This is a genomic window from Pseudomonas sp. GW821-FHT01E10, assembly GCF_059422365.1.
Map to the genome: position 1 here is coordinate 1 of NZ_JBWKWT010000023.1, position 57671 is coordinate 57671.

Consider the following 57671-nt stretch of genomic DNA (forward strand, 5'->3'; position numbering starts at 1 on the left):
GCTGCGCCTTTTTCCCGTATCCATTGGTTCCTCCTGAAGATAAGTCAGAAGGTGTAAACCTTATTCAGGACGAGACATAGCCAATAAAAAAGGCCCATCCGAAGATGGGCCTTTTTTTGATTACCGCGAACTAACTTTCTGCAATTACAGAATGTTGAGCGGGTAGTCGGTGATCAGGCGGAACTCAGAGATATCGCCTTCGCCTTCGTCTGCGTTGGCGGTGTGCCATGCTTGACGGATGCGGAACGACAGATCTTTAGCTGGGCCGGACTGAATTACGTATTTAACTTCCACGTTGGTTTCGTGGTGTTTACCGTCTGCACCGTACAGGCCAGCGTAAGGGCTGCCTGCTGGAGTGTTGGTGCCGTCGATGTCCCAACCTTTCACGTAACGGGTCATGAAGCTCAGACCAGGGATGCCGTATTCGGCCATTTTCAGGTCGTAACGGGCCTGTACCGATTTCTCGCCAGGGGCGTTGAAGTCAGAGTACTGGATGGAGTTGGCGAGGAAGATCGAGTCGCCACCACGGTTGTTTTTACCCACGCCGATATAGTCGAACGGAGTATCGCCATTCACTTTCTGGAAGCCCAGGGTGATGGTGTGTGCCTTCAGGAACGAGAAAGCAGCAGCGAGGGAGTAGGCGGTGTTATTGATTTCGCCTGCTTTAGCGCTACCAGTGTCCCTGGTGTTGTAGATGTTACCGTCGAAGTTGATCGACTGATCGCCACCCAATGCGAGGGTGTAGTTCGCGTTGGCGTAGTACTGGTTCCAGATGTCTTCGAGCTTGGCACCGTAGAGCGACACGCTCAGGTCTGGGGTAATACCGTACTTGCCACCGAAGTAGTCGATGGAGTTGGCTTTCACGCCAGCGTAGGTTGCCCACAGGTCGCCATCACGGGCATTTCGGTCCTGACTGGTCGCCGAGTAGAAGTGACCGGCTTCGAGGTCGAGGTCTTTGACTTCGCTGCTCTGCAGTTGGATACCGCTGGCAGTTTGGTGAAGGATGCGGGAGCCGCCTACAGCGAACACCGGAGAAGTGCTTGGCTGCATGTCGCCGATTTTCAGCTCGGTCTTGGAGATGCGGAACTTGGCGGCAGCGCCGGCTTTGCCCTGGTTGTTTTCGACTTCGCCATCATTGCCCACGGGCATGTTGCCGGTACCCGAATACTTGTCGGAACCGTCCAGCTTAATGGCCAGTTGGCCCCAAGCTTCAACGCCAACACCGATCAGACCTTGGGTGTAGCCCGAGCTGTACATGCCCTGGATGCCCTGGGTCCAGTCTTTGTCATCGACGGCGCCGTCTTTCTTGTTACGGTTGTAGTAGTAGTTGCGAACCAGCAAGTCGAGCTTGCTATCTTCAACAAAACCTTTGGCGTCAGCCTGGTCACTTACGAAAGGTGCGGCCGTAGCCAATTGAGTACTGGCTGCTGCTGCAACTGCCAGTGCGATCATGCTCCACTTCATCACGCGCATCGTGATTTGCTCCTTTGGTTTTTAGAAGAGTACTGCCGTCCCACCTGTTTTATTATCTGGGCGGCTCTTTCTTTTTGTGTCGGCGCAAACTTATATCACGCCGACCCTATTGGCGATACTTGCACATCTAACCTTTCAGCTTCTTTACGACCCTGTCGCAAATGGCTGGGTAGATGTCGCAAATTCACAGTCCCGACGCAATCGGACTGACAACTTCAGCGCTGTTTTCCAGGGCTTGAGCATCGGTAAAAAAGAGTCCTTGGTCCTGCACTTGAATCTCCATCGGGCAACCCTGCCACTGTTTTTATTGGCCTTAAGGCTTCCACTTCCAGCGGAGCACTTATAGACGATACGGGGGTGAATGCAACAAGCGTGCACAAACCAGAATTCTGTTGCTGTTTTTTTCTGAAAGCCTGCCTGTTGCTGTAAAAACCTCATAAAACCGGGGGGTTCAAGCTCGTTTTTCTTAGGCTTGACGCCATGCTTTGCATCGTGGTTACCGCATTGGAGCTGCGAGGTGACAACCAAAAACGTTACCGGTTCACCCCGTCAGTGAGTAATTGGCGGATGCTGACGCACTGAGCGTAGACGCGTTGTGCGGTTTTGGTGCAAAAAATTTTATTTCCTGTACTGAATTCACACATGGTGGCGTTGCCGTGGGTTCGAACAGTGCGTTGTTTATGGGCTGTTTCGGCGTTTTTTCCGTGATGGCCGGTTCCGTCATGGTGCGTCCCGAATCAAAATGGCGCATCTCGGCGCGCCCGCAGGGCGGTGCTGGCGGCAGTTCGTCGTGAAGCGCATGGCATTCGCAGGTATGCTGCCGTCCTGTCGCTTGGTGCGCCGTCTTTCGGTGGGGGCGCTAAGCTGAAAAAGGATGACCAGAGGGGAGTGTGCGCTGTGTTCGCTTTAGATCCACGACTTCAACAAGACACGTTGCCAATCGGCGATTTCCCGCTCTGCCGGTTACTGCTGTCCAATGATTCGAATTACCCCTGGTTCATCCTCGTGCCACGCCGCGAGGATATCAGTGAAATATTTCAGCTGGATGGCGCAGATCAACAGCAGCTGTGGCGGGAAACGACTGAGCTGGCGGAAATCCTCAAGGACTCTTTCGACGCGGACAAGTTGAACGTCGCGGCCCTGGGTAACGTCGTCAATCAGTTGCATATGCATGTGATTGTGCGCAAACGTGAGGACGCCGCCTGGCCAGCTCCGATCTGGGGCAAACAGGAGGCCAAGCCATACAGTCCAGAGCAGATCGCGACGATTCGCGAGCGACTGCGTCTGGTATTGACCGACGATTTCAAGTTTCTGGAGGGCTGAATCATGAGCCTGGGCGAACGCGTTACCGATCTGGAAAGCCGACTGGCATTTCAGGATGACACCATCCAGGCATTGAATGATGTGCTGGTGGCGCAGCAGCGGATGGTCGAGCGTCTGCAATTGCAAATGTCGGCGTTGCTCAAGCGGCAGGAGGAAATGGCCGGCCAGTTTGCGACGCTTGAAGAAGAAGAGGCGCCACCGCCTCATTACTAAGAAACAGGCAATAAAAAACCGCGATCAGCCAAGCTGTTCGCGGTTTTTTTTAGCCTTGAATCAGCGGCGCGGCAGTGCGGCGATCACATCTTCGGCTTGCAGGCCTTTGTCACGATTCATGACGGAGAACTCCACGCGCTGGCCTTCCACCAGAACGCGGTGGCCTTCACCGCGAATTGCCCGGAAATGCACGAAAATATCATCGCCGGAGTCGCGGGAAATAAAGCCGAAGCCTTTGGAGGTGTTGAACCATTTGACGGTGCCAGTATCGCGGTTGCTCATGTCATAGCTTGGCGCGGCGGCGGCCGGTGAAGATTTGTAGAAGCTGATGGCCAGGTGCAGGAATACGGCGATCAGGGCAGCGACCAGGCTGAACAGAACGGCAGGTTGACCGGCGATGACAGGCATCGGAGCGATCAGCGTCAGGGTTTGCAGTACGACAGCCAGAACCAGCAAAGCGCTGACCAGGTTTTGCAATTGATGACGCGGGCCTTTGTTCCAGTAAGGGATAACAGGCGCGAGGGTGAGGTTGAGCAGGCCGAAAAAGGCCAGGTAAAGCGCATCGGGTTGTTGCAGGTAAGGTACCGCTTCGGATCGCAGGCTAGGGATGAAGGACAGCAGCAGGGCTGCTGCGCCCATTAGCAGGTGGACGATTTTCAACATTTTGATTAACTCACGTTAAGACGGATCACAAGGAAGAGCTGATAGAGCACGGTTCGCTTCAGAACAATAAGAGGCGTTGGGCACGTACCTGATATCAGCCTATGCGCAGCCCCCGGAAAATAGGTGGTAGCGACACACTGCCTATTTAACAGCAAAGCCTGCGGCTACTCAAATCAGGCGGTCCGGCGGTGTTTCCATTGGCATGGCGCGCGGATGACGATGCCGAGTGTTATTCGTGCGCTGTGTTTCTCGGATCTTTCGCCTTTTCGTTGAGTGATGTTGCGTCAGTTTTCGTAGGAAATCGTCCGGCCTAGGACGAGCTCCATGATCGCCCCTCCATTGTTGGCTTATCCTACGTTGATGGTCATAAAGTCATCTGGATATACCGTTGCGCCTGCGCTTTTATAAGGAAACGGAATATGGCCCTTACAAGCAGCAAGGATGACAAAGGAGTGTCAACGGTATGGTTCATGAAGAACGACAAGACGAGAGGAGGATCGGTCCACTCAAGGATATAAGGATTGATTCACTTGTCAGCGAATTCGATATGGGGCTGGCCCAGCCCTTATCCCGGTCGGTGCGTTTGAATGGCTTTGCGACCTGTTTGCGGCTTGAGCAGGTCTATTGGGATATTTTGGGCAACATGGCCAAGGTCAATTGCTGCTCGGTCAGTGCGCTGTTGTCTCAGGTGGATCGCGAGGTGCACTTGCGCCATGGCGGGGTGAAAAATTTCACCGGGCTGGTGCGGGTTGTCTGCGTCGTGCACAGCCTGAAGGAGGGCAGTTGCCCCGTCATGGCTTAGCGAGAGCGGCTGAATGAGTCGAGTGTCGGTCTGTGCAGTCTTACGGCTGCACAGGCTGCATTTAATGGATATAATCCCGCTCTTTGCCGCGAAGCCCTGCATGCGCGGTAGCAATCTGATCGCCGAGACAACCCCCATGCCGATGTACGATTACCAATGTGCTTCCTGTGGTCATCAGTTGGAAGCCATTCAAAAGATCAGCGCAGCACCGCTGGTCGACTGCCCTGCCTGCCAGGCGCCAGAGCTTAAAAAGATGCTGTCCATGCCCGGTTTCCGCCTCAGTGGCACCGGCTGGTACGAAACCGACTTCAAGACCGGTTCCAAGAAAAATCTGGCCGGTGGCGACAAAGCTGACTAGGGTCTAGCGCCCGGGTTGAACGACACGCGCGAGCTCTTGCATCATCTGGCACCTTATTCAAGTGCGGTGGTGTGGCAAGACCTCCACCCGAATTTCGAATTACGAGAAGTGAAACCACTACCATGATGCGCAGCCATTATTGCGGCCAACTGAACGAAAGCCTGGAAGGCCAGGAAATTACCCTTTGCGGATGGGTTCACCGTCGCCGTGACCATGGCGGGGTGATTTTCCTCGATATCCGTGATCGTGACGGTCTGGCCCAGGTGGTGTTCGATCCGGACCGTGCCGAGAGCTTCGCCGCCGCCGATCGCGTGCGCAGCGAGTACGTCGTGAAGATCACCGGCAAGGTTCGCCTGCGTCCGGCCGGTGCAACCAACGCCAACATGGCGTCGGGCATGATCGAGGTCCTGGGCTACGAGCTGGAAGTGCTGAACGAATCGGAAACACCGCCGTTCCCGCTGAACGAGTTCTCTGACGTTGGCGAAGAAACCCGCCTGCGTTATCGCTTCCTTGATCTGCGTCGCCCTGAAATGGCCGAGAAGCTGCGTCTGCGTTCGCGCATGACCACCAGCATCCGCCGCTACCTGGACGAGAACGGTTTCCTCGACGTCGAGACGCCGATCCTGACCCGTGCGACGCCGGAAGGCGCGCGTGACTATCTGGTGCCGAGCCGTACTCACGCCGGTTCGTTCTTCGCCTTGCCGCAATCGCCGCAGCTGTTCAAGCAGCTGCTGATGGTGGCCGGCTTCGACCGTTACTACCAGATCGCCAAGTGCTTCCGCGACGAAGACCTGCGGGCTGATCGCCAGCCGGAATTCACTCAGATCGACATCGAGACCAGCTTCCTCGATGAAAAAGACATCATGGGCCTGACCGAAGGCATGATCCGCAACCTGTTCAAGGAAGTGCTGGGTCTGGAATTCGGCGAATTCCCGCACATGACCTTCGAAGAGGCCATGCGCCGCTACGGTTCCGACAAGCCAGACCTGCGTAACCCGCTGGAACTGGTGGATGTTGCCGATCAGCTCAAGGAAGTCGATTTCAAGGTGTTCAGTGGCCCGGCCAATGACCCGAAATGCCGTATCGCCGCCTTGCGCGTTCCAGGCGGTGCGAGCATGCCGCGCAAGCAGATCGACGATTACACCAAGTTCGTCGGCATCTACGGTGCCAAGGGCCTGGCGTACATCAAGGTCAACGAGCGTGCTGCCGGTGTTGAAGGTCTGCAGTCGCCGATCGTGAAAAACATCCCGGAAGCCAACCTGAACGTGATCCTCGATCGCGTGGGTGCGGTCGATGGCGACATCGTGTTCTTCGGTGCCGACAAAGCCAAGATCGTCAGCGAAGCCCTGGGCGCGCTGCGGATCAAGCTGGGTCATGACCTCGAGCTGCTGACCTGCAAGTGGGCGCCAATGTGGGTCGTCGACTTCCCGATGTTCGAAGAGAACGACGACGGCAGCTTCAGCGCCTTGCACCACCCGTTCACCGCGCCGAAGTGCACTCCTGAAGAGCTGGAAGCCAACCCGGCTGGCGCTTTGTCCCGTGCCTACGACATGGTTCTGAACGGCACCGAGCTGGGTGGCGGTTCGATCCGTATCCACCGTAAGGAAATGCAACAGTCGGTGTTCCGTCTGTTGGGTATCAACGAAGCGGAACAGGAAGAGAAATTCGGCTTCCTGCTCGACGCCCTGAAATATGGCGCGCCGCCGCACGGTGGTCTGGCTTTCGGTCTGGACCGTCTGGTGATGCTGATGACCGGCGCCCAGTCGATCCGTGAAGTGATCGCCTTCCCGAAAACCCAGAGTGCTGCGGACGTGATGACGCAGGCTCCGGGCGTGGTAGATGCCAAGGCGTTGCGTGAGCTGCACATTCGTCTGCGCGAAACGCCAAAGGCAGAGTAAGGCTGACCGCAAAGGCGCATCCTGTGGGATGCGCCTTTTCTTTAGGTCGAGATTTTTTTGTTGCTGGCCGACACTCCCTGTGTGGCGGGCGATGTTTCAAAGAGAAATTCGGAGCGAGTTATGGCGGGTCATTCCAAGTGGGCGAACATCAAGCACCGCAAAGAACGTCAGGATGCCAAGAAGGGCAAGATTTTCACCAAGTGGATTCGTGAGCTGACGGTCGCTGCCCGTCAGGGCGGCGCTGATCCGGGCTCCAACCCGCGTCTGCGTCTGGCGCTGGATAAAGCGCTGGGTGCGAACATGAGCCGCGACATCATCGACCGCGCGGTGGCTCGTGGTGCCGGCGCTGCCGATACCGATGACATGGTCGAGCTGACCTACGAAGGCTATGGCCCGGGCGGTGTGGCGGTGATGGTCGAATGCATGACCGACAACCGCAACCGCACCGCGGCCGCAGTTCGCCATGCGTTCAGCAAGTGCGGCGGCAACCTCGGTACCGACGGTTCGGTGGCTTATCTGTTCGAACGCAAAGGGCAGATTTCCTTCGCGCCAGGGGTTGATGAAGACGCGCTGATGGAAGCAGCCATGGAAGCCGACGCCGATGACGTGGTGACCAACGAAGACGGCTCCATCGACGTGTTCACCTCGTTCGCCGGCTTCTATTCCGTGCGTAACGCCTTGGAGGCCGCAGGCTTCAAGGGCAGCGATGCGGAAATCGTCATGTTGCCGACCACCAGTGCCGAACTGGATCTGGAAGGCGCCGAGAAGGTTCTCAAGCTGATCGACATGCTCGAAGACCTGGATGACGTGCAGAACGTGTACTCCAACGCGGACATTCCAGAGGCGGTGGCCGCGCAGCTCGGTTGATGCCTTTATAAAGATCGCAGCCTTCATCAGCCCTGCAGGCGCTGGCGAAGCCTGCGATCTTTTGATTTACAGTTATTTATTTTAAAGATCGTCCGAACGCGGCCCGAGCCTTCGGCAGCTCCTACGGTTACTCTCAGATATTCGCACTAGCTTCGCAGGCGTTATGACTTTAATTCTTGGTATCGACCCCGGCTCGCGTATCACCGGTTACGGCATTGTTCGCGATACTGGCCGTGGTTGTGTTTACGTGGCATCGGGCTGTATCCGCACCGGTGCTGGCGAGTTGCATGAGCGTCTGCAGATCGTCTATCGCGGCGTGCGTGAAATCATTCAGACTTATGGCCCGGTCACCATGGGCATCGAGAAGGTGTTCATGGCGCGCAATGCCGACTCCGCGCTGAAACTGGGGCAGGCCCGTGGCGCGGCGATTGTCGCCGGCGCCGAAGAGAGCCTGGAAATTGCCGAGTACACCGCAACCCAGGTCAAGCAGGCCGTGGTCGGCACCGGCGCCGCCAATAAAGAACAAGTGCAAATGATGGTCATGCACATGCTGAAACTGACCAGCAAGCCGCAAATCGATGCCTCGGATGCCCTGGCCATCGCGATTTGCCACGCTCACACCCGTTCCAGCCTGTTGCCCCATGGTCTGGGCGCGGCACGCAGTCGTGGCGGGCGCCTGCGTCTCTGATAGCATCAGCAATCATTTTTTGTGGGATGAGGGTTTTGCGCCTGTGTTGTCGGCGCAAAACCCTTGTTCTGTCAGTCGCCAGCACTGATCTGGCCAACGCTCAAGGATCTGAAACGTGATTGGACGCTTGCGCGGCACTTTGGCTGAGAAACAGCCGCCGCACCTGATTCTGGATGTAAACGGTCTGGGGTATGAACTGGAAGTGCCCATGACCACGCTTTATCGCTTGCCGTCGGTCGGTGAACCGCTGACCTTGCACACCCATTTGGTCGTACGTGAAGACGCGCAGTTACTCTATGGCTTCTTCGGCAAGCGTGAGCGAGACTTTTTTCGCGAACTGATCCGTCTCAATGGGGTAGGGCCGAAACTGGCGCTGGCCCTGATGTCGAGCCTGGAAGTCGACGAGTTGATCCGTTGCGTGCAGTCCCAGGACACCTCGGCGCTGACCAAGGTGCCGGGGGTGGGCAAGAAGACTGCCGAGCGTTTGCTGGTGGAGCTCAAGGATCGCTTCAAGGCCTGGGAAACCGTACCGAGCATGTTTGCGTTGGTGCCGAACCAGCCGGATGCGCCAGCGCAACAAGTCGCTGCCGCCGAAAATGACGCGGTCAGCGCGCTGATTTCCCTGGGCTACAAGCCGCAGGAAGCCAGCAAGGCGATTTCTGCGATCAAGGAGAAAGGTTTGAGCAGTGAAGACATGATTCGTCGTGCCCTGAAGGGAATGATCTAAGTGATTGAAGCTGATCGTCTGATCGCCGCTACGGGTGGCCCCCGTGAGCGTGAAGAAGTCCAGGACCGGGCGATTCGTCCCGTCAGCCTGGCCGAATACATTGGCCAGCCGACTGTTCGCGAGCAAATGGAGTTGTTCATCCAGGCCGCGCGCGGGCGCAATGAATCACTGGATCACACCCTGATTTTCGGCCCGCCGGGCCTGGGTAAAACCACCCTGGCCAACATCATTGCCCAGGAAATGGGCGTGTCGATCAAAAGCACCTCGGGGCCGGTCCTCGAGCGTCCTGGTGATCTGGCTGCATTGCTGACCAACCTTGAGCCCCATGACGTGCTGTTCATCGACGAGATCCATCGGTTGTCGCCGATCGTCGAAGAAGTGCTGTACCCGGCCATGGAAGATTTCCAGCTCGACATCATGATCGGCGAAGGGCCGGCCGCGCGCTCGATCAAGCTCGATCTGCCACCGTTTACCCTGGTTGGCGCAACGACCCGTGCCGGTATGCTGACCAACCCGTTGCGCGACCGTTTCGGGATCGTCCAGCGCCTGGAGTTCTACAGCACCGCCGATCTGGCAACGATTGTCAGCCGTTCGGCGAACATTCTCGGTTTGCCGCTGGACCCGGAAGGCGCCTTTGAAATCGCCCGGCGTGCCCGCGGTACACCGCGAATCGCCAACCGCTTGCTGCGCCGGGTCCGGGATTTTGCCGAGGTTCGTGCCAAGGGCCACATCACCAAACCGATCGCCGACCTGGCCTTGAACCTGCTGGATGTCGATGAGCGTGGCTTCGACCATCAGGACCGACGCCTGCTGTTGACCATGATCGAGAAGTTCGACGGTGGGCCGGTGGGGGTGGACAGTCTGGCCGCTGCGATCAGCGAAGAACGCCACACCATTGAAGACGTGCTGGAGCCGTACCTGATCCAGCAGGGCTATATCATGCGCACGCCGCGGGGGCGGGTAGTGACCCGGCATGCGTATTTGCACTTCGGCTTAAACATTCCGTCACGATTGGGCGAGATGCCCGTGGTAGACGAGTTCCTCGATGCCGTGGACGATTAATCACCTTTGCGTGCTGATTTATTCGGGGTTTGTGCTGTCCCAGGACGGTACTTTCGCCAGAAAGCCGCGAATCAATGAAAAACAGTTGCCTGGCCGGATTGGCAACCTGAGGAGTAAGCACTAGAGTATGCGCGCGCAAAACGGGCTTGAGCCGTTCGCACATCGTTGTCGCGTTTATTACGAGGACACCGATGCCGGCGGCATCGTGTATTACGTCAATTACCTCAAGTTTATGGAACGGGCTCGAACCGAGCGGCTCCGAGAGCTGGGCTTTGCCCAGTCGGCGCTGGCAGGGGAGGACCTGTTGTTCGTCGTGCATTCCAGCGAAGCGCGTTACCACGCGCCGGCGCGACTGGACGACGAACTGCTGGTAAGCGCCGAAGTAATTGAATTGAACCGGGTCAGCCTGCGCTTCAAGCAGCAGGTCAGGCGGGCTACGGATAACGTGCTGCTCTGCGAAGGGCAGTTTCTGGTGGCCTGTGTGCGCACTAACAGTTTGAAACCCCGGGCCATTCCCGAAGCTCTACGTGCGGCCTTTGCCGACGTGAGCGGCGCGGGTACACACTCAAAGCAGGAGATAAAGCGTGGAAGCTAACGTCGTCGACCATTCCTCCATGTGGAGCCTGGTCAGCAATGCCAGTGTCGTGGTGCAACTGGTAATGCTGATCCTGGTAGCCGCATCGGTGACCTCGTGGATCATGATCTTTCAGCGCAGCAACTTGCTGCGCGCCGGTCGACGTGCCCTGGAGAGCTTTGAAGAGCGCTTCTGGTCCGGTATCGACCTGTCCAAACTCTACCGTCAGGCTGGCAGCAACCCTGATCCGGATTCCGGTGTCGAGCAGATCTTCCGTGCCGGCTTCAAGGAATTCTCCCGTCTGCGCCAGCAGTCGGGCGTTGATCCGGAAGCGGTCATGGAAGGCGTGGCGCGTGCCATGCGCGTAGCCATCTCCCGCGAGGAAGAGAAGCTCGAGCAGAGCCTGCCGTTCCTCGCCACCGTCGGTTCCGTCAGCCCGTACATCGGTCTGTTCGGTACAGTCTGGGGCATCATGAACTCCTTCCGTGGTCTGGCGACTGCCCAGCAAGCGACCCTGGCCACTGTGGCTCCAGGTATCGCCGAAGCACTGGTTGCTACTGCGATCGGTCTGTTTGCCGCCATTCCGGCCGTTATCGCCTACAACCGTTTTGCTGCCCGCAGCGAAACCCTGCTGGGCCGCTATTACACCTTCGCCGACGAATTCCAGGCGATCCTGCACCGCAAAGTGCACACCAGCGAAGAATAAGCAGGTAATTTCCAATGGCTTTAATCGCTCGAGCTCGCAAAAAGCGCAAGCCGGTTGCCGAGATGAACGTGGTGCCTTACATCGACGTGATGCTGGTACTGCTGGTCATCTTCATGGTGACCGCGCCGATGCTCAATCAGGGCGTGAAAGTTGATCTGCCCAAGGTTTCCAGCGAAGCCTTGCCGCAGGACAACAACACTCAGGTCCTGACCATTTCGATCAAGGCTGACAAGACCTACTACTGGAACCTTGGCAGCGAAGTCGACACCGAAAAGCAGCAGGACAAGGCCATGACCTTGCCGCAAATGACCGACGCCGTGACCAAGATCATTCGCGTTGGCAACGGTAACGGCAAGCGCACGCAGGTGTTCATTCGTGGCGACAAAACCGTCGATTATGGCTCCGTCATGGGCGCCATGGGCGGGTTGCAGAAGGCCGGGGTCGGTAATGTTGGCTTGATTACCGAGGCGCCCTGATGCAGCAACTGCGAGAGCCGTCCGCCTCGGAAAGCTACTTCTGGCCTAGTGTCTGGGCGATTGTCTTGCACGTGCTGGTGTTCGGCATGCTGTTCGTCAGTTTCGCCTTCACACCGGAGCTGCCGCCGGCCAAGCCGATTGTCCAGGCAACCCTGTACCAGCTGAAATCGAAAAGTCGGGCGACCACCCAGACCAATCAGAAGATCGCGGGTGAGGCGCAGAAATCTGCTGCGCGTCAGACCGAAGTCGAGCAGATGGAACAGAAGAAGGTCGAGCAGGAAGCGGTGAAGGCTGCGGAACAAAAGAAAGAAGAAGCGGCTCAAAAGGCCGAGGAAGCCAAGAAGGCCGACGAGTCGAAGAAAGCGGAAGAGGCGAAAAAGGCTGATGAAGCCAAGAAAGCCGACGAAGCGAAGAAGACCGCCGAAGCCAAAAAGGCCGAAGAGAAACAATTGGCTGATATAGCCAAGAAGAAAGCCGAAGAAGAAGCCAAAAAAGCTGCTGAAGAAGAGGCCAAGAAAGCGGCCGCTGAAGAAGCGAAGAAAAAGATCGTCGAAGACGCGAAGAAGAAAGCCGCGGAAGACGCCAAGAAGAAAGCTGAAGCGGAAGAGGCGAAGAAGAAAATCGCCGAAGACGCGAAGAAGAAAGCGACTGCCGATGCCGCGAAGAAGAAAGCGCAAGATGCGGCTCGCAAATCGGTAGAGGACAAGAAGGCTCAGGCTCTGGCTGACTTGCTGTCCGATAAGACCGAGCGTCAGCAGGCTTTGGCGGATGAGCAAGGCGATGAAACCGCGGGCAACTTTGATGATCTGATTCGTTCGCGAGCATCTGAAGGTTGGGCGCAGCCACCGTCGGCCCGCAAGGGCATGAAGGTGATTCTGCAAATCAACATGCTCCCTGACGGAACGATCTCCGGTGTTTCGGTTGCTCATTCCAGCGGTGACGCGCCGTTCGACAGTTCTGCAGTCGCGGCTGTAAAAAATATTGGTCGATTGACCGAAATGCAGGGTCTGAAGCCAGCTGATTTCGCACCCTATCGTTCATTCAAGATGACATTCACACCTGAGGATCTAGCCTTGTGAGAAACCTTCTTCGAGGACTGCTTGTAGTCATGTTCTGCTTTGCAGGACTGGCCACGGCAGATGAAAAAAATATCCTGGTCAGCAGTGGCAGCTCCCAGGCAACTCCAATTGCCGTTGTGCCTTTCGGCTTCCAGGGCGGTAGCGTGCTGCCGGACGACATGGCTGAGATTATCGGTAACGACCTGCGCAATTCGGGTTACTACGCGCCGATTCCAAAGCAGAACATGATCAGCCAGCCAAGCCAGGCCAGCGAAATCATCTACCGTGACTTCAAGGCGGTGGGTGCCCAGTACGTCATGGTCGGCAGCATTGTTCCGGCGGGCGGTCGCCTGCAGGTGCAGTACGCACTGTTCAACGTCGCCACCGAGCAGCAAGTGCTGACCGGCAGCGTGTCGGGCGGCGTCGATCAACTGCGCGACATGGCGCACTACATCTCCGACCAGTCGTTCGAAAAACTCACTGGTATCAAAGGTGCGTTCTCGACGCGTCTGCTGTACGTGACGGCCGAGCGTTTCTCTGAGAAGAACACTCGCTACACACTGCAACGTTCGGACTACGACGGTGCCCGTGCCGTGACGCTGCTGCAATCGCGCGAGCCAATCCTGTCGCCGCGTTTCGCACCGGATGGCAAGCGCATTGCCTACGTGTCGTTCGAGCAGAAGCGTCCACGCATTTTCATGCAGAACATCGACACCGGTCGCCGTGAGCAGATCACCAACTTCGAAGGCCTGAATGGCGCGCCAGCCTGGTCGCCGGATGGCAATCGCCTGGCATTCGTGTTGTCGAAAGACGGTAACCCGGACATCTACGTGATGAACCTGGGGTCGCGTCAGATCACTCGTGTCACCAATGGTCCTGGCATCAATACCGAACCGTTCTGGGGTAAGGATGGTTCGACCATCTACTTCACCTCTGACCGTGGCGGCAAGCCTCAGATCTATAAAACCAGCGCAGGCGGTGGTGGTGCGGAGCGTGTGACCTTCATCGGTAACTACAATGCCAACCCTAAACTGTCGGCCGATGAAAAGACCCTGGTAATGATTCACCGCCAGGACGGTTTCACCAACTTCAAGGTGGCGGCCCAGGATTTGCAGCGCGGTAGTGTAAAGATCCTCACTGATAGCACTCTGGACGAGTCTCCTACTGTTGCGCCCAACGGCACCATGGTAATCTACGCCACCCGCCAGCAGGGCCGGGGAGTCTTGATGCTCGTGTCCATTAATGGACGCGTGAGGCTCCCGCTTCCTACCGCACAAGGCGAAGTCAGAGAACCGTCCTGGTCCCCTTACCTGAACTGACGCGGCGCTATACGTTTTACTTAACACACTGGGGTTCATTAGGAGTTTCACGATGGAAATGCTGAAGTTTGGTAAATTTGCTGCGCTGGCTCTGGCCATGGCTGTAGCTGTAGGTTGCTCGTCCAAAGGCGGCGACAACGCCGGTGAAGGCGCTGTAGATCCAAACGCTGGTTACGGCGCTAACACTGGTGCAGTTGACGGCTCCCTGAGCGAAGAAGCTGCTCTGCGCGCAATCACCACCTTCTACTTCGAATACGACAGCTCGGACCTGAAGCCAGAAGCCATGCGCGCTCTGGACGTTCACGCCAAAGACCTGAAAGCAAACGGCGCTCGCGTTGTTCTGGAAGGCAACACCGACGAACGTGGTACTCGTGAGTACAACATGGCACTGGGCGAGCGTCGTGCGAAAGCCGTTCAGCGCTACCTGGTACTGCAAGGTGTTTCCCCAGCTCAGCTGGAACTGGTTTCCTACGGCGAAGAGCGTCCAGTTGCTACCGGCAACGACGAGCAGTCCTGGGCTCAAAACCGTCGCGTCGAACTGCGTAAGTAATTCGTCATGCGAACGTGCCGTCGTGCTGTAACTATTTTGGCTCTCAGTCTCGCACCGCTTGCGGTGTGGGCTGCGGTTCCTGTGGTCGAGGACAACTCCGGCTATAACAATAGCGGGAGCAGTTATCCGCCTGCAGGTTACGGTACGAACGGCGCCTATGCCGGGGGAGGGGTTTCGGCCCCTGTCTCGGCACAGGGCGAGCTGTTCAACCAACTGCAATCGATGCAGGAGCAGATCTCGCGCCAACAAGGCATCATTGAAGTTCTGCAAAATGATGTAGCGCGCATGAAGCAAGAGAACCTGGAGCGATATCAGGATCTTGATCGGCGCATAGGAACCGGCGTTGCACCAGCCGCGACTCCTGATAATTCTTCCGCCGGTGGCAATTTGAATGCCCCCGGTGCAGCAGCCGGCGCAGGTGCGGGAGCGGCTGCCGCTCAAGCCCCGGCCGCGGGTGGCGAACCGGCTGACCCGGCGAAGGAAAAACTGTATTACGATGCAGCCTTCGACCTGATCAAAGCCAAGGATTTCGACAAGGCCAGCCAGGCTTTCGCCGCATTCCTGCGCAAATACCCGAACAGCCAATACGCGGGCAATGCCCAGTACTGGTTGGGGGAAGTGAACCTGGCCAAAGGCGATCTGCAAGGTGCGGGTCAGGCATTTGCCAAGGTTTCGCAGTTGTACCCCAAGCACCCCAAAGTGCCTGATTCGCTGTACAAGCTCGCTGATGTAGAGCGTCGTCTCGGTCATACCGACCGGGTCAAAGGCATTCTGCAACAGGTCGTGTCCCAATATCCGGGCACTTCCGCCGCTCAGCTGGCGCAACGGGACTTGCAGCGCATGTAAGCCTGTTTGGCCCGTTTTGAAGAAACCCGCGCTTGTCGCGGGTTTTTTCGTTAGAATTCATGCCCTTTTTATGAAACACGCTTTTTGGGATCTGCGCGTTGGCGGGGTTCCTTGAAGTGCCTGACGGAGGCGGACAGCCTGTTTAGCTGTTACGCCCGTGGCGACTATGCAAGACACATTGAGAATCACCGAAGTTTTCTACTCGTTGCAGGGTGAAACGCGGACTGCCGGGCTGCCCACTGTTTTTGTGCGCCTGACCGGTTGCCCATTGCGTTGCCAATACTGCGACAGCGCCTACGCGTTCACTGGCGGCACCATCCGCACGCTCGACGACATCCTCGAGCAAGTGGCCGGTTTTCGCCCGCGTTACGTCTGTGTCACGGGCGGTGAGCCCCTGGCGCAACCCAATGCCATTCCCTTGCTCAAGCAGTTGTGTGACGCCGGTTACGAAGTGTCGCTGGAAACCAGTGGCGCTCTGGACATCTCGGCGGTCGATCCACGGGTCAGTCGCGTCGTCGACCTGAAAACCCCGGGTTCGAAAGAAGCCCACCGCAACCGCTACGAGAACATCGAACTGCTCACGCCCAACGATCAGGTGAAGTTTGTCATCTGCTCGCGGGAAGACTATGACTGGGCCGTGTCCAAGCTGATTCAATACGGTTTGAACGAGCGTGCCGGCGAAGTCCTGTTCTCGCCGAGCCACCATGACCTGAATGCACGTGATCTGGCGGACTGGGTGGTGGCGGACAATCTGCCTGTGCGTCTGCAATTGCAGCTGCATAAATATCTTTGGAATGACGAGCCGGGGCGCTGAAATGACTGAACAACTGAACACTGCTGAAAAACGTGCGGTCATCCTGCTGTCCGGCGGCCTGGACTCGGCGACGGTCGTGGCCATGGCCCGTGCCGAAGGCTACAGCTGCTACACCATGAGCTTCGATTACGGTCAGCGCCACCGTGCCGAACTGCAAGCCGCCGAGCGTGTTGCCCGCGACTTGGGTGTGGTCGAGCACAAGGTGATCGGCCTGAACCTGAACGGTATCGGCGGCTCGGCCCTGACCGACAGTTCCATCGACGTACCGGAGGCGCCGAGCGAAGGCATTCCGGTGACTTATGTGCCGGCGCGCAACACGGTGTTTCTGTCCCTGGCGTTGGGTTGGGCCGAAGTGCTGGGTGCGCGTGACATCTTTATCGGTGTAAACGCGGTGGATTATTCCGGTTACCCGGATTGCCGTCCCGAGTTCATCGAAGCCTTCGAGCTCATGGCTAATCTGGCGACCAAGGCCGGTGTAGAAGGGAATGGCTTCCGTATCCAGGCGCCCCTGCAGAACCTGAGCAAGGCGCAGATCGTTCAGGCGGGCGTGAAGCTTGGCGTCGATTACGGGCTGACCGTTTCCTGCTATCAGGCGGACGATAACGGCCGTGCTTGCGGTAAATGCGACAGCTGCCGTCTGCGTGCAGAAGGCTTTGCGGCGGCCGGAATCAGCGACCCGACACCTTATTTTTGATTTATTTCAAATTAGGTGTTGAATAGTCCTTAAAAATCAGTATTATACGCGCCACCACACAGCGGGTCGTTAGCTCAGTTGGTAGAGCAGTTGGCTTTTAACCAATTGGTCGTAGGTTCGAATCCCACACGACCCACCATTTTAAAAAATCTGGAAGGCCCACGTAAGTGAGGATTTCCGGGTTTTTTTTTGCCCGCGATTTGAGGTTGTCCCGGTCCGGGATCGCACCGAGTGACGCAGGTCAGAATCATCTTTTGCATCCGCCGGATATTCTGTAGCCTTGCGCAGCTTCAACGCTGTCCATGCCTGATGAATACTCACTCTCCCGGCGGTACCCCGAAGGGTCCGGAGCCGGGTGTATACTCGACTTTCGCGCGAAAGCGCCTGCAGGTCTTGCGAACATGACGCAGATTTCCGAACGCCTTCTGGTTCAAGCCCACCTCGACGCCAAGCAGCCCAAGCCGCTGACAGCCGAGGAAGAGGCTTATTACCGCACAGCCATCGCAGCCGAGCTCAAAGCTCAGGACGCGGTGCTGGTTGCACACTTCTATTGTGATCCAGTCATTCAGGCCCTGGCCGAAGAAACCGGTGGCTGCGTCTCCGACTCTCTGGAGATGGCCCGCTTCGGCAATGCTCACCCGGCCAAGACCGTAGTGGTCGCCGGTGTGAAATTCATGGGCGAAACCGCCAAGATCCTCAACCCTGAAAAACGTGTGCTGATGCCAACCCTGGAAGCGACCTGCTCGCTGGACCTGGGTTGCCCGGTGGACGAGTTCTCGGCGTTCTGCGATCAGCACCCGGAACGCACGGTGGTGGTATATGCCAACACCTCGGCAGCAGTCAAAGCCCGGGCGGATTGGGTGGTGACTTCAAGTTGCGCGCTGGAAATCGTCGAAAGCCTGATGGATAACGGCGAAACCATCATCTGGGGCCCGGACAAGCACCTGGGGACTTACATCCAGCGCCAGACCGGCGCCGACATGCTGCTGTGGGATGGTGCCTGCATCGTTCACGAAGAGTTCAAGGCCAAGCAGCTCGAAGACATGAAAGCGCTGTACCCGGACGCGGCCATTCTGGTGCACCCGGAGTCGCCGACCGCCGTGATCGAATTGGCCGATGCGGTGGGTTCCACCAGTCAGCTGATCGCTGCTGCGCAAAGCCTGCCGAACAAGACCCTGATCGTTGCCACCGACCGCGGCATCTTCTACAAGATGCAGCAGCTGTGCCCGGACAAGGTCTTTATCGAAGCGCCAACGGCCGGTAACGGCGCGGCTTGCCGCAGTTGCGCGCATTGCCCGTGGATGGCGATGAACACCCTTGAACGCACGCTGAAGAGCTTGAAGGAGGGGACCAACGAGATCTTCGTCGATCCGGCGTTGATTCCGCAGGCGATTCGGCCGTTGAAGCGCATGCTCGATTTCACGCAGGCGGCGCGGATGAAGCTGGCGGGTAACGCCTGATTCGTTGGCAGTGAGCCAAAAAAAACGCCCCGGGTTGATCGGGGCGTTTTTGCATCTGGAGGATTATTTGGTCTTCTTCGGAATCCGCACCAACTGGGTGTTGGAATAGATGTCGTGCCAGCTGCGCTTCTGCTTGTCGAACAGCGACCAGAAGAACCCCAGCCCGAGGCATAACCAGGACGCGATCGACACCACAAAGCGCAGGAGAGCCTGCCACAGGCTGATGGATGAGCCGTCGGCGTTTTGTACGCGGATGCACCACACCTGCATGCCCAGGGTCTGGCCCGACCAGGTCCAGAACTTGGCGAAGAAGCCGAACAGCACAAACAGCAGAACCGTCGACAGCAGTGGGTCACCGTCCAGGGCGCCGGCCTCGGTCAGGGTGCGCATCCGGTCTTCGCCGATGATCGCCATCTGGATCATCTTGTAGATGCCGCTGGTGACGATCAGCAGCGCGGTGCACAGCAGGAAGTCGTAGAACATCGCTGCCAGGCGACGACCCAGGCCGACGGCGGGAAAGTCGCCTTGGGGGTTGAGCAGGTGTTTCGACATGGCTGCCTCAGAACGGAAAAAAGAAGCCATTTTACGGATTTGCGCGCACAAAAAAGCCCCTGATGTCAGCATCAGGGGCTTTTTCGTAACAGAAGATTAGCCTTCTGCTTGTACTTCGTCAGCCTGCATGCCTTTCTGGCCTTGCACAGCAACGAACGTCACTTTCTGGCCTTCTTTCAGGCTCTTGAAGCCGTTGCCCTGAATAGCGCGGAAATGCACGAACAGATCCGGACCGCTTTCTGGAGTGATAAAACCAAAACCTTTCTCGTCGTTAAACCACTTGACGGTACCGCTCTGACGTTGGGACATTTCTTATTTCCTTTGACGCAAAAATGAATGACAGTCTCCTTCTCGTGAAAGAGTACTGGGGCTGGTTGCAGGAGAGTAAGAAGACGTCGAACGGGATGTAGCTAACTTGTAGGCTACTGCCCAGGTCACGATTTCCAAGCGACCCATGCAAACACAGTGAACAAACTCTACGCCAACTACGGGAGAAAAAACAAGCCCCGCGAAGGCCCGGATTTCCTCAGGTTGATGGCAATTAGAGTGGTCACTAGTGCGGGCTTATTCGATCGAGTTGTTCATTGCTTTTCGATTGTTATAAGTAGCGTTCATAAACGAAACGTATGCACTATTTTATGGCGGTTGCGTTACAGATTAGTGCACTGTTAACGCAACCGCGTTACTTATAGAAACAGTCAATCAGCCACGATAGTAGCGTTGTGGAACAAATGGCATTTTGCTTACAAGCAAAGGCACCTTTTTCCCACGCACAATGGCCCAAACTGGCGTTTCCAAAACGGTATAAGCTCTGTCGAGGTAACCCATGGCCAAAGGGCCGCCCAAGGTCGGACCGAAGCCGCCGCTGCAAACGCTGCCGATGATTTCGCCAGCTTCGTTGACGATCTCTGCACCTTCACGCACCGGTGTACGTTCCTGCGGCAGCAGGCCAACGCGCTTGCGGCTGACACCGGTTTGCTGTTGGGCGAACACGGTTTCGGCGCCAGGGAAGCCGCCGGCCCGCGCACCATCGGCACGTCGAGGCTTGGAGATGGCCCACAGCAGGCTTGCTTCGATCGGCGTGGTTTCGGTGTTCATGTCGTGGCCGTACAGGCACAGACCGGCTTCCAGGCGCAGGGAATCGCGGGCGCCGAGGCCGATGGCCTCGACTTCCGGTTCGGCCAGCAGGGCGCGAGCCAGCGCTTCGGCGTTGGCCGCCGGCACGGAGATTTCGTAACCGTCTTCGCCGGTGTAGCCCGAACGGCTGACAAAGCAGTCCACGCCCAACAGTTTCACGCGGGTGAACTGCATGAAGGTCATCTTCGCAACTTCCGGTGCCAGGCGTGCGAGCACGGTGACGGCAGCCGGGCCTTGCAGAGCGAGCAGGGCACGCTCTTCGAACAGCGGTTCAATGGTGCACTGGTCGCCGATGTGCTTGCGCAGGTGCGCCAGGTCCTGGTCCTTGCAGGCGGCGTTGACCACCAGGAACAGTTCGTCGTTACCGAGGTTGGCGACCATCAGGTCGTCGAGGATGCCACCGGCCTCGTTGGTGAACATCGCGTAGCGCTGCATGCCCACCGGCAGGTCGATGATGTCCACCGGCACCAGGGTTTCCAAGGCTTTGGCGGCGTTGGCGCCGGTCAGGCGGATCTGGCCCATGTGCGACACATCGAACAGCCCGGCCTGATCACGGGTGTGCTGGTGTTCTTTCATCACGCCCAACGGGTATTGCACCGGCATGTCATAACCGGCGAACGGCACCATGCGGGCGCCGAGTTCGAGGTGCAGTGCGTGCAACGGGGTCTTCAACAGTTGTTCGGTGGACATATACAGCTCCTGAAAATAGTGCAGATGCGCGCATCAGCACTCGATAATGTTGACCGCCAAACCGCCACGGGCGGTTTCCTTGTATTTGCTTTTCATGTCGGCGCCGGTCTGGCGCATGGTGCGGATGACCTTGTCGAGGGAGACGAAGTGCTGACCGTCGCCACGCAGGGCCATGCGCACCGCATTGATGGCCTTGACCGACCCCATGGCGTTGCGCTCGATGCAAGGCACTTGCACCAGTCCGCCAATCGGGTCGCAGGTCAGGCCGAGGTTGTGTTCCATGCCGATTTCGGCCGCGTTTTCCACCTGCTGCACCGTACCGCCGAGCACTTCGCACAAGGCGCCGGCCGCCATGGAACAGGCAACGCCGACTTCACCCTGACAGCCGACTTCGGCGCCGGAGATCGAAGCGTTTTCCTTGTACAGAATGCCGATTGCAGCGGCCGTCAGTAGAAAACGCACCACGCCGTCTTCGTTGGCTCCGGGGATGAAGCGCATGTAGTAATGCAGCACCGCCGGGATGATGCCGGCTGCACCATTGGTGGGCGCAGTGACCACGCGTCCGCCGTTGGCGTTTTCTTCATTGACCGCCAGGGCGTACAGGTTGACCCAGTCCAGTACCGACAGTGGATCGCGCAGCGACGATTCCGGGTTTTTGCACAGTTGCCGATGCAGCGCCGCCGCCCGCCGTTTGACCTTCAGCCCACCGGGCAGGATGCCTTCGTTGCGGCAACCGGCGGCGACGCAGTCTTGCATCACTTGCCAGATCTTCAGCAGTCCGGCGCGGGTTTCCGCTTCCGGGCGCCAGGCGCTTTCGTTGGTCAGCATCACCTGACTGATCGATAAACCGTAGGTGCTGCAGTGACCAAGCAAGTCCTTGGCGCTTTTGAACGGGAAGGTCAGCGGCGTGGCGTCTTCAACGATGCGGTCGGCGCCGGCCGCGTCTTCATCGACGACGAACCCGCCACCGACCGAGTAATACTCGCGGCTGCGCACTTGCAGGCCGGCTGCGTCGAACGCGCGAAAGATCATGCCGTTGGGGTGATAGGCCAACGGTTTACGAATCATTGCCAGGTGTTCTTTCTCGTTGAACGCGATGCTGTGTTCACCGAGCAGGTTCAAGCGACTGCTGCTGCGAATCTCTTGCAGGCGGGCGGTGACGGTTTCGGTGTCCACGGTGTCCGGGTGTTCGCCTTCCAGGCCCAGCAATACGGCCTTGTCACTGCCGTGGCCTTTGCCGGTGGCGCCGAGCGAGCCGTAGAGCTCGACTTTGACGCAGGTAGTTGCCGATAGCAGCCCTTCACGGCGCAGACCTTCGGCGAAGCGCGCAGCGGCACGCATCGGGCCGACGGTGTGGGAGCTGGAGGGGCCGATACCAATTTTGAACAGGTCGAACACGCTTAACGACATGGTTGTTCTCCGGTTTTCTTGTTATAGGCGTTAGATGAAACCGTAGGAGCAAGGCTTGCCCGCGAAGGCGTTGTATCAGCCACCATCAATGCTGAATATGAAATCGCCTTCGCGGGCAAGCCTCGCTCCTACAGAGAGTGCGGTGTTCTTGAGGGGGGCGAGCAACTCGCCCCCCTTAGATCAAGCGTAGCTTTCGATCGACGGGCAGGCGCAGACCAGGTTGCGATCGCCAAACACGTTGTCGACGCGACCGACCGGTGGCCAGTACTTGGCTTCGATCAGCGACGCTACCGGGTAAACGGCTTGCTCGCGGCTGTACGGATGAGTCCACTCGCCGACGATTTCCGCAGCGGTGTGTGGGGCGTTTTTCAGCGGGTTGTCATCCTTGTCCAGCGTGCCGTTTTCCACCGCGCGGATTTCTTCGCGGATGCGGATCATGGCGTCGCAGAAGCGGTCCAGTTCTTCCTTGGATTCGCTCTCGGTCGGCTCGATCATCAACGTGCCGGCCACCGGGAACGACATGGTCGGGGCGTGGAAGCCGAAGTCGATCAGGCGCTTGGCCACGTCATCGACGCTGATGCCGCTGCTGTCTTTCAGCGGACGCAGGTCGAGGATGCATTCGTGCGCCACCAGACCGTTGCTGCCGGTGTACAGCACTGGATAGTGCTCTTCGAGGCGACGGGAAATGTAGTTGGCATTCAGGATCGCCAATTGCGAAGCGCGCTTGAGGCCGGCGCCACCCATCATACGAATGTACATCCAGGTGATCGGCAGAATGCTCGCGCTGCCGAACGGTGCCGCGCAGACCGCGCCTTCCTTGCGTTCCATCTGGGCGTGGCCCGGCAGGAACGGCGTCAGGTGCGACTTGACGCCAATGGGGCCGACGCCCGGGCCGCCACCGCCGTGTGGGATGCAGAAGGTTTTGTGCAGGTTCAGGTGCGATACGTCGCCGCCGAACTTGCCCGGTGCGCAGAGGCCGACCATGGCGTTCATGTTCGCGCCATCGATATACACCTGGCCGCCGTTGTCGTGAATGATGCCGCAGATTTCGCGGATGCCTTCTTCGAACACACCGTGGGTCGACGGGTAGGTGATCATCAGTGCGGCGAGGTGTTCGCGGTGCTCGATGGCCTTGGCGCGCAGGTCTTCGATGTCGACGTTGCCGCGGGCATCGCACGCGGTCACAACCACACGCATGCCGGCCATGTTGGCGGTGGCCGGGTTGGTGCCGTGGGCGGACGACGGGATCAGGCAGATGTCGCGACGGTCTTCGCCACGGCTCTGGTGGTAGGCACGAATCGCCAACAGACCGGCGTATTCACCCTGGGAACCGGCGTTCGGTTGCAGGGAGATCGAGTCGTAACCGGTGGCGGCGCAGAGCATCGCTTCCAGTTCATCGGTCAGTTGCTGATAGCCGGCGCTTTGCTCGGCCGGAGCGAACGGGTGCAGGGCACCGAATTCAGCCCAGGTCACCGGGATCATTTCGCTGGCGGCGTTGAGTTTCATGGTGCAGGAACCCAGCGGGATCATGGTGCGATCCAGGGCCAGGTCCTTGTCCGCCAGTTTGCGCAGGTAGCGCATCAGCTCGGTTTCGGAGTGATAACGGTTGAACACCGGGTGGCTGAGGATTGGCGATTGGCGAACCAGTGCGGCCGGGAGGGTGCTTTGGACCGAGGCGGCCAATGCAGCGAAGTCCGGCAGGGCCTTGCCGTCGGCCAGCAGGCTCCACAGGGTTTCGACGTCAGCCTGGCTGCTGGTTTCGTCGAGGGACAGACCCAGACGCTCAGCATCGACCACGCGCAGGTTGATCTTCTGCGCATGAGCCTTGTCGTGCAGGGCCGCCGTTTGCGCGCCGGTTTTGATCGTCAAGGTGTCGAAGAAGCTGGCTTGCTCGACGCTCAGGCCCAGTGCACTCAAGCCTTTGGCGAGGATCGCGGTCAGGTGATGAATGCGATTGGCGATCTGCGTCAGGCCTTTCGGGCCGTGGTACACGGCGTACATGCTGGCGATGTTGGCCAGCAGCACCTGGGCGGTGCAGATGTTGCTGGTGGCTTTCTCGCGACGGATATGTTGCTCGCGGGTCTGCATGGCCAGGCGCAGGGCCGGCTTGCCGAAACGGTCCACGGAAACGCCGACCAGACGGCCCGGCATGTCGCGCTTGAACGCATCCTTGGTGGAGAAGTACGCCGCGTGCGGGCCACCGAAGCCCAGCGGAACACCGAAGCGTTGCGCGCTGCCGATGGCCACGTCGGCGCCGAACTCGCCCGGCGGGGTCAGCACGGTCAGGGCCAGCAGGTCAGCAGCGACCGCGACCAGCGCATTCGCCGCGTGGAAGCGCTCGGTCAGTTCGCGGTAGTCGAACACGTCACCGTTGCTGGCCGGGTATTGCAACAAGGCGCCGAAGAACGGCGTCACGTCGGTCAGTTCACGCTCGTCGCCCACCACAACGTCGATGCCCAAAGGCTCGGCACGGGTGCGCAAAACGTCGAGGGTTTGCGGGTGGCAATGAACGGAGGCGAAGAAGGCGTGGCTGCCTTTGTTCTTGCTCAGGCGTTTGCAGAAGGTCATCGCTTCGGCGGCAGCGGTGGCTTCGTCCAGCAGCGAGGCGTTGGCGATCGGCAGGCCGGTCAGGTCGCTGATCAGGGTCTGGAAGTTCAGCAGCGCTTCGAGACGACCCTGGGAAATTTCCGGTTGGTACGGGGTGTAGGCGGTGTACCAGGCCGGGTTTTCCAGCAGGTTGCGCAGGATTGGCGACGGCGTGTGAGTGCCGTAGTAGCCCTGACCGATGTAGGTCTTGAACAGCTGGTTTTTGCCGGCGATGGATTTGATCAACGCCAGGGCATCGGCTTCGCTCAGGCCGTCTTCGAGGCCGAGGACGCTGGTGCCTTTGATGCTGTCGGGAATGACGCTGGCGCTCAGGGCTTCCAGGGAGTCGAACCCGAGGCTGTTGAGCATGGCTTGCTCGTCGCCTGCACGCGGGCCGATGTGGCGGGTGATGAATTCGTTGGCGGTCGTCAGATTGACTTGAGTCATGTCGGCGCTCCTCAGGCTTGGGCAATCAGACGGTCGTAAGCGTCTTGATCCAGCAGTTGGCCGACAGCCGAGGCGTCGGTTGGCTTGAAGCGGAAGAACCAGCCTTCGCCCAGCGGATCTTCGTTGACCAGTTCAGGGCTGCTATCGAGGGCCGGGTTGGTCTCGACCACTTCTCCGTCCAGAGGCATGTACACGCCGCTGGCAGCTTTTACCGACTCCACGGTGGCGGCTTCTGCGCCTTTGTCGTAGGACTGCAGCTCAGGCAGTTGTACGAAAACCACGTCGCCCAGTGCGTTCTGTGCGAAAGCGGTGATGCCGACCGTAACGGTGCCGTCAGCTTCGGTGCGCAGCCATTCGTGATCTTCAGTAAAACGCAACTCGCTCATGGAAACTCCTAAGGGGGCCAGACTCGTCTGGTGGACGCGATGGAATGCAGGGGCAAAAACCCTGCTTTATAGGAGGTTACTAAGCAAAAAGGCGGCCAATGTTATTTTTATGTTTAAAAACAATAACTTATAAGTTTTCGTAAGCCGTTATATTTCTGCAGCTGTAGCGAAATCGCTACAGCCTGAAGCAAAGAAAAAAGCCTAGGTGGATCAAAGCCTTGGACAGCGGTGATCAGGATGGGGTGTATTGATATCATTCCACTGTAGCGCTTTCAGTACAGATGGAGGTCGCTTTTAATGGGTTTTTCCCGGTAATCCCTGAAGAAACCTTTTATGTAGGAGCGAGGCTTGCCCGCGAAGCTTTTAGCGGTCTTGATGGCCTCTTCGCGGGCAAGCCTCGCTCCTACAGTAATGCTGTTCACTTAAACACACTCTTCAGTCATGCCTACCTTTTGTGGCGAGCGAGCTTGCTCGCGCTGGGCTGCGTAGCGGCCCCAAAAATCTGACAACCATTGCCGATTTTTGTGAGTGCTGCGCACTCAAGCGGGAGCAAGCTCCCTCGCCACAGGTCTCTCTGACTCAATACTTCCTTAAGTGAACGGCATTGCGCTTCTACAGGGGCTTGTTGGGAATCCCGTACTTGCGCAACCGATGGGCAATCGCGGTGTGGGAGGTTTGCAGGCGGCTGGCCAGTTGGCGGGTCGAGGGGTAGCTGACGTAGAGCTTTTCCAGCAGGTCCTTCTCGAACGCTTCCATGGCCTGTTCGAGGCTGTCGACCTCAATGTCGCTCTGGCGCGCCACAGAGGTGCCGGCGATGTCGAGGTCGCCGATGTCCACCAGGCTGCTTTCGCAAATCGCCGCGGCGCGGAAGATCACGTTCTGCAATTGCCGTACATTGCCTGGCCAGCGATTGCCCAGCAGCGCCGGGTAAGTGCCGGGGGCCAGGCGACAGACCGGGCGCTGGATCTGCGCGCAGGCCTGCTGCATGAAGTAACGCGCCAGCAGCAGAATGTCCTGGCCGCGCTCGCGCAGGGGCGGGACTTCGACATTCAGCACGTTGAGGCGATAGAACAGGTCTTCGCGGAAAGTGCCTTCGCTGACCATTTTTTCCAGGTCGCGATGGGTCGCGCTGAGGATCCGCACGTTGACCTTCACTTCGCGATCGCCGCCAACCCGACGGAAGCTGCCGTCGTTGAGAAAGCGCAGCAGTTTCGCCTGCAAATACGGCGACATTTCACCGATCTCGTCGAGAAATACCGTGCCCTGGTTGGCCAGTTCCATCAGCCCCGGCTTGCCGCCCCGTTGCGCCCCGGTGAAAGCGCCGGGGGCGTAGCCGAACAGTTCGCTTTCGGCGAGGTTTTCCGGCAGTGCCGCGCAGTTCAAGGCCAGGAACGGCGAACTGTGGCGGGCGCTGATGGCGTGGCAGGCGCGGGCCACCAGTTCTTTGCCGGTGCCGGTTTCACCCTGGATCAGCAACGGTGCATCAAGGGCTGCGACGCGTTGGGCGCGGGCCTTGAGCGTACGAATCGCCGGGGATTCGCCGAGCAGCGCATCGAAACCTTCAGCGTGATCGTGGTGCAGCGCCGAGAGGCGTTCACCGATGCGGTTCGGTTGATACAGGGTCAGCAGGGCGCCGGCGTCGGTGATCGGCGTGGCATCCAGCAGCAGGGTTTGACCGTTGACGGTGATCTCGCGCAGCGGCAGGCGGAAGCCGTTTTCCAGCAATGTGTCGAGCAGTGCCGGGTCGGCAAACAGCTCGCTGATGCTTTCACCCGCCGGTTCGCGACCGTACAGGGCAATCAGTGCCGGGTTGGCCAGCAGCACCTTGCCGGCGCTGTCCAGGGCCAGCACCGGGTCGGTCATGGCGGCGAGTAGCGCATCGAGCTGCAAGTGACGGCGTTGGCCGGGAAGGATGTCGACCACCGTCACCGCTTGTACACCACGCACGTTGAACAGCGCATCGCGCAGCTCTTCGAGCACGGCCGGGCTCAAGGTCGGGGCGTCGATGTAGACGTTGGGCGGCACCATTTCCACCGCATCCAGATTGAGATTGCGCCCACCGAGCAGAGCCAGGACTTCCTGGGTGATACCGACGCGGTCGATGAAACTGACGTGGATGCGCATGGGGCGGTTTGGTTCTGGAGTGCGGAGGGTGGCAAGTATGCCTTGGGGCGGGCCAATGGTGAAATCCTGTACAGGACTTCATGACAACGATGATCTCCTGTGGGAGCGGGCAAGCCCCGCTCCCACAGGTTCAGCGTTCACCGTTTTATCCCAGGTGTTCAGGTTTGACCGGGTCGCCGGATTTGATGTCGAGTTGGGCCCGCACGTCTTCAAACATTTCGTCGTAGTACTTGTGCATGGCGCCGATGTTGGCGGTCTTGGGCATGCCGTACTTTTGCGCGATGCGCGTGGCGTGGCGGGCAAAGTCGAAGGCCTGGTCCTTGGGCAGATAAAACGCTTCATTCAGCTCCTTGCCCTCGACCGAACCACGCAGCGTGAAGAGCATGCCTTGGCCTTCCTTGGGATCCTGAGCAATTTTGTATTCAATGTGCAGGTTGTAGCTGTAATCGTCCTTGTTCAGCGCATGGCGCTCGATGTGCAGGTGTCCGGGTTCGAACGTAGCCATTGGCGTCTCTCCTTCAAAGGCATTGAATCAGGGCAGACCTCACGCCTGCCCCCCTGCGTTTCTTTCTACTCGTTTCTTTCTATTGATAACTGATGCCAGGCGTCGCTGTGCTGATACGGGTGCCGGCCTTGCCCTGGATGATCGCTTCGATGTCCGAGAGTGAACCGATTACCGCGACTTTCCCAGTATGGCGGGCGAACTCGCAGGCCGCCTGGACCTTTGGTCCCATGGAGCCGGCGGCGAAGCCGAGTTTGTCCATTTCATCGGGGTGAGCCTGGGCGATGGCTTTCTGGGTGGGCTTGCCGAAATCGATAAAGGCCGCATTGACGTCAGTGGCGATCACCAACAGATCGCTTTCCAACTGTTCGGCCAGCAACGCCGAGCACAGGTCTTTGTCGATCACCGCTTCCACACCCTGCAGTTTTCCGTTGGCGTCGTAAATCGTCGGGATGCCGCCACCACCGGCGCAGATCACGATGCTGCCTTTTTCCAGCAGCCACTTGATCGGGCGGATTTCGAAGATACGTTTGGGTTTCGGGCTGGCGACCACGCGCCGGAACTTGTCGCCGTCCGGGGCGATGGCCCAGCCTTTCTCGGCGGCGAGTTTCTCGGCGTCGGCCTTGGAATAAACCGGGCCGATCGGTTTGCTGGGGGCCTGGAACGCCGGGTCGTTGGGGTCGACTTCGACCTGGGTCAGCAGGGTGGCGAAGGGCACTTCGAAGTCCAGCAGGTTGCCCAGTTCCTGTTCGATGATGTAGCCGATCATGCCGTCGGTTTCGGCGCCGAGTACGTCCAGCGGGTAAGGCGAAACCTGGCTGTAGGCCGCCGCTTGCAGCGACAACAGGCCGATCTGCGGACCATTGCCGTGGGCGATCACCAGTTGATTGCCGGAATGAATCTTGGCGATCTGTTCGGTGGCGATCCGGATGTTCGCGCGCTGGTTGTCCGCGGTCATGGGCTCACCCCGGCGGAGCAGGGCGTTACCGCCCAGAGCAATGACGATACGCATAGTGCAGTCCTTCTAAATAGGGGCGGGCAATCTGATCTCCCTGATGATCGTCCCCCACGGGGACCGTGGGAACGATCATGAGCAAGTGTTCAGCCGTCAGACGTCCGCCAGTGCCGACACCAGAATAGCCTTGATGGTGTGCATACGGTTTTCCGCTTGCTCGAAGGCGATGTTGGCCGGCGATTCGAAGACTTCTTCAGTCACTTCGACGCCGTTGGCCAGGTGCGGATAGCGTGCGGCGATGTCCTTGCCGACCTTGGTTTCGCTGTTGTGGAACGCCGGCAGGCAGTGCATGAACTTCACGCGCGGGTTGCCCGAGGCCTTCATCATGTCGGCGTTGACCTGGTACGGCAGCAGTTGCTCGATGCGCTCGTCCCACGCTTCCACCGGCTCACCCATCGACACCCAGATGTCAGTGTGGATGAAGTCCACGCCCTTGACCGCGGCTTTCGGGTCTTCGGTGATGGTGATGCGCGCGCCGCTCTCTTCGGCGAAGGCTTTGCACTGATCGATGAAGTCCTGATGCGGCCACAGCGCTTTCGGTGCGGCGATGCGCACGTCCATGCCGAGTTTGGCGCCGATCATCAGCAACGAATTACCCATGTTGTAGCGCGCATCGCCGAGGTAGGCGTAGCTGATGTCGTGCAGCGGTTTGTCGCTGTGTTCGCGCATGGTCAGGGTGTCGGCGATCATTTGCGTCGGGTGGAATTCAGCGGTCAGGCCGTTGAACACCGGTACGCCGGCGAACTTGGCCAGCTCTTCGACGATTTCCTGTTCGAAGCCACGGTACTCGATGGCGTCGAACATCCGCCCCAGCACGCGGGCGGTGTCCTTCATGCTTTCCTTGTGGCCGATCTGCGACGACACCGGGTCGATGTAGGTGACGTGGGCGCCCTGGTCATGGGCCGCGACTTCGAAGGCGCACCGGGTGCGGGTCGAGGTTTTTTCGAAGATCAGCGCGATGTTCTTGCCTTGCAGGTGCGGACGCTCGGTGCCGGTGTATTTGGCGCGCTTGAGGTCGCGGGACAGGTCCAGCAGGTAGTGCAGCTCGCGAGTGGTGTGGTGCATCAGCGAGAGCAGGCTGCGGTTGCGCATGTTGAAAGCCATGATTGGATCTCCTTGGGTGTCGGTTATCCCCTCGGCCGTGCTGGATAAGCATCGGCCAAGGCTCGAAAGTTAATAGTCGATAGGGTCGCGAATGATCGGGCAGGTCATGCAGTGGCCACCGCCACGCCCGCGCCCGAGCTCACTGGCGCTGATGGTGATGACCTCGACGCCGGCCTTGCGCAGCAGGGTGTTGGTGTAGGTGTTGCGGTCGTAGCCGATGACCACGCCTGGCTCCACCGCCACCACGTTGTTGCCGTCGTCCCATTGCTCGCGTTCGGCGGCAAAGGCGTTACCGCCGGTTTCGACAACGCGCAGCGCCTTGAGGTTGAGGGCCTTGGCCACGGTGTCGAGGAAGCTGGTTTCTTCACGGCGCACGTCGATGCCGCCCGGTTTGCTTTCATCGGGGCGCAGGCTGAAGGCGACGATCTGCTTCACCACTTCCGGGAAAATCGTCACCAGGTCGCGGTCGCAGAAGCTGAACACGGTGTCCAGGTGCATCGCCGCGCGGGATTTCGGCAGGCCGGCGACGATGACTCGTTCCACGGCTTTGTTCTTGAACAGGTTGACCGCCAATTGGCCGATGGCCTGGCGGGACGAGCGCTCGCCCATGCCGATCAATACCACGCCGTTGCCGATCGGCATCACGTCACCGCCCTCAAGGGTAGCGTTGCCGTGGTCCTGGTCGGGGTCGCCGTACCAGATCTGGAAGTCGGCGTTGGTGAACTGCGGGTGGAATTTGTAGATGGCGGTGGCCAGCAAGGTTTCCTGACGACGCGCCGGCCAGTACATCGGGTTCAGGGTCACGCCGCCATAGATCCAGCAGGTGGTGTCGCGGGTGAACTGGGTGTTGGGCAGCGGCGGCAGAATGAAGCTGGAATGACCGAGGAAGTCGCGGAACATCTGAATGGTCTTGCCACCGAAACTGTCCGGCAGGTCATCGGCGGAAACCCCGCCGATGAGGAATTCGGCGATCTTGCGTGGCTCCAGGCTACGTAGCCAGGCCCCCACTTCATGGACCAGGCCGAGACCGACCGAATTGGCGGTGATCTTGCGTTCCAGAATCCAGTCCAGCGCTTCAGGCATCGCGACGATGTCCGTCAGCAGGTTGTGCATTTCCAGCACGTCGACACCACGCTCGCGCATTTTGGTGACGAAGTCGAAGTGGTCGCGTTTGGCTTGGGCGACCCACAGCACATCATCGAACAGCAGTTCGTCGCAGTTGTTCGGGGTCAGCCGCTGGTGGGCCAGGCCGGGGGAGCAAACCATGACTTTGCGCAGTTTGCCGGCTTCGGAATGGACGCCGTACTTAACTTTTTCCGTGGTCATTACCGTGTTCCTCCAGATCAAAACATTCAGGTGCTGCTTTTCATTACAGTGCTAAAGGGTCAGAAAGCCGGCATACAGCCCATAGGCCGCCACCAGGGCGCCTACGACGACGGCGGCGAAAATCAGCTTCTCGACGTTAGTGAAAACCGGTTTGTCGACTTCAAGTTTGGCCTTGGCGAACAGGATCGCGCCGGGGGCATACAGCAGGGCGGAGAGCAGCAGGTATTTGACGCCGCCGGCGTACAGCAGCCAGATCGCGTAGATCAGTGCGATGCCACCGATGACCAGGTCTTTGCTGCGCTCGGCCGCAGCGTTTTCATAGCTCTCACCGCGCACTGCCAGCAGCAGGGCATAGGCCGCCGACCACAGATAGGGCACCAGGATCATCGAGGTAGCGAGGTAGATCAGCGACAGGTAAGTGCTGGCCGAAAACAGTGTGATGATCAGAAACAGCTGCACCATCGCGTTGGTCAGCCACAGCGCGTTGGCCGGTACAAGGTTGGCGTTTTCACGGCGCAAAAACGCCGGCATGGTGTGGTCCTTGGCGGCAGCGAACATGATCTCCGCGCACAGCAACACCCATGACAGCAACGCCCCGAGCAAGGAAATGATCAGGCCGACGCTGATCAGCACCGCGCCCCAATGACCAACCACATGTTCCAGCACCGCAGCCATCGACGGGTTCTGCAGTTTCGCCAGCGCGGGTTGGGTCATGATCCCCAGGGACAACACGTTCACCAGCATCAGGAACAACAGCACGGTGATGAACCCGATGACGGTGGCTTTACCCACGTCGCTGCGTACTTCGGCACGGGCCGAGAAAATGCTCGCGCCTTCGATGCCGATGAACACCCACACGGTGACCAGCATCATGTTGCGCACCTGGTTCATCACACTGCCCAGGTCAGGGTTTTTGATGCCCCAGATGTCGGCGGTGAAAATCTCCAGTTTGAACGCGAACAAGGCGATCAACACGAACAGCAGCAGCGGTACGACCTTGGCGACGGTGGTTACCAGGTTGATGAACGCCGCTTCCTTGATTCCCCGTAAAACCAGAAAGTGCACCGCCCAAAGCAGCAGCGAGGCGCCGATTACCGAAGCCACGGTATTTCCCTCCCCAAAAATGGGGAAGAAGTAGCCGAGGGTGCTAAACAAGAGAACGAAGTAACCCACATTGCCCAGCCAGGCACTGATCCAGTATCCCCAGGCCGACGAGAAACCCATGTAGTCGCCGAAACCGGCCTTGGCGTAGGCATAAACACCGCCATCCAGCTCAGGCTTGCGATTGGCCAGGGTCTGGAAGACGAAAGCGAGGGTCAACATGCCCACTGCGGTGATTACCCAACCAATAAGAACAGCACCGACATCAGCACTGGCGGCCATGTTCTGGGGCAAAGAGAAGATTCCGCCACCAATCATTGAACCGACCACTAAAGCAACGAGCGCACCGAGTTTCAGTTTTCCGGGGGATTCAGACATAGCATGACTCCAGTGCAGGAGAAGAGAGACAACAGAGTAGTTCTGCTGGCTGTTCAATCAGCTGACATAGATCAGTGCATGGGCACATTCCATTGTTAATGAAAGACTTATGTATCTTTCTCGGACATAGCGGTATTACCGGGGAAGCCCTGTTCAGAGGGGGCAAGTCAGGTGGGCGTAAGCGGTATTGCTTGGGCTTTGAAATTAGTGTGTTTCTGCGGTTTCGCCAATTTTCTGATAACTGTTTATATGACAGATTTGATTTATCAGGTGCGCGGTACTGGAATTAATGAATAATCGTTATTTCGTTTTATCTGTTTAGTTAAAAATAACTACGTGACAGTGTTTGCAGTGACTGTTCTGGCCTCATCGCGGGCAAGCCACGCTCCCACAGGATCACGCTATACCTGTGGGAGCGGGCTTGCCCGCGAAAGCTATCTGGTGATCACCACCACTGCGCGCGATGGGCGCCCAGTTCCCCGGCCGGCAGCGCCCATTGCAGTGGTGTCCCGGTGATCTTCAACGGCACCTGTAACCGATGGGCCGGTCCCCACGGCGTTTGCTCAATCAACATCCCTTGATCGTGGTCATCCTCTGCGCGCAACGGCTCGTTGGTTCCGGCGCCATGTTCGATCAACAGCTTCGCCGTCCGTGCCAGCGACAGCCGCGCAGAGCCACCGTGCCCCAATAGCTTGATCGCACTGGCCGCCATCAAATACCCGGTGGCATGGTCAAGGGCCTGGACCGGCAGCGGTGTCGGTTTATCCGCCTTCCTCCAGTGCATGCCAGCGTCGGCAATCCCGCTGCTCATCTGCACCAGGCTGTCGAAGCCGCGACGGTTCTGCCAAGGGCCGCTCCAGCCGTAAGCGTTGAGGCAAACATCGATCAGGCCCGGGGCCAGTGCCTGGCGTTGGGCGATGCCGTAACCCAGGCGTTCCAAGGCATCGGCGCGGTAGCCGTGGAGCAGGATGTCGGCGTCCTTGAGCAGGCTTTCGAACACCGCGCGATCGGCTTTGTCGTGCAGATCCAGGCGCGCACAGCGTTTGCCCAAGGTGACTTCCGGCACCACGCCCGGTTCGTTCCAGGTCGGTGGGTCGATGCGCAGCACGTCGGCGCCGAGCCCGGCGAGGAAGCGGCTGGCGATCGGGCCGGCGAGCACTCGCGTGAGGTCCAGTACCTTGATTCCGGCCAGCGGTTGCGCCACCGAGCCTTGCCACGGTTTGGCGGTTTGGTTGCCATCGACGCTGAACTGAATCAACGGCTCGGCGTTCACGGCCCGACCTTGGGGGTGAGCTTGCCATTGCGTCCAGCTGCGCATCTCGGCGGCGCAACCACCGGCCTCGACCACTGCTTGTTCCAGATCGCTTTTCGCCCACTGAGCCACTTTGCTCGCCATCGCTGCGCGGTCGGCACAGGCGCCGAGTACTGACTCAGCAGCGGCGCGGTGATGGGGCGCGTTGGTGTGCAGGCGGATCCAGCCGTCCTTGGTCGCGTAGTCACCGGCGACCGGATCCCACAGCGGCGGGACGCTCCAGCCCACGGGGCGGATCGAGGTGGCGAACCAGAACGACGCCAGGCGGCGGTCAACTTCAAGGCTGGGCAAACGACCGGTTTGCCGGTGCAGCAGTTCGCTGGCGGCCTGGCCGGCGGCAGCAATGCTGGCGCAGGCCAGATCGGTCACGGCAAATGCCGAGGGCAGGGCGCCGCTCGAGGTGAACGGGATTGGGGTGTGAGGCAAGCCGAGTGCGGCTTGAATGGACGTGAGTAAATCAGTCATCGAAGGCCCTCCGGAGCGAGAGCCCGAGCATAGTTCAAAAAGACGGCTCGGCCAGATGAAATCCTGTAGAGAGAGCGGTGCGGCGCTCCGACTTGCCCGCGAAGTCGTTGACCGTGTTGCGACCTTCGCGGGCAAGCCTCGCTCCTACGGGGATATGCATTCCCGTGAGCGAGCCTGTTGTCACAGAGCCTGTTGTCACAGAGGATTTATGCCAGCGCTTTACCCACGCCCCTGCAGATAGGTCGCGTAATCCGGGATGCGGTGTTCGTGAGCCTGATCCATCAACGGGCTGCTGAGCAGGTAGTCGGCGCTGCATTCGTTGCAGGCCACGGGGATGTTCCACACCGCCGCGACCCGCAGCAACGCCTTGATGTCCGGGTCGTGGGGTTGCGGTTCGAACGGGTCCCAGAAGAACACCAGCATGTCGACGCGCTGCTCGGCGATTTGCGCGCCGAGTTGCTGGTCGCCGCCCAGCGGCCCGCTGATCATGCTTTCCACCGGCAGGCCGAGGCGTTGTTGCAATAACAACCCCGTGGTGCCGGTGGCGACCAGTTCATGCTGCGCGAGTTTGTCTTTCTGCCGCTCGGCCCAGTCCAGCAAAAACACTTTGCAATGGTCATGGGCGACCAGGGCGATACGCTTGCGCGCCGCCATGGTCTTATGCGTAAAGCTGATACCGATCATCGGTTGCTGCTCCACGGTTTACTCTGCGTTGCAGAGCGCCAGGCAGTTATCGAGCATGCGGTTGGAGAAGCCCCACTCGTTGTCGTACCAGGCCAGCACTTTGAGCAGCTTGCCGCTGGACTTGGTGTGGTTGGCGTCGAAGATCGACGACAGCGGGTTGTGGTTGAAGTCGCTGGATACCAGCGGCAGGGCGTTGTAGCCGAGAATCTTCGAGTGTTGGCTGGCTTGTTTGAGCAGCGCATTCACTTCATCGGCCGACGCTTCGCGCTTGAGCTGCACGGTCAGGTCCACCAGCGACACGTTGATCACCGGAACACGCACCGCCATGCCGGTCAGTTTGCCCGCCAGTTCTGGCAGCACCAGGCCTACCGCTTCAGCGGCGCCGGTCTTGCTCGGGATCATGTTCTGGGTGGCGGAACGGGCGCGGTACGGGTCGGTGTGGTAGACGTCGGTCAGGTTCTGGTCGTTGGTGTAGGCGTGAATAGTGGTCATCAGACCGCTTTCGATGCCCAGCTCGCGGTGCAGCACCTGGGCCACCGGGGCCAGGCAGTTGGTGGTGCACGAGGCGTTGGAAATGATCTGGTGCGACTGGCGCAGAATGTCGTGGTTAACCCCATAAACCACAGTGGCGTCGGCGCCTTTGGCCGGGGCCGAGATAATCACTTTGCGCGCGCCGGCCGTAATATGCGCGGCGGCTTTGGCGCGGTCGGTGAACAGACCGGTGCATTCGAACACGACGTCGACCTTCTCCGCGGCCCAGGGCAGTTCGGCCGGGTTGCGAATGGCGCTGACCGAAATACGGTCGCCGTTGACGGTCAGGCTTTCCTGATCGTGCTGGACATCGGCATCGAATGTGCCGTGAACGGTGTCGTACTTGAGCAGGTGAGCATTCATCGAGCTGTCGCCCAAGTCGTTGATTGCCACGATCTGCAGATCCTGACGATAGCCTTGGGTATACAGTGCGCGCAGGACATTACGGCCGATACGGCCAAAACCATTGATTGCGATTCGAAGAGTCATTTACAGCGCCGCCGTCGTTTTGTTGTTGGAATTACAAGATTATTCGCAAAAAAATAGAAAACAAGCCTTTTTAGTGGCAATATTTTGTTTTATCTACAACGAGTGACCTGAATCAACTGGTCCGAATGATCAAGAAAGCCGTCTGTCATCCCGATCACAACGGCGTTTGATCAGCATAGACAATCAGGTCGCCACATCCGTTAGCCTGGAGTTCTACACATGCATCCCCGCGTCCTTGAGGTCACCGAACGGCTTATCGCCCGCAGCCGCGCCACGCGTGAGGCTTACCTTGCATTGATCCGTGGCGCCGCCAGCGACGGCCCGATGCGCGGCAAGCTGCAATGCGCCAACTTCGCCCACGGCGTGGCCGGATGTGGCAGTGACGACAAGCACAGCCTGCGGATGATGAACTCCGCCAACATCGCAATTGTTTCGTCATATAACGACATGCTCTCGGCGCACCAGCCGTACGAAGTCTTTCCTGAACAGATCAAAAAAGCCCTGCGCGAAATCGGCTCCGTCGGCCAGTTTGCCGGTGGCACCCCGGCCATGTGCGATGGCGTGACCCAGGGCGAACCGGGCATGGAACTGAGCCTGCCGAGCCGTGAAGTGATCGCGTTGTCCACCGCCGTGGCGCTGTCCCACAACATGTTCGATGGCGCGCTGATGCTCGGCATCTGCGACAAGATCGTGCCGGGCCTGATGATGGGCGCGTTGCGCTTCGGTCATCTGCCGATGATTTTCGTGCCGGGCGGGCCGATGGTGTCGGGCATCTCCAACAAGCAGAAAGCCGATGTGCGTCAGCGCTACGCCGAAGGCAAGGCGACCCGCGAAGAGCTGCTGGAATCGGAGATGAAGTCCTACCACAGCCCTGGCACCTGCACGTTCTACGGCACCGCCAACACCAACCAGTTGCTGATGGAAGTCATGGGCCTGCACTTGCCGGGCGCCTCGTTCGTCAACCCGAACACGCCGTTGCGCGATGCCCTGACCCGCGAAGCGGCGCATCAGGTCACGCGCCTGACCAAGCAGAATGGCAACTTCCTGCCGATCGGCGAAATCGTCGACGAGCGTTCGCTGGTCAACTCCATCGTGGCCCTGCACGCCACCGGCGGCTCGACCAACCACACCTTGCACATGCCGGCCATCGCCATGGCTGCGGGCATCCAGTTGACCTGGCAGGACATGGCCGACCTCTCCGAGGTGGTGCCGACCCTGAGCCACGTGTACCCGAACGGCAAAGCCGACATCAACCACTTCCAGGCGGCGGGCGGCATGTCGTTCCTGATCCGTGAACTGCTGGAAGGCGGCCTGCTCCATGAAAACGTCAACACCGTGCTCGGCCACGGCCTGAGCCGCTACACCCAGGAGCCGTTCCTCGATAACGGCAAACTGGTCTGGCGCGAAGGCCCGATCGAAAGCCTCGACGAAAACATCCTGCGCCCAGTGGCTCGTGCATTCTCGCCAGAAGGCGGTTTGCGGGTGATGGAAGGCAATCTCGGTCGTGGCGTGATGAAGGTCTCGGCAGTCGCCCTGGAAAATCAGGTCGTCGAAGCCCCGGCCATGGTGTTCCAGGATCAACAGGACCTGGCCGATGCATTCAAGGCCGGTCTGCTGGAGAAGGATTTTGTCGCGGTAATGCGCTTCCAGGGCCCGCGCTCCAACGGCATGCCGGAACTGCACAAGATGACGCCGTTCCTCGGCGTGTTGCAGGACCGTGGCTTCAAAGTAGCGTTGGTGACTGACGGGCGCATGTCCGGCGCCTCGGGGAAAATCCCGGCGGCGATCCACGTCAGCCCCGAAGCTTATGTGGGCGGCGCTTTGGCACGGGTGCGTGAGGGCGATATCATCCGCGTCGATGGCGTCAAAGGCACTCTGGAGCTTAAGGTGGACGCCGAAGAATTCGCAGCACGCGAGCCGGCCAAAGGTCTGTTGGGCAACAACATCGGCACCGGTCGCGAACTGTTTGGTTTCATGCGCATGGCCTTCAGCTCCGCAGAGCAAGGCGCCAGCGCCTTTACTTCTGCCCTGGAGACGCTTAATTGAAACTGGCTTTGGTCGGTGACATCGGTGGGACCAACGCACGTTTCGCGTTGTGGAAAAACCAGCAGCTGGAATCGGTCCAGGTTCTGGCGACGGCAGACCACGCCAGCCCGGAAGAAGCGATTGCGCTGTACCTGAACGGGCTCGGCCTGGCGCCGGGTTCGATCGGTTCGGTGTGCCTGTCGGTGGCCGGCCCTGTGAGCGGTGATGAATTCAAGTTCACCAACAATCACTGGCGGCTCAGTCGCAAGGGTTTCTGCAAGACCTTGCAGGTGGATCAACTGCTGCTGGTCAATGATTTCTCGGCCATGGCGCTGGGCATGACCCGCTTGCAGCCGGGCGAGTTCCGGGTGGTCTGCGAAGGCACGCCGGAACCGTTGCGGCCAGCGGTGGTGATCGGTCCGGGCACGGGGCTGGGCGTAGGCACGTTGCTCGATCTGGGCGAGGGCCGTTTTGCCGCGTTGCCGGGGGAGGGTGGTCACGTCGATCTGCCGCTGAGCAGCCCGCGAGAAACCCAGCTGTGGCAACACATCTACAACGAGATCGGCCATGTCAGCGCTGAAACGGCATTGAGCGGCAGTGGTTTGCCGCGAGTCTACCGGGCGATCTGCGCGGTGGATGGCCACACGCCTGTGCTCGACACGCCTGAGGCGATCACGGCGGCCGGGCTGGCGGGTGATCCGATTGCCCTGGAAGTGCTCGAGCAGTTCTGCTGCTGGCTCGGCCGCGTGGCCGGCAACAATGTGCTGACCACCGGTGCACGGGGTGGTGTGTACATCGTTGGCGGGGTGATTCCACGGTTTGCCGACTTTTTCGTTAAAAGCGGTTTCGCCCGGTGCTTTGCCGACAAGGGTTGCATGAGCGATTACTTCAAAGGCATTCCGGTGTGGCTGGTGACAGCGCCGTATTCCGGCCTTGTTGGCGCGGGTGTGGCGCTGGAGCAGGCCTGAGACCGCGTCACCTCATTCGCGGGCAAGCCTCGCTCCTACAAGGAATGTCACGAACCCTGTAGGAGCGAGGCTTGCCCGCGAAGAGGCCGGAACAGACAACATAGATCCATGATCGATCAGGCATAATCCTCCCTAACACAAACAACAAGGACGCCGCCCCGTGAGCTCAGTCAACAAGTCGATTTTGTTGGTCGATGACGATCAAGAGATACGCGAGTTGCTGGACACCTACCTGACCCGTGCCGGTTTCCAGGTCCGCACCACGCCCGATGGCGCAGGCTTTCGTCAGGCGCTGAACGAGGCGCCGAGCGATCTGGTGATCCTCGACGTGATGCTGCCGGACGAAGACGGTTTCAGCCTCTGCCGCTGGATCCGCCAGCACCCGCGCCAGGCCCACGTGCCGATCATCATGCTCACCGCCAGTTCCGATGAGGCTGACCGCGTCATCGGCCTGGAACTGGGCGCCGACGACTACCTCGGCAAACCCTTCAGCCCCCGTGAATTGCAGGCGCGGATCAAAGCCTTGTTGCGTCGCGCGCAGTTCGGTCAGGAGCGTTCCGGCGGTGAAGTGCTGGCCTTCGACGACTGGCGGCTGGACATGGTCAGCCATCGGCTGTTCCATACCGACGGCGAGGAAGTGATTCTCTCCGGCGCCGATTTCGCCCTGCTGAAACTGTTCCTCGATCACCCCCAGGAAATCCTCGACCGCGACACCATCGGCAACGCCACCCGTGGCCGTGACCTGATGCCGCTCGATCGCATCGTCGACATGGCGGTCAGCCGTTTGCGCCAGCGTCTGCGCGACACCGAAAAACCGCCGCGGCTGATCCGGACCGTGCGTGGCAGCGGCTACCAATTGGCAGCCAACGTGGTTGCCGGCAATGGTCACTGAGTTCCTGCGCAAGCTCGCCGGGCGCGTGCCGGTGCCGCGCTCGCTGCTCGGGCGCATGTTGCTGCTGACCCTGTTGGCGGTGCTGTTTGCCCAGACGCTGTCGAGCGTGATCTGGGTTTCGCAACTGCGTGCTACCCAACTCGAAGGCCTGGTCACCAGCGCCCGCAGCCTGGCCCATTCGATGACTGCCAGCGTCAGTTATTTCCGCTCGTTGCCGGTGGCGTTCAGGCCGCTGGTGCTCGACCAGTTGCGCAGCATGGGCGGCACCCGGTTCGTGGTGACCCTCAACGACAAACCCTTAGGCATGGAAGTGCTGCCGATCACGCCGCGCAAAGAAGCGGTGCTCAAAGCGGTGGACGAGGTGCTGCGCCAGTCGCTGGGCCAGGACGCGGATATTTCGGTGACGTTCGTCAGCCCCGAAGACCTGCGGATCTTCAATAGCGGGCTGAAACTCGATGAATTGCCACGCTCCTGGGCGCACTACGCGTTGACCCTGGAGCCAGTGAATCCACCGGTGCTGGTCACGCAAATCCAGATGGCGCCGGGGGAATGGCTGTACATCGCTTCGCTGTTGCCCGAGCCCTACACCAGTCTCGAAGAGCAAGGCCTGCCGGCACAGCAAGTCTGGTTCATCGTACTCACCAGCGGCTTCTTGCTCCTGTTCATCGGCCTGCTGGTGCACTGGCAGAGCCGACCGCTCAAGCGATTGGCGCGGGCGGCGCGGGACATGTCCCTGGGCGCCGACGTCGAACCGGTCGCTCAGGGGGGCGGCAGTGAAGTGGTGGAAGTCGGTCGCGCGTTCAATGCGATGCGTGAACGCATCAGCCGTTACCTGACCGAGCGCAGCCAGTTGTTCAGCGCGATTTCCCATGACTTGCGCACACCGATCACTCGGCTGCGACTGCGGGTTGAATTGCTTGAAGACGAAAAGCTGCAAGCCAAGTTCGGACGTGATCTGGATGAGCTGGAGTTGTTGGTCAAGGGCGCGCTGCAATGCGTGAAAGACACCGACATCCACGAAAACATCGAGCAGGTGGACCTCAATCATGTGCTCGACTGCCTGGTGGAACCGTATCTGGCGCCCAACGGTAATGGCCGCGTGACTCAGCAGGGGCGGGCGCTGGCGCCGTATCCCGGCAAGCCACTGGCGCTCAAGCGCTGCATCGGCAACCTGATCGACAACGCTTTGAAGTACGGGCAGAACGCGCATCTGCACATCGATGACGACGAGAGCGCGTTCGTCCTGCATGTCGACGACGAAGGTCCGGGTGTGCCGGAGCAGCGGCTGGAGCAAGTGTTCGAGCCGCACTTCCGCCTGGCCGGGCAGCAACAGGGTTATGGCTTGGGGCTGGGGATTGCCCGCAACATCGCCCATAGCCATGGCGGCGAAGTCAGCCTGCAAAACCTGCGTGAAGGCGGGTTGCGCGTGACGTTGCAGTTGCCGCGACCAATGGATTGACACTGCCCCTGTGGCGAGGGAGCTTGCTCCCGTTGGACTGCGCAGCAGTCCCTCTTTCAGGGCCGCTCCGCGCCCCAACGGGAGCAAGCTCCCTCGCCACAATTAACCACTCACTTCAAAATCAGGGTGAATGTCACAGGTCGGTGACATAACGCTCCCCCTTCGTTACCTGCCCGCCACCGACCGTTGTTTAGACTGGTCCCAGTCATAACAACAAAAAAAGGTATCGCATGGACACCTTCCAACCCGCCTTCAGCAGTTGGCTGAACGCGCCTGCCCATCAGCAATGGCTCGCCGCCGAAGGCCTGCGCCTGTTGGCATTTGCCAGGGCTTCAAAGCTTCCCGAAGGTTTCGGCAACCTTGATGAAAAGGGGCGCCTGGCGGTCAACGCGCAAGCCGAAACCATGAACACCGCGCGCATGACCCACAGCTTCGCCATGGCCCACATCCAGGGTTTGCCGGGGTTCGCCGAGCTGGTGGATCACGGCATCAAAGCCCTCTGCGGGCCGCTGCGTGACGCCGAACACGGTGGCTGGTTCGCCACGCCCGAACACCGCGACGGCAATACCGGCAAAGCCGCTTATCTGCATGCCTTCGTGGCATTGGCCGCGAGTTCTGCGGTGGTTGCCCAGCGTCCCGGTGCGCAAGCCTTGCTCGATGATGCGATCCACATCATCGACAGCCATTTCTGGAGCGAGGAGGAGGGCGCCATGCGCGAATCCTTCAACCGCGACTTCAGTTGCGAGGAAGCCTATCGCGGCGCCAACAGCAACATGCACGCCACCGAAGCTTTCCTCGCCCTGGCCGATGTCACCGAGGACCACCGCTGGCTGATTCGCGCGCAGCGCATCGTCGAGCGTGTCATTCACGAACACGCCGCCGCCAACGATTACCTGGTGGTCGAGCATTTCGACCGCGACTGGCAGCCGCTGCGTGACTACAACCACGACAACCCGGCCGACGGTTTCCGTCCTTACGGCACCACGCCGGGTCATGGTTTCGAATGGGCGCGGTTGTTACTGCACCTTGAAGCGGCGCGGGTACAGGCCGGGATGCTCACGCCGGGCTGGCTGGCCACCGATGCGCAAAAACTCTTCGAGCATAATTGCCGTCACGGCTGGGACGTCGACGGTGCGCCGGGCATTGTCTACACCCTCGACTGGGACAATCGCGCGGTGGTTCGTCATCGTTTGCACTGGACTCATTGCGAAGCCAGCGCCGCCGCCAGTGCGCTGCTAAAACGCACCGGTGATGAGCAGTACGAGCGTTGGTACCGACTGTTCTGGGAATTCTGTGACAGTCATTTCATCGACCGCTGCGATGGCAGCTGGCATCACGAGCTCGATCCGCTGAATCGCCCGAGCGCCGATATCTGGGCCGGTAAACCTGACCTGTATCACGCCTGGCAGGCTGTATTGATCCCGCGCCTGCCGCTGGCGCCGAGCATGGCCAGTGCGCTGGGGCAGTTGTCCCAGAGCGCTGCTGTGTAACCAGTCATGTAACCATGTGGTGACATTCGAGCGTCCCTTCGTTACCTGCGAAGGTATGACTCCTGTTTAGAATCCATGCAGCGCAAGCACCAGACTTGCATGCATAACAACAAGAAAGGTACTACTAGATGAATGCGATTTCTCGCCTCGCTACTGTCATTTCTCTCGCTTCACTGCTTCCCGTTGCAGCATTCCCGCTCAGTGCCCTGGCCGCCGATTCCAAAGGTTCGGTGGAAGTCGTTCACTGGTGGACGTCTGGTGGTGAAAAAGCGGCTGTCGATGTGCTCAAGGCTCAAGTCGAAAAAGACGGTTTCACCTGGAAAGACGGCGCAGTCGCCGGCGGTGGCGGTGCCACGGCCATGACCGTACTCAAAAGCCGCGCCGTGGCCGGTAACCCGCCGGGTGTAGCGCAGATCAAAGGTCCGGACATTCAGGAATGGGCGTCTACCGGTCTGCTCGATACCGACGTCTTGAAAGACGCTGCCAAAGCTGAGAAGTGGGACAGCCTGCTCGACAAGAAAGTCTCCGATACCGTGAAGTACGACGGTAACTATGTGGCCGTGCCGGTGAACATTCACCGCGTCAACTGGTTGTGGATCAATCCGGAAGTCTTCAAGAAAGCCGGCATCGAAAAAGCGCCAACCACCCTTCAGGAATTCTACGCGGCCGGTGACAAGCTCAAGGCCGCGGGCTTCATCGCGCTTGCCCACGGTGGCCAGCCTTGGCAAGACAGCACCGTGTTCGAAGCGGTGGTCCTGTCGGTCATGGGCGTCGATGGCTACAAGAAAGCCCTGGTCGATCTGGATAACGCGGCGCTGACCGGTCCTGACATGGTCAAGGCGCTGACCGAGCTGAAGAAAGTCGCGACCTACATGGACGCCGACGGCAAAGGCCAGGACTGGAACCTGGAGGCGGCCAAGGTCATCAACGGCAAGGCCGGCATGCAGATCATGGGTGACTGGGCCAAGAGCGAGTGGACAGCGGCCAAGAAAGTCGCCGGCAAGGATTACGAGTGCGTAGCCTTCCCGGGCACCGACAAGGCCTTCACCTACAACATCGACTCGCTGGCCGTGTTCAAGCAGAAAGACAAGGGCACTGCTGCAGCTCAGCAGGACATTGCCAAGATCGTGCTGGGTGAGAACTTCCAGAAAGTCTTCAGCATCAACAAGGGTTCGATCCCGGTTCGAAACGACATGCTGAGTGACATGGGCAAGTACGGTTTCGACTCCTGCGCCCAGACGGCTGCCAAAGACTTCCTGGCGGACGCCAAGACCGGTGGCTTGCAGCCGAGCATGGCGCACAACATGGCGACCACGCTGGCGGTACAGGGTGCTTTCTTTGATGTCGTGACCAACTTCATCAACGATCCGAAAGCCGATCCTGCCACTGCCGCCAAGCAACTCGGCACTGCCATTAAAGCAGCCAAGTAATGCTTGGCCTGTAGGAGCCGGCTTGCTGGCGATAGCGATGTGTCATTCAACGCAGATGTCGACTGACACACCGCCTTCGCCAGCAAGCCGGCTCCTACAGGGGACCTGCCCGAATTCTCTCTCTCTCGTACTGGATCTTCCCATGAGTTCTGTTGCTGTGTTCAGCAAGGCCTCGCCGTTCGATGCGCTGCAGCGCTGGCTCCCCAAGCTGGTGCTGGCGCCGAGCATGTTCATTGTTCTGGTGGGGTTCTATGGCTATATCCTGTGGACCTTCGTCCTGTCGTTCACCACTTCGACCTTCCTGCCGACTTACAAATGGGCGGGTCTGGCGCAGTACCAGCGGCTGTTCGACAACGATCGCTGGTGGGTAGCGAGCAAGAACCTGGCGCTTTTCGGCGGCATGTTCATCGGTATCACCCTGGTGATCGGTGTGTTGCTGGCGGTGTTTCTTGATCAGCGCATTCGTCGCGAAGGTTTCATTCGCACCATTTACCTGTACCCGATGGCGCTTTCGATGATCGTCACCGGTACTGCCTGGAAATGGCTGCTCAACCCGGGCATGGGCCTGGACAAATTGCTGCGTGACTGGGGCTGGGAAGGCTTTCGCCTGGACTGGCTGATCGATCCGGATCGCGTTGTGTACTGTCTGGTGATCGCGGCGGTATGGCAAGCCTCGGGCTTTATCATGGCGATGTTCCTCGCCGGCCTGCGTGGCGTTGATCAATCGATCATCCGTGCCGCCCAGATCGATGGCGCGAGCATGCCGCGCATTTACCTGAAAGTGGTGTTGCCGAGCCTGCGCCCGGTGTTCTTCAGCGCAGTGATGATCCTGGCCCACATCGCTATCAAGAGTTTCGACCTGGTAGCGGCAATGACCGCCGGTGGCCCGGGTTATTCCTCCGATCTGCCTGCGATGTTCATGTATTCCTTCACCTTCAGTCGCGGCCAGATGGGCATGGGCTCGGCCAGTGCGATTCTGATGCTCGGTGCGATTCTCGCGATCATCGTGCCTTACCTGTACTCCGAGCTGAGGGCCAAACGTCATGACTAGTTTCGCTGCCAAACCTGCCATCAGCCTGAGTCGCATCGCGATCTATGGCGTGCTGCTCCTTGCGGTATTGCTGTACCTGATACCGCTGGTGGTCATGCTGTTGACCAGTTTCAAGACGCCTGAAGACATCAACTCCGGCAACCTGCTGAGCTGGCCGACCGTGGTCAGCGGTATTGGCTGGATCAAGGCCTGGGGCACGGTTGACGGGTACTTCTGGAACTCGATCAAGATCACCGTTCCGGCGGTAATGATCTCCACGGCCATCGGTGCGTTGAACGGCTATGTGCTGTCGATGTGGCGCTTTCGCGGGTCGCAGTTGTTCTTCGGCCTGCTGCTGTTCGGTTGCTTCCTGCCATTCCAGACGGTCCTGCTGCCGGCCTCGTTCACCCTCGGCAAGATGGGCCTGGCCAGCACGACGACAGGCCTGGTGTTCGTGCACGTGGTCTACGGCCTGGCGTTCACCACGCTGTTTTTCCGTAACTACTACGTCAGCGTTCCCGATGCACTGGTGAAGGCAGCGCGGCTCGATGGCGCGGGGTTCTTCACCATCTTCCGCTTGATCATTTTGCCGATGTCCACCCCGATCATCATGGTCTGCCTGATCTGGCAGTTCACCCAGATCTGGAACGACTTCCTGTTCGGCGTGGTGTTCTCCAGCGGTGACTCGCAACCCATTACGGTGGCGTTGAACAACTTGGTCAACACCAGTACCGGGGCCAAGGAATACAACGTTGATATGGCGGCGGCAATGATCGCCGGGCTGCCGACCCTGCTGGTCTATGTGGTCGCAGGTAAGTATTTCGTGCGCGGGCTGACGGCCGGCGCAGTCAAGGGGTAATCATGGCTACGCTCGAACTTCGCAATGTAAACAAAACCTATGGCCCCGGCCTGCCGGACACCCTCAAGAACATCGAGCTGTCGATCAAGGACGGTGAGTTCCTGATTCTTGTAGGCCCTTCGGGTTGCGGTAAATCGACCCTGATGAATTGCATCGCCGGCCTTGAGACCATCACCGGCGGCGCGATCATGATCGGTGACCAGGACGTCAGCGGCATGAGCCCCAAAGACCGCGACATCGCCATGGTGTTCCAGTCCTACGCGCTGTACCCGACCATGAGCGTGCGCGAAAACATCGCGTTCGGTTTGAAGATCCGCAAGATGCCTGCCGCCGACATCGACGCGGAAGTCGCTCGCGTGGCCAAGCTGTTGCAAATCGAACACCTGCTCAACCGCAAGCCGGGTCAGCTCTCCGGTGGTCAGCAACAGCGCGTGGCCATGGGCCGGGCGTTGGCGCGTCGGCCGAAGATCTACCTGTTCGACGAACCGCTGTCCAACCTCGACGCCAAGCTGCGGGTCGAGATGCGCACAGAAATGAAACTGATGCACCAGCGCTTGAAAACCACCACGGTCTACGTGACCCACGACCAGATCGAAGCGATGACCCTGGGCGACAAAGTGGCGGTGATGAAGGACGGGATTATCCAGCAGTTCGGTACGCCGAAAGACATCTACAACAACCCGGCCAACCTGTTCGTGGCGAGCTTCATCGGTTCGCCGCCGATGAACTTCATCCCCCTGCGTTTGCAGCGCAAGGACGGCCGTCTGTTGGCGCTGCTCGACAGCGGTCAGGCGCGCTGCGAATTGCCGCTGGGCATGCAGGATGCCGGGCTCGAAGACCGCGAAGTGATCCTCGGCATGCGCCCGGAGCAAATCGTGCTGGCGAACGGCGAAGCCAACGGCCTGCCGACCATCCGCGCTGAAGTGCAGGTCACCGAACCGACCGGTCCCGACACCCTGGTATTCGTCAATCTCAACGACACCAAGGTCTGCTGCCGTCTGGCACCGGACGTCGCACCAGCCCCGGGCGAGACCCTGACGCTGCAATTCGATCCATCGAAAGTGCTGCTGTTCGATGCCAAGACCGGTGAGCGTCTGGGCGTTGCCGGCCTGCCAAAAACCGAAGCTCACAGCGCCAACGTGGCCCAGTTCAAAGGCCGCTGAAGATCAAATGTGGGAGCGAGCAAGCCCGCTCTCACAGGGGGGATTAGTGGCGGATGGAGACATCCGTCGCAATCGATGTAAACCGCGTTAGATAAAAACAGTTAATAACAATAAAACGAGGATGTAGGGATGAAGAAGAAGAACAACGCTCAGCTGATCTGCCAATTGTCAGCGGTTGCGGCGATGATGCTGGCCGGTAGCGTACACGCGGCTGACGCGTTCAGTGCCGATTCCCAGTGGATGACGGGGGACTGGGGTGGCGAGCGGACCAAGCTGATCGAGCAAGGTATCGACATCAAGGCCGACTATGTCGGTGAAGTGGGCGCCAACCTGCACGGCGGCTACAACGACGACAAAACGGCGCGTTACGCCGACCAGTTTGGTCTGGGCGTGGCGCTGGACCTGCAAAAACTGTGGGGCTGGGATAACACCCAGGCCAAGATCCAGCTCACCAACCGTAACGGTCAGAACATCTCCAATGACCGTGTCGGCGACCCGCGTGCCGGCACCTTGAGCTCCTCCCAGGAAGTCTACGGCCGTGGCCACATGGTCCGTCTGACCCAGCTGTGGATCAAGCACCAGTTCCTCGACGGGAAACTGGACGTCAAGGCTGGTTACTTCGGCGAAGGCGAAGACTTCAACACCTTCCCTTGCGAGTTCCAGAACCTGGCATTCTGCGGTTCCCAGGCGGGTAACTGGGCGACCGGTATCTGGTACAACTGGCCGGTCATGCAGGCAGCGGTTCGCGTGAAGTACAACATCACGCCTGAGTTCTATGCGCAGATCGGCGCGTACAACCAGAACCCATCGCAACTTGAGCACGGTAACGGTTTCAAGCTCAGCGGCAGTGGCACCAAGGGCACCGTCTTGCCGGTTGAATTGGTCTGGTCGCCGAAGGTTAACAACCTGCCGGGCGAATACCGTGTCGGTTACTACAAGAGCACGGCCGACGCCAATGACGTCCGTAAAGACGACAACGGCAATGATGCAGCGACCACCGGCAATGCCTATCGCAGCCATGACAGCAAGCACGGCTACTGGTTCGTGGCGCAGCAACAACTGACCACCCATAACGGTGATGCTTCGCGCGGTCTGAACATCGCGGCCAACGCCACCTTCCACGACAAGGACACCAACTTCGTCGACAACTACCAGTCGCTGATGTTTGTTTACAAGGGCCCGTTCGATGCGCGTCCAAAAGACGACGTCGGGATCGGTTTCTCCCGTATCCATGTCAACGATGACGTGAAGAAAAACTCCGAGTTGGTCAACGCCGCCAATGGTGTCACCGACTACAACGATCCACTGTTCGCGCCACTGCGCAGCACCGAGTACAACTACGAGATCAACTACGGTTTCCACGTTACCAACTGGCTGACGGTGCGTCCTAACTTGCAATACATCACTCACCCGGGTGGTGTGGATGAAGTTGATAACGCGCTGGTCGCCGGCCTGAAAATTCAGTCGGTGTTCTAACGCTGTTGCGATAAGCTCCTCTCTATGTGCGCATATTTGCGGACGGCCATGGCTGTCCGCTTTTTTTTGGGGGTGGCGCACCCTCGGGTGACAGATGATTTTCAGGGCCGTGGCACATGCTTGAGCATCCGCTACAACGCTTCTTCAAATCCTTGCGCGAACGTCCGGTGTTTGCGTGGGAGCGCTATCAGATGCGCGACGTGCTGGTGATCGACCATCCGCTGTGTCAGGCGGTGTTCAGTCGTCAGGGCGCACAGTTGTTGCACTTCCAGCCAAAGGGTCAGAAACCCTGGTTGTGGTGCGCGGCGAAATGGCCGCACGTGGGTGCGATTCGCGGCGGCGTGCCGGTGTGCTGGCCGTGGTATGGCCGCCACCCAAGCGAAAACGCCTGGCCGTCCCATGGTTGGGCGCGCCTGCTCGACTGGAAGCTGCTCGACAGCAGCAGTGACGACGATGGCGTGCGCCTGCACTGGCAGTTACAGCTGTGCGACTGGCAAGTGGACTTGCATGCGCACCTGGGCGAACGCATGGATTTGCACCTGAGCACCGAGCATCAGGACGACATGCCGTGCCAGTTGAGTCAGGCGTTGCACGCCTATTGGCGTATTGGTGATGTCGGTGAGATAGCGCTGTCTGGGCTCGAAGGAGCGCAAGGGTACGACCAGTTGAACCGCCAGGCTTGCCAACAGGAAGGCGAGTTGCGGGTCGACGGTGGGTGTCAGCGCGTGTTCCAGCATGACGGCGAACTGCAGCTCAAGGACCACGCCTGGCAGCGCGAACTGTGCATCGACACCGGTGATCATGCGGACACGGTGGTCTGGCATCCCGGCTCGCGGCCATTACTGGGCGTGAGCTGGAACGAGATTTCCGAGTTCGTCTGTGTGGAAGCGGCCAGCGGCGGCACCGACAGCCTGTGCCTGGCGCCGGGGGAGCGGGCGCATTTGAGTTTGCAGGCGCGGGTTGGGGCGTAGCCGATGCGCACAACCTTTGTGGCGGTGCGGCGTTCCGACAAGCCCCTTCGCCACAGTGGGTTAATTAAACTCATCCCCAATCGGATACCGACTGGCATTGAGGCTTTCCTTGATCTTGCGCAAATGCGGCTGGAAATCCACGCCTCGGCGCAAGGTCATGCCGGTGGCGAGCACATCGAGCACGGTCAGCTGAATGATCCGCGAGGTCATCGGCATGTAAATGTCGGTGTCTTCCGGCAACGGAATGTTCAGGCTCAAGGTACTGGCCTTGGCCAGCGGCGAACCTTCGGCCGTCAGCCCCAGCACCGAAGCGCCGTTTTCCCGGGCGATGCGCGCCACTTCCACCAATTCGCGGGTGCGGCCGGTGTAGGAGATGATCACGAACAACTCACCGGTGTGGGCCACCGAGGCAATCATGCGTTGCATCAGCACATCGGCATGGGCGGTCACTGCCAGGTTGAAGCGGAAGAACTTGTGCTGCGCATCCAGTGCCACCGGGGCCGAGGCGCCGAGGCCGAAGAAGTGGATCTGCCGGGCCTGGATCAACAGGTCGACGGCGCGGCTGATCAGGTTCGGGTCCAGTGCCTGGCAGGCGCTGTCCAGGGACGCGATGGCGCTGCCGAAGATTTTCTGGGTGTAAGCCTCGGGGTTGTCGTCGGCTTCCACCGCACGGCTGACATACGCCGCGCCGCTGGCCAGGCTCTGGGCCAGCTGCAGTTTCAGTTCAGGGTAGCCGCTGACACCAAATGAGCGGCAGAAACGGTTGACCGTCGGCTCACTGACCGACGCGGCCTGGGCGAGGGCGGCGATGCTGAACCGGGTCGCCTGCTGTGGGTTGAGCAGGATCACTTCGGCGACTTTGCGTTCTGCCTTGTTCAGGTCTTCGAGGCGACTCTGGATCTGTTCCAGTAAATTTCGCACGCGGTCCATATGGGGTTCCTAAATTCACCTGCGCAAACAAGCGCTCGGCTATGCAAATTGGGCCTTTGATACGGCCCATAACGGTGGCCTATCCTACTGATGGCTCCGACCGACCACCACTCGGAATCTACATTTTGCGAAAATGTTGTGGTTATTACTACATTTTCCCTTGAGTGATGCCTTGAAAAAAGGTATTTGTAGCTTAACTTGATAAAAGAACAAACATCATGCCTTCGATTACGGTTGAACCGTGCACCTTTGCCTTGTTCGGCGCTCTCGGCGATCTAGCCCTGCGCAAGCTGTTTCCTGCCCTTTATCAACTCGATGGTGCCGGCCTGCTTCATGAGGATACGCGCATTATCGCACTGGCCCGTGAACCTGGCAGCGAGCAGCAGCATCTGGCGTTCATCGCCACCGAGTTGCGTCGCTACGTGGGCGCCAAAGAGCTGGATGAAGCCGTGCTCGAGCGCTTCCTGGCCCGGTTGAGTTACCTGCATGTCGACTTCCTCAAGGCTGACGATTACGTCGCCCTGGCCGAGCAGGCCGGCAGTGCCCAGCGGGTGATTGCCTACTTCGCCACGCCGGCGGCGGTTTACGGTGCTATTTGCGAGAACCTGTCGAAGGTCGGCCTGACCGAAAACACCCGCGTGGTGCTGGAAAAACCCATCGGTTCTGACCTGGAATCCTCGCGCAAGGTCAACGACGCCGTGGCGCAGTTCTTCCCGGAGAACCGCACCTACCGTATCGACCACTACCTGGGCAAAGAGACCGTACAAAACCTGATCGCCCTGCGTTTCGCCAACAGCCTGTTCGAAACCCAGTGGAACCAGAATTACATTTCCCACGTGGAAATCACCGTGGCCGAGCAGGTCGGGATCGAAGGCCGTTGGGGTTACTTCGACAAGGCCGGCCAGCTGCGGGACATGATCCAGAATCACCTGTTGCAGTTGCTGTGCCTGATCGCCATGGACCCGCCGGCCGACTTGTCCGCCGACAGCATCCGCGACGAGAAAGTCAAAGTGCTCAAGGCACTGGCGCCGATCAGCCCGGAAGGCCTGACCACTCAAGTGGTGCGCGGCCAGTACATCGCCGGTCACAGCGAAGGCAAGTCGGTGCCGGGGTATCTGGAGGAGCCTAACTCCAACACCCAGAGCGACACCGAAACCTTCGTTGCCCTGCGTGCCGACATTCGCAACTGGCGTTGGGCCGGCGTACCGTTTTACCTGCGCACCGGCAAGCGCATGCCGCAGAAGCTGTCGCAGATCGTCATCCACTTCAAGGAACCGTCGCACTACATCTTCGCCCCCGAGCAGCGCTTGCAGATCAGCAACAAACTGATCATCCGCCTGCAACCGGACGAAGGCATTTCCTTGCGCGTGATGACCAAGGAACAAGGCCTGGACAAGGGCATGCAGTTGCGCAGCGGTCCGTTGCAGCTGAATTTTTCCGACACCTGGCGCAGCGCACGGATTCCCGATGCCTACGAGCGGTTGTTGCTGGAAGTGATGCGTGGCAATCAGAACCTGTTTGTCCGTAAAGATGAAATCGAAGCCGCGTGGAAGTGGTGTGACCAGTTGATTGCCGGGTGGAAAAAGTCCGGTGATGCGCCCAAGCCGTACGCGGCCGGGTCCTGGGGGCCGATGAGTTCCATTGCACTGATCACGCGGGACGGGAGGTCGTGGTATGGCGATATCTGAATTGAAACTGCCTCAGGGCGTCAGCGCCCATGAGTTCAAAAAACCGATGCTGCTGGCCGAAGGCCTGGCATTGGCAGTGGCCAAACAACTGAGCGACGCGATTGCCGCACAAGGCACAGCGACGCTGGTGGTGTCCGGTGGGCGCAGCCCGGTGGCATTTTTCCAGCACCTGGCCAAGCAGGCGCTGGACTGGTCGAAGGTGGTGGTCAGCCTGGCTGACGAGCGCTGGGTGCCGGTGGAGCATGCCGACAGTAATGCCGGTCTGCTCAAGCGCTACCTGTTGCAAGGTCCGGCGGCCAAGGCCCAGTTCCTGAGCCTCTACAGTGCCACCGCCAACCTGGAGCAGGCCGCCGAGCAGGCTGATCGCTTGCTCGCCGAATTGCCGGCGATCGATGTGCTGGTGCTGGGCATGGGCGACGACGGTCACACCGCATCACTGTTCCCCAACAGCCCGAACCTGGCCGACGCCTTGAAAGTCGACGGCACTCGTCGTTGCTGGCCGATGCTGGCGCCGACCGTGCCGCGTCAGCGCCTGACCATGAGTCGCGCGCTGCTGGCTTCGGCCAGGCACATCGTTCTATCGATTTCCGGTCAGTCCAAGTTGACCACCCTGAGCGCCGCACTGGCCGGTGACGATGTCGCCGCCATGCCGATTCGGGCGTTTCTGCAACCTACGTTAGAGATTTACTGGTGCCCATGAACCAAGGATCAGCCGCTATGACAAACACATCCCCGACCGTTTCCATGGCGGACAAAGTTGCCCTGATCGACAGCCTCTGCGCCAAGGCGCGGATCCTGCCGGTGATCACCATCGCTCGCGAACAGGACGTGCTGCCGTTGGCCGACGCCCTGGCCGCCGGTGGCCTCACGGCGCTGGAAGTGACCCTGCGTTCGCAGTTCGGCCTCAAGGCCATCCAGATCCTGCGCGAAAAGCGTCCGGAACTGGTGACCGGTGCCGGTACGGTGCTTGATCGCAGCATGCTGGCCGCTGCCGAAGCCGCCGGTTCGCAATTCATCGTGACGCCGGGCATCACCCGTGACCTGCTCGAAGCCAGTGTCGCCAGCCCGATTCCGCTGTTGCCGGGCATCAGCAACGCCTCCGGCATCATGGAAGGCTATTGCCTGGGCTATCGCCGCTTCAAGCTGTTCCCGGCGGAAGTCAGCGGCGGCGTCGCGGCCATCAAGGCCCTGGGCGGCCCGTTCGGCGAAGTTAAATTCTGCCCGACCGGCGGCGTCAGCCCGGCCAACATCAAGAGCTACATGGCGTTGAAGAACGTGATGTGCGTGGGCGGTAGCTGGATGCTTGACCCCGAGTGGATCAAGAACGGCGACTGGGCCCGCATCCAGGAGTGCACCGCCGAGGCGTTGGCGCTGCTGGACTGATCTGATTTACCGGATATACCGGATTTACCAAACACTTCGTTGTGTGTTCTACGGCTTTACGGTGCGCTTGGTCGGTGCACCGTTTTTTTTTGCCTGGTGAAAATCCCCATGACTGTCGAAATGCTCTTTTTAGGATCGACATCACGCGATACATAGTTACCGCATCTCGCCGCACGTCCAGCGTTAATCTGCGTTCATCTTATGGAAGAGAGAACGTCATGGACGACAACACCTCGGCTGCACCCCCACTACCGGTTTATCAACTGTCACCCGAGCAGATCGCCGGTCCGTATTTTCGAAATCCAAAACTGATCAGGCGAAACGTCAGCGAAGGCATGGACGGCATTCCCTTGGTGCTGCGGCTCACGATCGTCGATGCCATGACCGGTCAACCGGTTACCGGGGCATTGGTCGATATCTGGCATTGCAATGCGCGCGGGGCGTATTCGGGCTGGAGCAAGGTCAACCCGGACAAGGAAGTCGATGTGGATGATATCGGGTCGATCCCGCGCACCGACGACGACACCTACCTGCGTGGTGGGCAATTCACCGACAAAATGGGCATCGTGCGGTTTACCACTATTTATCCGGGGTTCTATGCCGGCCGCGCTTTGCATATTCACGTCGCGGTACGCATCACAGCCGGTAATAACTATCTGGAAGAGCGGCACGTCGCCTGGGTCGGCCAGCTTTACTTTCCCGAGGTCGCATCAAGGTCGGTGCTCAATGCCCGTGAGTACAGCGGTCGAGCCGTCTCACCGCTGACCAATGCGCAGGATATGTTTTATCAGCGCATGGGCGGCGAGGCCTCGACCCTGAATATTCACACCATCGGTCGAGACTCGAATGAGGACGGCTTTTTCGGGCACATGACCATCGGTGTCGACACGTTTGCGGCGTCATCGCAAATCAAGCCCGAGGACTTTGATAAATACACTGTGTGACGTCAGCGCAATTCGTTCAACGCCCGGGCCAGTACATCCATGTCCGCTGCCATGGTCGTGAGCCCCGGTGTGATGCGGATGCACGGGCCACACGCCGCGCCGCTGCGCGCCACGGTAAACAGGTTGTAGTCGTTGAGCAGGCGCTCGACCATCGCCTGTTGGTCGGCATGCCGGGTAAAGCGCATCGAGGTGATGCCGCAATACAGGCGCGGGTCATCCGGGGTCAGGACTTCGATCCCCGGTAACTCCCGAACGGCATCGACCCAGCGGTTGCGCAGGTAATTGAGCCGAGCGCCCTTGGCGACGGAACCGCCCATGGCCTGATGCTCTTCGAACACCAGCGGCAGGGTCAGCAGGGCCGGGATGTTCGGGGTGCTGTATGGCGTGCGGGCGCGAATGTCGGTGTCAGGGAAATGCATCTCGCCCATGTCCGGGTCGATGTCGGCCAGGCGCTCGGGCGCGATGTAAATGAAGCCGAGAGTCAGCGGCGCACCGATCCATTTGTGCAGGTTGTAGCCGGCGAAGGCAATGCCCAGTTCATCGAGGTTGAACTCGATCTGGCCCAGAGCATGGGCGCCGTCGAGGATTACATCGATGCCATGCTCCCTGGCGGCAGCGGCGATCGCCTGCACCGGCATTACCAGACCGGTGCGATGGGTGACGTGGGTCAGGGCCATCAACTTCAGTCGCGGATAACGTGTGAAAGCTTCGCGGTACGTGGCCAGCAAGCTGTCGAAACTGGCGGGGCGACGGTGCTCGATCTCGATCACTTCCACGCCTCGATAGCGGGCCAGCCAACGCATTGCGCTCTTGACCGTGTCGTACTCCAGATCGCACAGCAGGACCTGATCGCCCGGTTCCAGGCGATTGTAGTTGCGGATCAGCGACTGCAAGCCGTCCGAGGCGTTGCGGGTGAAGGCGACGGCTTCGGCCGGGGCACCGATCAGCTCGGCCAGCTGCGCGCGAATCTTGACGCTTTCGCCCTGTTCGAAGCGCTGGCGCACATGCACCGAGTTGCCGCGGTTGATGAGCTCGATGTTGCGCTGATACTCCTCGACCACGGTGCGTGACATGCGCCCGAAGTAACCGTTCTCCAGGTTCAGGGGGCCGGGTTCGACAGCATAGCGGTCGGCAAAGGTCTGCCAAAAGGCTTCATCACGGGCACGGCGGGTGTTATCGGGCATGGGCGACTCGGTGCGATAGGGCGGTTCAGTGACGAGGGGCAGGTTTGCCGTGCTTGGCGCGCAGCGGTTCGAGCAGTTCCGACAGGCCGTTGTGGTCGATTTCCTGCATCAAGGCGAGCAACCCGCCCAGTTCCCCGTGAGGGAAACCTTCGCGAGCGAACCAGTTCAGGTACTGGCCGGGCAGGTCGGCAATGATACGGCCCTTGTATTTGCCGAAGGGCATCTCGCGGGTAATCAGCAGTTCGAGCTTTTCGGGATTCATCATCAGTCGTCTTGATTTAGAACAGTCTGGAAAATACAGGCATTCTGCATGCAGGCCAATTGACAGATCATGCAAAAAAAGCGGATACAGATTTCGACTAAAGATTAACTCATTGAAATATAAGTAAAAAATTTCAATTTGAAGCTGGCATGCAGGGTGCAACGATTGATTGCATCTTTCATCAACCGCAAGGAATTGAAAAATGACCGACATTAATAAAGAAGCGATCTCTGTACTCAACGACCTGATTGAAACCTGTAAAGACGGTCAGGAAGGGTTCAAGACTTGCGCTGAAGACATCAAGAATCCCGAACTCAAAAACCTGTTCATTCAGCGCTCCGCCGACTGCGCCTCTGCCGCTGCCGAACTGCAGGCCACTGTGCGTTCCCTGGGTGGTGATCCGGAAACCTCCACCAGCGTCAGCGGTAATCTGCATCGTCGCTGGGTGGATGTGAAGTCGATGTTCACCGGCAAGGATGAAGAGGCAGTGCTGAACGAAGCGGAGCGTGGTGAAGACCACGCGAAGAAGGCTTACAAGAAAGCGCTGGATAAAATCAACGAGGACAACCTGGTGAGTATTCGTGACACCGTTGAACGCCAGTACCACGGCGTGCAACGCAACCACGATCAGGTCAAAGCCCTGCGTAACCAGGCTCGCGCACGCTCGTAAGCGTTCGTTACCCATCAAAAACGCCAGCCAGTCTGGC

Annotated in this window: 56 protein-coding genes and 1 tRNA gene; 36 read left to right on the top strand and 21 right to left on the bottom strand. The window is 59.4% G+C overall.

Translation table 11 applies throughout. The features are described 5' to 3' along the window. Positions 1-144: 144 nt before the first annotated feature. The gene (locus AC07V0_RS26115) at positions 145-1473 is read right to left on the bottom strand and encodes an OprD family porin (RefSeq protein ID WP_018926508.1); all 1329 of its coding nucleotides are present in this window, start codon (positions 1471-1473) and stop codon (positions 145-147) included. A gap of 897 nt (positions 1474-2370) precedes the next feature. Between AC07V0_RS26115 and AC07V0_RS26120 the strand changes: the two genes are divergently transcribed. Both AC07V0_RS26120 and AC07V0_RS26125 read left to right on the top strand, forming a co-directional pair. Continuing rightward, positions 2371-2796 carry an HIT family protein gene (locus AC07V0_RS26120; RefSeq protein WP_018926507.1) on the top strand — a complete coding sequence of 142 codons (426 nt, stop codon included), beginning with the start codon at positions 2371-2373 and terminating at the stop codon, positions 2794-2796. 3 nt (positions 2797-2799) lie between these two features. Then, positions 2800-3009: a SlyX family protein gene (locus AC07V0_RS26125; protein ID WP_018926506.1), complete on the top strand. Its 210-nt coding sequence runs from the start codon at positions 2800-2802 to the stop codon at positions 3007-3009. Between the two features lie 60 nt (positions 3010-3069). On the opposite strand, the gene AC07V0_RS26130 is transcribed toward AC07V0_RS26125, so the two are convergent. Further along, a complete protein-coding gene (locus tag AC07V0_RS26130) occupies positions 3070-3672 on the bottom strand; it encodes a cold-shock protein (protein WP_019651434.1) in 603 nt (200 codons plus the stop codon). Between the two features lie 463 nt (positions 3673-4135). Here AC07V0_RS26130 and AC07V0_RS26135 point away from each other — a divergent pair, with 463 nt between their 5' ends. From AC07V0_RS26135 to nadA, 18 genes are all read left to right on the top strand, one after another. After that, positions 4136-4474 (top strand): ribbon-helix-helix domain-containing protein, encoded by a 339-nt coding sequence (locus AC07V0_RS26135; RefSeq protein ID WP_064616357.1) that lies wholly within the window; start codon positions 4136-4138, stop codon positions 4472-4474. Between the two features lie 136 nt (positions 4475-4610). Further along, positions 4611-4832 carry an FmdB family zinc ribbon protein gene (locus AC07V0_RS26140; protein ID WP_010457489.1) on the top strand — a complete coding sequence of 74 codons (222 nt, stop codon included), beginning with the start codon at positions 4611-4613 and terminating at the stop codon, positions 4830-4832. Positions 4833-4954: 122 nt separating this feature from the next. Further along, positions 4955-6730 carry an aspartate--tRNA ligase gene (gene aspS, locus AC07V0_RS26145; RefSeq protein ID WP_018926502.1) on the top strand — a complete coding sequence of 592 codons (1776 nt, stop codon included), beginning with the start codon at positions 4955-4957 and terminating at the stop codon, positions 6728-6730. A gap of 120 nt (positions 6731-6850) precedes the next feature. Continuing rightward, the gene (locus AC07V0_RS26150) at positions 6851-7597 is read left to right on the top strand and encodes a YebC/PmpR family DNA-binding transcriptional regulator (protein WP_018926501.1); all 747 of its coding nucleotides are present in this window, start codon (positions 6851-6853) and stop codon (positions 7595-7597) included. Positions 7598-7760: 163 nt separating this feature from the next. Further along, the gene (ruvC, locus tag AC07V0_RS26155) at positions 7761-8285 is read left to right on the top strand and encodes a crossover junction endodeoxyribonuclease RuvC (RefSeq protein ID WP_018926500.1); all 525 of its coding nucleotides are present in this window, start codon (positions 7761-7763) and stop codon (positions 8283-8285) included. 115 nt (positions 8286-8400) lie between these two features. Continuing rightward, entirely contained in the window at positions 8401-9012 is a 612-nt protein-coding gene (ruvA, locus tag AC07V0_RS26160) for a Holliday junction branch migration protein RuvA (protein ID WP_007933256.1), read from the top strand. Then, on the top strand, positions 9013-10074 hold the full coding sequence (ruvB, locus tag AC07V0_RS26165) for a Holliday junction branch migration DNA helicase RuvB (RefSeq protein WP_018926499.1): 1062 nt from the start codon (positions 9013-9015) through the stop codon (positions 10072-10074). Between the two features lie 127 nt (positions 10075-10201). Next, positions 10202-10669, top strand: coding sequence for a tol-pal system-associated acyl-CoA thioesterase (gene ybgC, locus AC07V0_RS26170; protein ID WP_007933231.1), 468 nt, complete (start codon positions 10202-10204; stop codon positions 10667-10669). Then, the gene (gene tolQ / locus AC07V0_RS26175) at positions 10659-11354 is read left to right on the top strand and encodes a protein TolQ (RefSeq protein WP_018926498.1); all 696 of its coding nucleotides are present in this window, start codon (positions 10659-10661) and stop codon (positions 11352-11354) included. The genes ybgC and tolQ overlap by 11 nt, the downstream gene beginning before the upstream one ends. Positions 11355-11377: 23 nt before the next feature. Then, positions 11378-11830: a protein TolR gene (gene tolR / locus AC07V0_RS26180; RefSeq protein WP_167331185.1), complete on the top strand. Its 453-nt coding sequence runs from the start codon at positions 11378-11380 to the stop codon at positions 11828-11830. Then, positions 11830-12909 (top strand): cell envelope integrity protein TolA, encoded by a 1080-nt coding sequence (gene tolA, locus AC07V0_RS26185; protein WP_018926496.1) that lies wholly within the window; start codon positions 11830-11832, stop codon positions 12907-12909. Before tolR ends, tolA begins: the two co-directional genes overlap by 1 nt. Positions 12910-12938: 29 nt before the next feature. Then, positions 12939-14207: a Tol-Pal system beta propeller repeat protein TolB gene (gene tolB, locus AC07V0_RS26190; protein ID WP_018926495.1), complete on the top strand. Its 1269-nt coding sequence runs from the start codon at positions 12939-12941 to the stop codon at positions 14205-14207. Between the two features lie 52 nt (positions 14208-14259). Next, positions 14260-14757 (top strand): peptidoglycan-associated lipoprotein Pal, encoded by a 498-nt coding sequence (pal, locus tag AC07V0_RS26195; protein ID WP_003178634.1) that lies wholly within the window; start codon positions 14260-14262, stop codon positions 14755-14757. A gap of 6 nt (positions 14758-14763) precedes the next feature. Next, positions 14764-15603, top strand: a complete 840-nt coding sequence (ybgF, locus tag AC07V0_RS26200) for a tol-pal system protein YbgF (RefSeq protein ID WP_026286449.1) — start codon at positions 14764-14766, stop codon at positions 15601-15603. Positions 15604-15769: 166 nt separating this feature from the next. Further along, positions 15770-16417, top strand: a complete 648-nt coding sequence (gene queE / locus AC07V0_RS26205) for a 7-carboxy-7-deazaguanine synthase QueE (RefSeq protein ID WP_086944498.1) — start codon at positions 15770-15772, stop codon at positions 16415-16417. Position 16418: 1 nt separating this feature from the next. Beyond that, positions 16419-17111 (top strand): 7-cyano-7-deazaguanine synthase QueC, encoded by a 693-nt coding sequence (queC, locus tag AC07V0_RS26210; protein ID WP_064616361.1) that lies wholly within the window; start codon positions 16419-16421, stop codon positions 17109-17111. Between the two features lie 63 nt (positions 17112-17174). Further along, positions 17175-17250: transfer RNA gene (locus AC07V0_RS26215), tRNA-Lys, on the top strand. A 262-nt stretch (positions 17251-17512) separates the two neighbouring features. Then, positions 17513-18571, top strand: coding sequence for a quinolinate synthase NadA (nadA, locus tag AC07V0_RS26220; protein WP_018926491.1), 1059 nt, complete (start codon positions 17513-17515; stop codon positions 18569-18571). Positions 18572-18634: 63 nt separating this feature from the next. Here the strand turns inward: nadA and AC07V0_RS26225 are convergent, their stop codons facing one another. The 16 genes from AC07V0_RS26225 to gap all read right to left on the bottom strand — a co-directional run bounded on the left by AC07V0_RS26225 (position 18635) and on the right by gap (position 36810). Beyond that, positions 18635-19123 (bottom strand): RDD family protein, encoded by a 489-nt coding sequence (locus AC07V0_RS26225; protein WP_086944499.1) that lies wholly within the window; start codon positions 19121-19123, stop codon positions 18635-18637. 96 nt (positions 19124-19219) lie between these two features. Next, positions 19220-19432 (bottom strand): cold-shock protein, encoded by a 213-nt coding sequence (locus AC07V0_RS26230; protein WP_007934683.1) that lies wholly within the window; start codon positions 19430-19432, stop codon positions 19220-19222. A 393-nt stretch (positions 19433-19825) separates the two neighbouring features. Beyond that, positions 19826-20950: a glycine cleavage system aminomethyltransferase GcvT gene (gcvT, locus tag AC07V0_RS26235; protein WP_495020052.1), complete on the bottom strand. Its 1125-nt coding sequence runs from the start codon at positions 20948-20950 to the stop codon at positions 19826-19828. A 33-nt stretch (positions 20951-20983) separates the two neighbouring features. Then, positions 20984-22360, bottom strand: coding sequence for an L-serine ammonia-lyase (locus tag AC07V0_RS26240; RefSeq protein WP_192351703.1), 1377 nt, complete (start codon positions 22358-22360; stop codon positions 20984-20986). A gap of 180 nt (positions 22361-22540) precedes the next feature. Next, entirely contained in the window at positions 22541-25393 is a 2853-nt protein-coding gene (gene gcvP, locus AC07V0_RS26245) for an aminomethyl-transferring glycine dehydrogenase (RefSeq protein ID WP_086944501.1), read from the bottom strand. A gap of 11 nt (positions 25394-25404) precedes the next feature. Next, a complete protein-coding gene (gene gcvH, locus AC07V0_RS26250) occupies positions 25405-25779 on the bottom strand; it encodes a glycine cleavage system protein GcvH (RefSeq protein WP_018926486.1) in 375 nt (124 codons plus the stop codon). 272 nt (positions 25780-26051) lie between these two features. Then, complete coding sequence (locus AC07V0_RS26255; RefSeq protein WP_018926485.1) at positions 26052-26201, bottom strand: hypothetical protein; 150 nt, start codon at positions 26199-26201, stop codon at positions 26052-26054. Between the two features lie 190 nt (positions 26202-26391). Continuing rightward, a complete protein-coding gene (gcsR, locus tag AC07V0_RS26260) occupies positions 26392-27903 on the bottom strand; it encodes a transcriptional regulator GcsR (protein ID WP_064616369.1) in 1512 nt (503 codons plus the stop codon). A 145-nt stretch (positions 27904-28048) separates the two neighbouring features. Beyond that, entirely contained in the window at positions 28049-28408 is a 360-nt protein-coding gene (locus AC07V0_RS26265; RefSeq protein WP_086944502.1) for a DUF5064 family protein, read from the bottom strand. Between the two features lie 79 nt (positions 28409-28487). Continuing rightward, positions 28488-29417, bottom strand: coding sequence for a carbamate kinase (gene arcC, locus AC07V0_RS26270; protein ID WP_086944503.1), 930 nt, complete (start codon positions 29415-29417; stop codon positions 28488-28490). A 96-nt stretch (positions 29418-29513) separates the two neighbouring features. After that, positions 29514-30524, bottom strand: coding sequence for an ornithine carbamoyltransferase (locus tag AC07V0_RS26275; protein WP_064616373.1), 1011 nt, complete (start codon positions 30522-30524; stop codon positions 29514-29516). A gap of 69 nt (positions 30525-30593) precedes the next feature. Continuing rightward, complete coding sequence (arcA, locus tag AC07V0_RS26280) at positions 30594-31850, bottom strand: arginine deiminase (protein ID WP_018926480.1); 1257 nt, start codon at positions 31848-31850, stop codon at positions 30594-30596. 51 nt (positions 31851-31901) lie between these two features. Then, positions 31902-33329 carry an arginine-ornithine antiporter gene (arcD, locus tag AC07V0_RS26285; RefSeq protein ID WP_086944504.1) on the bottom strand — a complete coding sequence of 476 codons (1428 nt, stop codon included), beginning with the start codon at positions 33327-33329 and terminating at the stop codon, positions 31902-31904. Between the two features lie 445 nt (positions 33330-33774). Further along, positions 33775-35106 carry a CoA transferase gene (locus AC07V0_RS26290; RefSeq protein ID WP_310397001.1) on the bottom strand — a complete coding sequence of 444 codons (1332 nt, stop codon included), beginning with the start codon at positions 35104-35106 and terminating at the stop codon, positions 33775-33777. 219 nt (positions 35107-35325) lie between these two features. Continuing rightward, positions 35326-35790: a methylglyoxal synthase gene (locus AC07V0_RS26295; RefSeq protein ID WP_064616377.1), complete on the bottom strand. Its 465-nt coding sequence runs from the start codon at positions 35788-35790 to the stop codon at positions 35326-35328. Between the two features lie 18 nt (positions 35791-35808). Continuing rightward, positions 35809-36810, bottom strand: a complete 1002-nt coding sequence (gene gap / locus AC07V0_RS26300; RefSeq protein ID WP_007934706.1) for a type I glyceraldehyde-3-phosphate dehydrogenase — start codon at positions 36808-36810, stop codon at positions 35809-35811. Between the two features lie 219 nt (positions 36811-37029). Between gap and edd the strand changes: the two genes are divergently transcribed. From edd to AC07V0_RS26355, 11 genes are all read left to right on the top strand, one after another. Next, positions 37030-38856 carry a phosphogluconate dehydratase gene (edd, locus tag AC07V0_RS26305; RefSeq protein WP_495020053.1) on the top strand — a complete coding sequence of 609 codons (1827 nt, stop codon included), beginning with the start codon at positions 37030-37032 and terminating at the stop codon, positions 38854-38856. Then, positions 38853-39803, top strand: coding sequence for a glucokinase (locus tag AC07V0_RS26310; protein WP_086944506.1), 951 nt, complete (start codon positions 38853-38855; stop codon positions 39801-39803). Before edd ends, AC07V0_RS26310 begins: the two co-directional genes overlap by 4 nt. 160 nt (positions 39804-39963) lie before the next feature. After that, on the top strand, positions 39964-40695 hold the full coding sequence (locus AC07V0_RS26315) for a response regulator (protein WP_007934711.1): 732 nt from the start codon (positions 39964-39966) through the stop codon (positions 40693-40695). Next, the gene (locus AC07V0_RS26320; protein ID WP_086944507.1) at positions 40685-42154 is read left to right on the top strand and encodes an ATP-binding protein; all 1470 of its coding nucleotides are present in this window, start codon (positions 40685-40687) and stop codon (positions 42152-42154) included. Before AC07V0_RS26315 ends, AC07V0_RS26320 begins: the two co-directional genes overlap by 11 nt. A 230-nt stretch (positions 42155-42384) precedes the next feature. Next, entirely contained in the window at positions 42385-43644 is a 1260-nt protein-coding gene (locus AC07V0_RS26325; protein ID WP_192351711.1) for a D-mannose isomerase, read from the top strand. A 128-nt stretch (positions 43645-43772) separates the two neighbouring features. Beyond that, complete coding sequence (locus AC07V0_RS26330) at positions 43773-45074, top strand: ABC transporter substrate-binding protein (RefSeq protein ID WP_064616384.1); 1302 nt, start codon at positions 43773-43775, stop codon at positions 45072-45074. Positions 45075-45216: 142 nt separating this feature from the next. Beyond that, on the top strand, positions 45217-46125 hold the full coding sequence (locus tag AC07V0_RS26335; RefSeq protein WP_018926470.1) for a carbohydrate ABC transporter permease: 909 nt from the start codon (positions 45217-45219) through the stop codon (positions 46123-46125). Next, on the top strand, positions 46118-46963 hold the full coding sequence (locus tag AC07V0_RS26340; RefSeq protein WP_019581464.1) for a carbohydrate ABC transporter permease: 846 nt from the start codon (positions 46118-46120) through the stop codon (positions 46961-46963). Before AC07V0_RS26335 ends, AC07V0_RS26340 begins: the two co-directional genes overlap by 8 nt. 2 nt (positions 46964-46965) lie before the next feature. Then, positions 46966-48126, top strand: coding sequence for an ABC transporter ATP-binding protein (locus AC07V0_RS26345; RefSeq protein WP_018926468.1), 1161 nt, complete (start codon positions 46966-46968; stop codon positions 48124-48126). 129 nt (positions 48127-48255) lie between these two features. After that, positions 48256-49602, top strand: coding sequence for a carbohydrate porin (locus AC07V0_RS26350; RefSeq protein WP_018926467.1), 1347 nt, complete (start codon positions 48256-48258; stop codon positions 49600-49602). 116 nt (positions 49603-49718) lie between these two features. Next, complete coding sequence (locus AC07V0_RS26355) at positions 49719-50573, top strand: D-hexose-6-phosphate mutarotase (protein ID WP_064616385.1); 855 nt, start codon at positions 49719-49721, stop codon at positions 50571-50573. A gap of 60 nt (positions 50574-50633) precedes the next feature. On the opposite strand, the gene AC07V0_RS26360 is transcribed toward AC07V0_RS26355, so the two are convergent. Then, a complete protein-coding gene (locus AC07V0_RS26360; protein WP_172901244.1) occupies positions 50634-51494 on the bottom strand; it encodes a MurR/RpiR family transcriptional regulator in 861 nt (286 codons plus the stop codon). A 227-nt stretch (positions 51495-51721) separates the two neighbouring features. Between AC07V0_RS26360 and zwf the strand changes: the two genes are divergently transcribed. From zwf to AC07V0_RS26380, 4 genes are all read left to right on the top strand, one after another. Next, positions 51722-53191: a glucose-6-phosphate dehydrogenase gene (zwf, locus tag AC07V0_RS26365; RefSeq protein ID WP_018926464.1), complete on the top strand. Its 1470-nt coding sequence runs from the start codon at positions 51722-51724 to the stop codon at positions 53189-53191. Then, a complete protein-coding gene (pgl, locus tag AC07V0_RS26370; RefSeq protein WP_111454767.1) occupies positions 53178-53891 on the top strand; it encodes a 6-phosphogluconolactonase in 714 nt (237 codons plus the stop codon). Before zwf ends, pgl begins: the two co-directional genes overlap by 14 nt. Before the next feature lie 17 nt (positions 53892-53908). Next, positions 53909-54574, top strand: a complete 666-nt coding sequence (locus AC07V0_RS26375; protein ID WP_018926462.1) for a bifunctional 4-hydroxy-2-oxoglutarate aldolase/2-dehydro-3-deoxy-phosphogluconate aldolase — start codon at positions 53909-53911, stop codon at positions 54572-54574. Between the two features lie 218 nt (positions 54575-54792). Continuing rightward, positions 54793-55518 carry an intradiol ring-cleavage dioxygenase gene (locus AC07V0_RS26380; protein WP_064616387.1) on the top strand — a complete coding sequence of 242 codons (726 nt, stop codon included), beginning with the start codon at positions 54793-54795 and terminating at the stop codon, positions 55516-55518. Between the two features lie 2 nt (positions 55519-55520). Here the strand turns inward: AC07V0_RS26380 and AC07V0_RS26385 are convergent, their stop codons facing one another. Together AC07V0_RS26385 and AC07V0_RS26390 are read right to left on the bottom strand one after the other, a co-directional pair. After that, entirely contained in the window at positions 55521-56702 is a 1182-nt protein-coding gene (locus AC07V0_RS26385; RefSeq protein WP_086944511.1) for an aminotransferase class V-fold PLP-dependent enzyme, read from the bottom strand. 25 nt (positions 56703-56727) lie between these two features. Next, entirely contained in the window at positions 56728-56964 is a 237-nt protein-coding gene (locus tag AC07V0_RS26390; RefSeq protein ID WP_007949456.1) for a DUF3820 family protein, read from the bottom strand. A gap of 202 nt (positions 56965-57166) precedes the next feature. Here AC07V0_RS26390 and AC07V0_RS26395 point away from each other — a divergent pair, with 202 nt between their 5' ends. Continuing rightward, positions 57167-57634 carry a ferritin-like domain-containing protein gene (locus tag AC07V0_RS26395; RefSeq protein ID WP_192351713.1) on the top strand — a complete coding sequence of 156 codons (468 nt, stop codon included), beginning with the start codon at positions 57167-57169 and terminating at the stop codon, positions 57632-57634. Positions 57635-57671 lie beyond the last annotated feature (37 nt).

Bases quoted from the DNA above. Each gene is read 5' to 3' on its own strand.
- AC07V0_RS26115 (WP_018926508.1), bottom strand. From the start codon at position 1,473: ATGCGCGTGATGAAGTGGAGCATGATCGCACTGGCAGTTGCAGCAGCA.
- AC07V0_RS26125 (WP_018926506.1), top strand. From the start codon at position 2,800: ATGAGCCTGGGCGAACGCGTTACCGATCTGGAAAGCCGACTGGCATTT.
- AC07V0_RS26130 (WP_019651434.1), bottom strand. From the start codon at position 3,672: ATGTTGAAAATCGTCCACCTGCTAATGGGCGCAGCAGCCCTGCTGCTG.
- AC07V0_RS26135 (WP_064616357.1), top strand. From the start codon at position 4,136: ATGGTTCATGAAGAACGACAAGACGAGAGGAGGATCGGTCCACTCAAG.
- AC07V0_RS26140 (WP_010457489.1), top strand. From the start codon at position 4,611: ATGCCGATGTACGATTACCAATGTGCTTCCTGTGGTCATCAGTTGGAA.
- aspS (WP_018926502.1), top strand. From the start codon at position 4,955: ATGATGCGCAGCCATTATTGCGGCCAACTGAACGAAAGCCTGGAAGGC.
- AC07V0_RS26150 (WP_018926501.1), top strand. From the start codon at position 6,851: ATGGCGGGTCATTCCAAGTGGGCGAACATCAAGCACCGCAAAGAACGT.
- ruvC (WP_018926500.1), top strand. From the start codon at position 7,761: ATGACTTTAATTCTTGGTATCGACCCCGGCTCGCGTATCACCGGTTAC.
- ybgC (WP_007933231.1), top strand. From the start codon at position 10,202: ATGCGCGCGCAAAACGGGCTTGAGCCGTTCGCACATCGTTGTCGCGTT.
- tolA (WP_018926496.1), top strand. From the start codon at position 11,830: ATGCAGCAACTGCGAGAGCCGTCCGCCTCGGAAAGCTACTTCTGGCCT.
- tolB (WP_018926495.1), top strand. From the start codon at position 12,939: ATGTTCTGCTTTGCAGGACTGGCCACGGCAGATGAAAAAAATATCCTG.
- pal (WP_003178634.1), top strand. From the start codon at position 14,260: ATGGAAATGCTGAAGTTTGGTAAATTTGCTGCGCTGGCTCTGGCCATG.
- ybgF (WP_026286449.1), top strand. From the start codon at position 14,764: ATGCGAACGTGCCGTCGTGCTGTAACTATTTTGGCTCTCAGTCTCGCA.
- queE (WP_086944498.1), top strand. From the start codon at position 15,770: ATGCAAGACACATTGAGAATCACCGAAGTTTTCTACTCGTTGCAGGGT.
- queC (WP_064616361.1), top strand. From the start codon at position 16,419: ATGACTGAACAACTGAACACTGCTGAAAAACGTGCGGTCATCCTGCTG.
- nadA (WP_018926491.1), top strand. From the start codon at position 17,513: ATGACGCAGATTTCCGAACGCCTTCTGGTTCAAGCCCACCTCGACGCC.
- AC07V0_RS26225 (WP_086944499.1), bottom strand. From the start codon at position 19,123: ATGTCGAAACACCTGCTCAACCCCCAAGGCGACTTTCCCGCCGTCGGC.
- AC07V0_RS26230 (WP_007934683.1), bottom strand. From the start codon at position 19,432: ATGTCCCAACGTCAGAGCGGTACCGTCAAGTGGTTTAACGACGAGAAA.
- gcvT (WP_495020052.1), bottom strand. From the start codon at position 20,950: ATGTCCACCGAACAACTGTTGAAGACCCCGTTGCACGCACTGCACCTC.
- AC07V0_RS26240 (WP_192351703.1), bottom strand. From the start codon at position 22,360: ATGTCGTTAAGCGTGTTCGACCTGTTCAAAATTGGTATCGGCCCCTCC.
- gcvP (WP_086944501.1), bottom strand. From the start codon at position 25,393: ATGACTCAAGTCAATCTGACGACCGCCAACGAATTCATCACCCGCCAC.
- gcvH (WP_018926486.1), bottom strand. From the start codon at position 25,779: ATGAGCGAGTTGCGTTTTACTGAAGATCACGAATGGCTGCGCACCGAA.
- gcsR (WP_064616369.1), bottom strand. From the start codon at position 27,903: ATGCGCATCCACGTCAGTTTCATCGACCGCGTCGGTATCACCCAGGAA.
- AC07V0_RS26265 (WP_086944502.1), bottom strand. From the start codon at position 28,408: ATGGCTACGTTCGAACCCGGACACCTGCACATCGAGCGCCATGCGCTG.
- arcC (WP_086944503.1), bottom strand. From the start codon at position 29,417: ATGCGTATCGTCATTGCTCTGGGCGGTAACGCCCTGCTCCGCCGGGGT.
- AC07V0_RS26275 (WP_064616373.1), bottom strand. From the start codon at position 30,524: ATGGCTTTCAACATGCGCAACCGCAGCCTGCTCTCGCTGATGCACCAC.
- arcA (WP_018926480.1), bottom strand. From the start codon at position 31,850: ATGACCACGGAAAAAGTTAAGTACGGCGTCCATTCCGAAGCCGGCAAA.
- arcD (WP_086944504.1), bottom strand. From the start codon at position 33,329: ATGTCTGAATCCCCCGGAAAACTGAAACTCGGTGCGCTCGTTGCTTTA.
- AC07V0_RS26290 (WP_310397001.1), bottom strand. From the start codon at position 35,106: ATGACTGATTTACTCACGTCCATTCAAGCCGCACTCGGCTTGCCTCAC.
- AC07V0_RS26295 (WP_064616377.1), bottom strand. From the start codon at position 35,790: ATGATCGGTATCAGCTTTACGCATAAGACCATGGCGGCGCGCAAGCGT.
- gap (WP_007934706.1), bottom strand. From the start codon at position 36,810: ATGACTCTTCGAATCGCAATCAATGGTTTTGGCCGTATCGGCCGTAAT.
- edd (WP_495020053.1), top strand. From the start codon at position 37,030: ATGCATCCCCGCGTCCTTGAGGTCACCGAACGGCTTATCGCCCGCAGC.
- AC07V0_RS26320 (WP_086944507.1), top strand. From the start codon at position 40,685: ATGGTCACTGAGTTCCTGCGCAAGCTCGCCGGGCGCGTGCCGGTGCCG.
- AC07V0_RS26325 (WP_192351711.1), top strand. From the start codon at position 42,385: ATGGACACCTTCCAACCCGCCTTCAGCAGTTGGCTGAACGCGCCTGCC.
- AC07V0_RS26330 (WP_064616384.1), top strand. From the start codon at position 43,773: ATGAATGCGATTTCTCGCCTCGCTACTGTCATTTCTCTCGCTTCACTG.
- AC07V0_RS26335 (WP_018926470.1), top strand. From the start codon at position 45,217: ATGAGTTCTGTTGCTGTGTTCAGCAAGGCCTCGCCGTTCGATGCGCTG.
- AC07V0_RS26340 (WP_019581464.1), top strand. From the start codon at position 46,118: ATGACTAGTTTCGCTGCCAAACCTGCCATCAGCCTGAGTCGCATCGCG.
- AC07V0_RS26345 (WP_018926468.1), top strand. From the start codon at position 46,966: ATGGCTACGCTCGAACTTCGCAATGTAAACAAAACCTATGGCCCCGGC.
- AC07V0_RS26350 (WP_018926467.1), top strand. From the start codon at position 48,256: ATGAAGAAGAAGAACAACGCTCAGCTGATCTGCCAATTGTCAGCGGTT.
- AC07V0_RS26355 (WP_064616385.1), top strand. From the start codon at position 49,719: ATGCTTGAGCATCCGCTACAACGCTTCTTCAAATCCTTGCGCGAACGT.
- zwf (WP_018926464.1), top strand. From the start codon at position 51,722: ATGCCTTCGATTACGGTTGAACCGTGCACCTTTGCCTTGTTCGGCGCT.
- pgl (WP_111454767.1), top strand. From the start codon at position 53,178: ATGGCGATATCTGAATTGAAACTGCCTCAGGGCGTCAGCGCCCATGAG.
- AC07V0_RS26375 (WP_018926462.1), top strand. From the start codon at position 53,909: ATGACAAACACATCCCCGACCGTTTCCATGGCGGACAAAGTTGCCCTG.
- AC07V0_RS26380 (WP_064616387.1), top strand. From the start codon at position 54,793: ATGGACGACAACACCTCGGCTGCACCCCCACTACCGGTTTATCAACTG.
- AC07V0_RS26385 (WP_086944511.1), bottom strand. From the start codon at position 56,702: ATGCCCGATAACACCCGCCGTGCCCGTGATGAAGCCTTTTGGCAGACC.
- AC07V0_RS26390 (WP_007949456.1), bottom strand. From the start codon at position 56,964: ATGAATCCCGAAAAGCTCGAACTGCTGATTACCCGCGAGATGCCCTTC.
- AC07V0_RS26395 (WP_192351713.1), top strand. From the start codon at position 57,167: ATGACCGACATTAATAAAGAAGCGATCTCTGTACTCAACGACCTGATT.